The sequence below is a fragment of the Streptomyces sp. NPDC087300 genome, from assembly GCF_044744425.1.
In the GTDB taxonomy this organism is placed as follows: domain Bacteria; phylum Actinomycetota; class Actinomycetes; order Streptomycetales; family Streptomycetaceae; genus Streptomyces.
In genome coordinates, this window is the sequence record NZ_JBIUYI010000002.1 from 937413 (window position 1) to 994746 (window position 57334).

Here is a 57334-nt window from a genome sequence, read left to right on the forward strand (position 1 = left end):
CGGCGCACCGCCGTGTTCATCAACTACGACGAGAACGACGGCTTCTTCGACCACGTGCCGCCGCCCGTGCCGGGCACCGAGTCGGCCGAGGAGAAGGAGGAGCGCTGGGAGGGCAAGCCGACCGGGCTCGGCGTGCGCGTGCCCATGCTGGTCGTCTCGCCCTGGACCGTCGGCGGCTACGTCTGCTCCGAGGTCTTCGACCACACCTCCGTGGTGCGCTTCCTGGAGAAGTGGACCGGGGTGCGCGAGCCCAACATCAGCGCCTGGCGCCGCAAGGTCACCGGCGACCTCACCGGCGCCTTCGACTTCCGGCGTGGCCACCGTCAGCCCGAGGTCGAACAGCCGGGCGCCATCCCGGAGTTCACCGGCCGCTGGAACCCGCAGCCGCCCCTGAAGCAGTCCATGCCCGTCCAGGAGCCCGGCACCCGCCGCGCCAGGCCGCTGCCCTACCAGCCCGACGCGGACGTGACACCGGGCGACGGCGGCTCGCTCACCGTGCGGCTGCGCAACGGCGGCAGCTCCAGCGCGCACTTCGCGCTCTATCCCTACGCCGGTGAGTTCACGCTCCCGCAGCACCGGGACGTCGTGCGCAAGAGCACTTGGACCGTGCCGGTGCCGGGGGACACGTACGCCTTCACGGTCACCGGGCCGAACGGCTTCCGGCGCGAGTTCGCGGGCGGCAAGCCCGGCGAGGGCGGCAAGCGGGGTGCTGACGGTGGCGCGCGCCTCGCCTCCGCGATCACCCGTCGTGAGATCCACCTCACACTGGCCAACCGGGGCCGCGAGCAGCTCGTCTTCACGGTCAAGCCGCTCGGATATGTGGATGAATCCGACATTCGGTCGCGGACGCGAACCATCCGCGTCCGGGCGGGCAGCAGCCGCACGATCGCCTGGCGGACCGCCGACGAGCACGGCTGGTACGACGTCGAGGTCACCGCGGAGGGCGACGGAGCCTTCCGGCGACGGCTGATGGGGCACATCGAGAACGGGCGCGCGAGCGTCTCGGGCTGAGGCCCGTGTGCGAGGAGCGCGCGGGGGTCCGGTGCGAGCCCCCGCGCGCTCCGCGTGCGGCCCCAGCACACCTCTTGTGCCCTTGTGAGTAAGGCCACGAAAGGGACTAAGGATCTCCAAGGGCTGTCAAGGTGACTCCGGCGCTCAAGTCGCCTCTCATGCGTTCTTTGCGGGCGGTTCAGTCGTTTAGCTGCTGTTCCCGATAAAGATCCACGAACCATCCAGGGAGCCAGCCCGTGGCAGCACTCGCCCGGTGGTGTGTCAGGCACCGCCTCGTCGTCGTCCTGCTGTGGCTGCTGGCTCTCGGCGGCACCGCCTCGGCGGCCGCGGTCGCCGGATCCGCGTACTCCAACGACTACGAGGTGCCCGGCACCGAGTCGGGCCGCGCCACCCAGCTCCTGAACGAGGGCTTCCACGGCCTCGGCGGCGACAGCGACACCGTCGTCTGGCACACCGGGGCAGGCACCACCGTGCGCGCCGCCGACGTCGAGCAGACGGTGTCCAAGGCCCTGGACAAGATCGCCGGGATGCCCGCGGTGGCATCGGTGACCAGCCCGTACGAGACCGGGGGCGCGGCCCAGATCAGTGCCGACGGCCGTACCGCGTACGCGACCGTCACCTTCCACGAGCAGGCCGACGACATCGCCGAGGGCGACGCGCAGGCGGTCGTCGACACCGCCAAGGCCGCCGCGTCCGACCACCTCCAGGTCGAGCTCGGCGGCACCGCCATCGGGCTCACCGAGTCCAAGAGCGCCCAGGTCGCCGAGATCGTCGGAGTGGCCGTCGCCGCCGTCGTCCTCTTCCTCGCCTTCGGCTCGCTCGCCGCCGCCTCGCTGCCCATCGCCACCGCGCTGGTCTCGGTGGGCACGGCGTACGCGGGCATCGTGCTGCTCGGCCATCTGATGACGGTCGCGGACTTCGCGCCGATGCTGGGCACCCTGATCGGGCTCGGCGTCGGCATCGACTACGCCCTCTTCATCGTCACCAGACACCGCAAGGGCCTCAAACGCGGCCTGCCCGTGGCCGAGGCCGCCGAGCGGGCGGTCGCCACCACCGGCCGCGCCGTCGTCTTCGCGGGCGCCACCGTCTGCATCGCGCTGCTCGGCATGCTCATCCTGCGGCTCAGCTTCCTCAACGGGGTCGCGATCGCCGCCTCCCTCACCGTGGTGCTCACCGTCGCCGCGTCCGTGACCCTGCTGCCCGCCCTCCTGTCCTGGGCGGGGCCGCGCGTGCTCAGCCGCCGCGAACGGCGCAGGCTCGCCGCGCACGGGCCCGAGCCGGAACTGCCCACCGGCTTCGCCGCCCGCTGGGCCGCCTTCGTGGAGCGCCACCCCAAGCTGCTCGGCGCCCTCGCCGTCGTCGTGATGACGGTCCTCGCGCTGCCCACCTTCGCGCTCCACCTGGGCACGTCCGACCAGGGCAACAACCCGGCGTCCGCCACCACCCGGCAGGCCTACGACCTGCTCGCCGACGGCTTCGGCCCCGGCGTCAACGGCCCGCTGACGCTGGTCAGCGAGGTCTACGGCGCGGGCGACCGCAACGCGCTCACCGACCTCGGCACCACCCTGAAGTCGACCGAGGGCGTCGCCTCCGTGAGCCCGGTGACGTACGCCGAGGACGGCCGCACCGCCTTCCTCACGGTCGTCCCCGACTCGTCCCCGCAGTCCGAGGCGACCAGCGAACTCGTCGACCGGCTGCGCGACGACGTGCTGCCGAAGGCCGGCGCGGACAGCTCCCTCGACGTGCGGGTCGGCGGCGTCACCGCGAGCTACGACGACTTCGCGGAGATCATCGTCGGCAAGCTGCCGCTCTTCGTGGGCGTCGTCATCGGCCTCGGCTGCGTACTGCTCCTGCTCGCCTTCCGCTCGATCGGCATACCGCTCAAGGCCGCCGCGATGAACGTCGCCGCGGTCGCCGCCGCCTTCGGGATCGTCGTCGCGATCTTCCAGTGGGGCTGGGGCAGCGAACTGCTCGGGCTCGGCAGGGCGGGACCCATCGAACCCTTCCTGCCCGTGATCATGGTGTCCGTCCTCTTCGGCCTCTCCATGGACTACCAGGTCTTCCTGGTCAGCCGGATGTACGAGGAGTGGCTGGAGACCGGGGACAACCGCAGGGCCGTGCGGGTCGGTCTCGCCGAGACGAGCCGCGTCATCAACTCCGCCGCCGTGATCATGATTTCGGTCTTCCTGGCGTTCGTGCTCAGCGGCGACCGGGTCATCGCGATGTTCGGCATAGCGCTCGCGGCCGCGGTCGCGCTCGACGCCTTCGTGCTGCGCACCCTGCTCGTCCCGGCGCTCATGCATCTGCTCGGCGGCGCCAACTGGTGGCTGCCCAGGCGCCTCGACCGGCTCCTGCCGCGCATCAGCATCGAGCCGCCCGAATGTCGTTCGAAACCGCGCGACGACCGTGCGAGGATCCCCGGACAGCGGGACGTACACGACGACGCACAGGGGCTAGGGGAGCGGGATGTTCGCGATATCGCTGGACGAGGGCGCTGAGCTGCGACCTGTCGAACCGTGGCAGGCGCAGGAGTTCCTGGAGCACGTCGAGAGGGCGCGGGAGTACACGGGGGAGTGGGTCCCCTTCACCGTGACCGTGAAGGACCTGGAGACCGCGCGCAGGCACCTCCAGAAGTACGCCGACAAGCAGGCCGCCGACACCGGCCGCTTCTACGGCATCTGGCTGGACGGCACGCTCGTCGGCGGGGTCGCCTTCCGGATCTTCGACACCAGCGTGGACGGCTGCGAGCTCGCCGTCTGGCTGGAGCCGACGGTGGCCGGGCGCGGCCTGGTGCACAAGGCCTCGCGGGTCCTCGTCGACTGGGCCGTCGACGTGCGCGGCATGCACCGCGTGGAGTGGCTCGTCTCCTCCCGCAACGACCGCAGCAAGGCGGCGGCCAAGCGGCTCGGGTTCACCCTGGACGGCGTGCTGCGCGAGAGCTTCCCCTGGCAGGGGGTGCGGCACGACATGGAGGTGTGGTCGGTGCTCGCGCCGGAGTGGCGCGCCGCGCGGGACGCTCGTTAAGAGACTTCTCAGACTCCGTCCGTACGGTGCGGGGCATGGGAACCAAGACTGATGAGGCGGCCGGGGCCAAGGAAGCGCCCGGAACAGAGGATGCCGCCGGGACCGAGGACGTGACCGCGTCCGCGAAGGCCGACGCGGCCGACAAGGACACGGCCGACACGACGCAGACGGCGGGGAAGTCGGAGAAGACCGACGTCACGAAGGCGGACGCCGCCACCTCGGCCGATGCCACCTCGGCCGGCGCCACCGAAGCGGGTGACGTCGAGGAGAACGAGGACGAGGACGACCTGGACGACGCCGTTGCCGAGTCCGCGGCCGCCAAGTCCACCGGCGTCGGCCAGGGCGCGACGGCCGTCGTCGCGGCCGCGCTCGGCGTGATCGGCCTCTCCGGCGGCTGGCTCGGCACGATCGCCGGGGCCCGCGCGAACATCACGGGGCAGCTGGAGATGCAGCGGAAGCAGTCCGCGGGCGTCGCCGACCAGCTCCAGGCCCTGTACGGCGACTCCTGGCAGTCCACCGCGATGATCGCCGGGATCTTCGCCCTCGCGGCGCTGGTCGCCGGGTTCGTGGTCCTCGCCAGGCCCGCGTTCGGGGCCCCCGGCCAGGAGCAGGCGCCGTGGATCAAGTCCGTGGCGTGGGCGGGCGTCGTGCTCGGTGTGATCGGGCTGCTCCTCGCCATCGCCAAGTACTCCGACCTGCTGCTCGGGCTGCCTTCCGCACCTTCCTGAGCCGTTCCGCGCACGCCGTAAGGCAGGGGCGGGGCAGGGTCTAAGGACCCCGCCCCGCCCTTCGTCGTACCTAAGGCCCCCCGCCTCATGGAGATGCGGCACTCGCCCGATGTGAGCGACCCCCCTGGGAGAAGAGAGTGGAGACATCGCAGAGAGCGATGGACACCACAGGAACCACCAGACCCGAGGGGTACGAGATGTTCGACTACGAGATGCACCAGATGCGCGCCGCCGAGCTGGCCCAGGCGGCCGCGCACCACCGCCTGGTCCGCGAGGCCCGCAAGGCCACGGCCGCCGCCCGCCGATCGGCCCGCGACGAAGCCGAGGGGCGGGTGAGAGCGCAGCTCGGCAGGGGCCGCTTCACGCGGGCCGCCTGAGCGGACCGGGAACGTGTCGGTGATCACTGGTCGGACAGCGGGTGCCGCGAGGGCAGGGCACTGTGCGATGCTCGCCGCTGTGGAGACCAGGTCCGTCAGCCCGGTGTTCGTCGGCCGAGCCGACGAACTGGGCGCACTCAACGAAGCACTCGCCCGTGCCACGGGATCCCCGCTCGCCGGAGCCGGGGATTCCGGCACGGGTGAGCCCCAGGCGCTGCTGCTCGGCGGCGAGGCGGGCGTCGGCAAGACGCGCCTCGTCGAGGAGTTCACCGCGGCGGCCGAGGAGCGGGGCGCCGTCGTCGCGCTCGGCGGATGCGTCGAGATCGGCGCCGACGGCCTGCCGTTCGCCCCCTTCTCCACCGCGCTGCGCGCACTGCGCCGCAGGCTCCCCGACGAACTCGCCGCCGCGGCCGCGGGCCAGGAGGAGGAGCTCGCCAGGCTGCTGCCCGAACTGAGCTCCACCGCACCGGGCGGCCACCCGGGCGCCAGGCCCGACGAGCAGGGCATGGCCCGCCTCTTCGAACTCACCGCCCGCCTCCTGGAACGGCTCTCGCGCGAGCGCACCATCGTGCTCGCCCTGGAGGACCTGCACTGGGCCGACGCATCGACCCGGCACCTCCTCGCCTACCTCTTCCGCACGCTGCGCGGCGGCCGGCTCGTCCTGCTCGCCACCTATCGCGCCGACGACATCCACCGCCGCCACCCGCTGCGCCCCCTGCTCGCCGAGCTGGACCGGCTGCGCACGGTGCGGCGCATCGAACTCGGCCGGTTCAGCAAGGACGAGGTCGCCCGCCAGATGGCCGGGATACTCGCGGCCGAACCCGAACCGTCCCTGGTCGACGACATATTCGAGCGCTCCGACGGCAACGCCTTCTTCGTCGAGGAGCTCGCGGTCGCCGCCCACGGCACCAGCTGCGCGGGCCTCACGGACTCGCTGCGCGATCTGCTCCTCGTCCGGGTCGAGGCCCTGCCGGAGGCCACCCAGCGGGTGGCCCGGATCGTCGCCGAGGGCGGCTCCACCGTCGAGTACGAACTGCTCGCCGCGGTCACCGGGCTCGCCGAGGACGACCTGATCCAGGCGCTGCGGGCCGCGGTCGGCGCCAACATCCTGCTCGCCTCGCCGGACGGCGACGGCTACCGCTTCCGGCACTCCCTGGTCCGCGAGGCCGTCAGCGACGACCTGCTGCCCGGCGAACGCTCCCGCATCAACCGCCGCTTCGCTCAGGCCCTGGAGTCCGACCCCGCACTCGTCTCCGCCGACCAGCGCGCCGCCCGCCTCGCCACCTACTGGTACTACGCGCACGATGCCGCCAAGGCCCTGCCTGCCGTACTCGGCGCCTCCGTCGAGGCCCGTCACCGGCACGCCTACGCCGAGCAACTGCGCCTGCTGGAGAGGGCGATGGAGCTCTGGGACGACGCCCCCGACGCCGTCCGCGACGAGCTGCGCCCCGCCGACTACGTGGAGGGCTACCCGCCCTGCGGCTGCGACCCGGCCACCACCCCGCTGGACTATCTGGACCTGATGGCCGAGGCCACCGTCGCCGGCCGGCTCTGCGGCGAACGCGACCGTGCCCTGAAGATCACCAAGCGCGCCCTGCGGCTCCTGGACGACGGGCACGACCCGCTGCGCTCGGCCTGGTTCTGGATCGCCCGCTCCCGTCTCATCTCCACCCTCGGCCGCGGCGACGGCTGGGAGGAGATCGCCAAGGCGCAGGAACTCGTCCGCGGCCTGCCGCCCTCCGAGGTGCACGCGGAGGTCCTCGTACACCGCGCCTCCTGGGGCATGCTGCACGACCCGGGCGCCGAGACGCTCGCCGTCGCCGAACAGGCCGTCGAGTACGCCCGCATGGTCGGGGCCGACGTCATCGAGCTCAACGCCCGGCTCACCCGCGGCGCCCTCCTCATCGAGGCGGGCGACCCCGAGACGGGCCTCGCCGAGATGTACGAGATCAGGGACCGCGTCGTCCGCGAGGCCCTGGTCACCAATCTGAGCCGCGCCCACATCAACCTGCCCTCGTCCCTCGAAGGCGTCGGCCGCTCCGCCGAGGCGGTGCGGGTCGCGAAGGAAGGCATCGAGTTCTGCCGGAAGTACGGCCTGGTGGACACCGAGGGCTGGGTCTGGGCCAACGCGGCCGAGTCCCTCATCTCCCTCGGCCGCTGGGACGAGGCGGCCGAGGCCGTCACCCAGACCCAGCGCTGCGTGCAGAGTTCGAAGCCGCGGGTCTCCGCCGCCGAACGCACCGCGCGCATGGCGCTCTTCCGCGGCGACCTCACCGCCGCCACCCGGCACATGCAGATCGCCCACCAGCACCTCGGCACCCATGACCCGCAACCCCAGTACCTCCTTCTGCTGATCCGCATCGCCCTCGACATCGCCGCGGGCGAGGGGCGCGTCCTGGACGGCCGCGCCGAGTTCGAACGCGGCGTCGCCACCGGCCTGCCCGTCGGCACCTACAAGTACGGCTGGCCGCTGGTGCTCGCCGCCGCCACGATGGAGGCCGACGCCCGGGGCCTGCCCGTCGCCGAGCCCGGCCGCCCCGCCGCCGTCGAACTGATCCGCAAGGCCGCCAAGGCCCTCGCCACCCCCATCCCGCTCTGGCGCGCCTACGACGAGTGGACGCGCGCCGAACTCCTGCGCTCCGAGGGCCGCGACCGCCCCGACGACTGGTCCGCCGTGGTCACCGCCCTGGAACCCATGGACCGCCCCTACGACCTCGCCCAGGCGCGGCTGCGCCTCGCCGAGTCCCTCCTCACCGCGAACGGCACGGACCGCGACCGCGCCGCCCACCTCCTGCGCCAGGCCGGTCAGGAGGCCGAGCGGCTCGGCGCCCGGCCGCTCGCCGACGCCGTCACCGGTCTCGCCCAGCGCGCCCGCCTCAACCTCGACAGGGCCGAGGCCGCCAGGGAGCCCGCCGCCCCCGCCGATCCCGCCGACGCGCTCGGCCTGACCAGCCGGGAGCGCGACGTGCTGCGCCTGGTCGCGGTGGGCCGCAGCAACCGCCAGATCGCCGAGGAGCTGTTCATCTCCCCGAAGACGGCGAGCGTCCACGTCTCCAACATCCTCGCCAAGCTCTCCGTCACCGGCCGCGGCGAAGCCGCCGCGCTCGCCCACCGGCTACGGCTCTTCCCGGTCGAGAGCGCGGTGACACCCGGCTGACCTGCGCTTCTCGGGCCCCGGCCGGTTTCTGTCGCGCTCGCCTACGCTTGACGGCAGAGACTCGGCTCCAGGGAGGCGCAGTGTTCACTCCGTTCGAAGCTCTTTTCGCACCGGGACGCAGGCACACCGAGGAGGAGAAGAAACGCCTGGAACTGACGCGCGTGGACCTCGCCGACGGTGATCCCGGCCGGGGACCGATAGATCTGACGTCGGGCAAGGTGGTCGTCCGCGCCCCGGTGTCGGCGTCGCCCGCGGACGAGATATCCGGCGCGGAGGAGATAGCGGAGGAGATATCCGACCCGGAGGAGGCAGCCCGCTCCGAGGAGTCGGACTCGTCCGGTCAGAGCTAGCCCTCCTCGACCTCCCGGACCTCCCGCCGATCCCGTGGTCGCGTCACTTCACCTCCACCTCCAGGATCCTGTCGTCCCCCTTCTCCGGCGTCCCCCGCGAGTCCGTCTCGCTCGTGACCAGCCAGAGCTTGTCGCCGCCCGCCGCGAGCACCGTACGCAGCCTGCCGTACTCACCCTTCAGATGCGCCTCCGGCTTTCCCGCCGGTGTCATGCCCCGGACCGGGACGCGCCACAGCCGCTCGCCGCGCAGCCCCGCCATCCAGACCGAGCCCTCCGCGTACGCGACGCCGCTCGGTGAGGCCTCGGAGGTCTTCCACTGGGCGACCGGGTCGTGGTACCCGTCCTCACCGGCCTTGCCCTCGGCCTCCGGCCAGCCGTAGTTGTCACCGGCCTTGATCTCGTTCAGCTCGTCCCAGGTGTCCTGGCCGAACTCCGAGGCCCAGAGGCGCTTGCGCTCGTCCCAGGCGAGACCCTGCACATTGCGGTGGCCGTACGAATAGACGGGGGAGTCACCGAAGGGGTTGTCGGGGGCCGGTTCGCCGTCCGGGGTGAGGCGGAGGATCTTGCCGCCCAGGGACTTCTTGTCCTGCGCGAGGCCGGTGTCACCCGTCTCGCCCGTGCCCGCGTACAGCATCTTGTCCGGGCCGAAGGCGATCCGGCCGCCGTTGTGGATCATGCCCTTGGGGATGCCCTTGAAGATGGTGTCGGGTGCGCCCAACTGCTCGCCGGAGGGCTTCTTCTCGTCGTACAGCATGCGGGCGACGCGGTTGTCGGACTCCGTCGTGAAGTACGCGTACACCATGTGGTCCGATGCGTACGTGGGGGAGACGGCGAGGCCCATCAGGCCGCCCTCGCCGCCGGGGGAGACGCCCGGCACCGAGCCGAGCTCCGTCTTCTTGCCCGAATCGGTGTCGACACGAGTGATCGTCCCCTTGTCCCGTGAGGACACCAGGAGGTCACCGCCGGGGAGCGCCGCGAGGCCCCACGGGGACCTCAGGTCCTTGGTGAGGGTGCGGGTGACCTTCGCCGAGCCCTTCTCCGGTGGGGCGTCGGCGCCGGGCTTCCCGCTCGGGGACGGGCTCGACGTGCCCGGGTCCCGCGAGCCGTCCCGCCCGCCGGAATCGTCACCTCCGCCGGACGAGCACCCGGCCGCGAACACGAGGGCAGCGGCGGCCAATACGGCCGTAACAGCAGGTCGTTGCACGATCAGGTCCCTTCGACGCAGCGCTTCTACTGTTCATACACCGCTCGCGCCCCGCAGGTTCCCGATCCGCCACGACGAGATCCCCACGGCCCGGTCCCGCGCCTCTCAGTCCCACGACCCCAACGCCGCGGGCAGCGCCGCGAGCTCCGCCAGGTCCGCCGGTGTCAGGCGCACCGCCGCCGCCCCCGCGTTCTCCACCGCCCAGCGGTCCCGCTTCGCGCCGGGCACCGGCACCACGTGCCGGCCCTGTTCGAGCACCCAGGCGAGCGCGATCTGCGCGGGCGTCGCGCCGTGCCGCTCCGCGATCCGGCGCAGGCCCACCACCAGCGGCTGGTTGGCGGCCATCATCTCGGCGGTGAAGCGGGGGTGCCTGGCCCGCAGGTCGTCCGGCTCGAAGCCCTGGCCCGGCGTCAGCGTCCCCGTGAGGAAACCGTTCCCCAGCGGCATCGCGGCGAGGAAGCCGACCCCGCGCGCCTCGCACCAGGGCAGCAGCGCGTCCAGGGCCTCCGGCGACCACACCGACAGCTCGGCCTGCACGGCGCTCACCGGGAAGACCTGCTGCACCCGCTCAAGCTGCCGGATCGTCGTGTCGTGCAGCCCCGCCACCGGCCGCCCGGGAGCCGGGCGCCGCCGGGCGCGCGCCCCCACCGCGCACAGCCCGAGCGCCCGCACCTTCCCCGCGGCGACGAGCTCCGCCATCGCGCCCCAGGTCTCCTCGACGGGCACCTCGGGGTCGGCGCGGTGCAGCTGGTACAGGTCGATGGTGTCGGTCTGCAACCGCCGCAGCGAGGCGTCGCAGGCCCGCTTCACATAGCCGGGGCGGCCGTTGGCGACGATGTGCTGATCGCCCACCAGCAGCCCGCACTTCGTCGAGACGAACGCGTCCGCGCGCCGCTCCTTGAGCACCCTGCCGAGCAGCAGCTCATTGGTGAAGGGGCCGTACATGTCCGCCGTGTCCAGCAGCGTCGCCGCCCGCCCCGAGGCGTCCAACGCGGCGTGCACGGTGCGCACCGACGCGTCGCCCCGCTGCCGCGAACCGGTGTAGGCCCAGCTCATCGGCATGCAACCGAGTCCGACTGCGCCCACTTCGAGTGCCGCCGCACCGATCGTCCTGCGCTCCACCTGGCCGTGCCCTCCCCACTCCTCGTTCGGAGATCATCCAAACTAACCGCTGCCGTCCCGGCCCCGACCGCTGCCTCCCCGCAGGCCACGCGCGGGGAGGCGCATTAGCCTCCTGACCATGACGAAAGATGTGGCGACAGACGTATGGCTCCCGTTCGAGGCGCACGAGGTCGAGGGGCTGCCCCCGGCGGCCGACGCGGGCCTCAACTACCGCTACTGGGACGGCGGTCCCGACTTCCCCGCCGACCCGGCGGACTGCGCCTTCTACGTGGTGCCGTACATGAAGGGCACGGAGATCGCGGTACGCCCGCTGTCCGCGATGACGTCGGTGGGCGTCGTACAGACACTGACCGCGGGGATCGACCACGTGGAGCCGGGGATCCCCGTCCTCGCGCCGGGCGTGCGGCTGTGCAACGCCCGTGGGGTGCACGAGACGAGCACCGCCGAGCTCGCGCTCACCCTGGTCCTCGCGTCGCTGCGGGGCCTGCCGCGGTTCGTGGAGGGGCAGCGCGAGGAGGAGTGGCACGCCGGGTTCTACCCCGCGCTCGCCGACAAGTCCGTCCTGATCGTGGGCTACGGATCGATCGGTTCCGCCATCGAGGACCGGCTCGCTCCGTTTGACTGCGCGCGGGTGGCGCGCGTCGCGCGCTCCGCCCGTGCCACGGAGCGCGGCCCCGTGCATCCGCTCGTCGAACTGCCCTCTCTGCTGCCCGAAGCCGACGTCGTCATCCTCTCGACGCCGCTCACCGAGACCACCCGTGGCCTGGCGGGAGCCGACTTCCTGGCGCGGATGAAGGACGGCGCGCTCCTGGTGAACGTCGCCCGCGGACCCGTGGTCGACACCAAGGCGCTCCTCGCCGAACTGGAGTCCGGCCGGATCACCGCCGCCCTGGACGTGACCGATCCAGAACCGCTGCCCGCAGGTCACCCGCTGTGGCACGCTCCCGGGGTGCTCATCAGCCCGCACGTGGGCGGCTCCAGTTCGGCCTTCCTGCCCCGCGCGAAGCGGCTGCTGGCCGATCAGCTGAGCCGGTACGCGGCCGGGCAGCCGCTGCGCAACGTCGTGCTGACGACGGGCAGTTGATCGCCTGACACCCGTTCGTGCACGCTCCGCACCCGCTCGTGTGCGCCCCGTGTCCGCTTCTCCGCCGGTAGTCACGGAGAGTAGAGCGACTATGTCCCTGAGTGACGAGACTGGTGTATCGTCCCGACAGGGGATGCGCCGTGGACCGTTCGGCGCGGGGACGAGACATCAGACTGCGAGGGGGGCGACGGGCGATGCACGGCCTATGGGCGAACGATCCGACGCGGCGGGACAGCCGCCGGCGACTCTCACGCGCACCGGCCCGCAGACGCAGGCGGTGCAGTTGTCGCACGAGCGGCCGACGCCGTACCCATCAGCGACAGAGCCAGCACGGCTGTCGCGGGGGCCGGACGGACACGGGGGCGGCGCGGACCAGGGCGGCCCGGTGAACGCCCGCCCGTCCGGCGCCACCGTCCTCGACGGGGGCCTGGCGGCACAGCTGCCTCCCAGGGCCCCGGGGACCCGCCGCCCCGTGCCGGGCGGCCGCGGTCTCGTCTCCCAGCTGGTCCTGCTGATCGTCTGCGGCGGATACGCCGCGGGATCGGCGCTCGGCTGGGGATCCGGCCGACTCGCCCTGTTCATGGGCGACTTCGGGCTGAGCATCGCGGCCGCGGCCGCCGCGATCTCCTGCTTCCGCTACTCACGCACCCGCCGCAGCCGGTTTCGACCCGCATGGCTGCTGTTCGCGCTCTCCTCCGCGATGGCAGCACTCGGTAACGGCGTATGGGGCTGGTACGAGGTCGTCCTCGAACAGCCCGTGCCGAGTCCGGGGCTCGCCGACCTCTTCTTCCTGTGCTTCGCCCCGCCCGCCATCATCGGCCTCCTCGTGCTAGCCAAACGGCCGGTGACGAAGGCCGGTTGGGTGTGCCTCGCCCTCGACTCCTGGCTGATCGGGGGCTCGCTCCTCACGCTCTCCTGGAGCCTGGCCCTCGCGCACACCGCCCAGTTCGAGGGCCAGAGCGTCGCGCACGCCGCGCTCTCGCTCGCCTATCCGCTGCTCGACATCGCGCTCGTCAGCATGGTCCTGGCGCTGCACTTCAGACGATCGTCCGCCAACCGCAGCGCGGTGAACACCGCGATCGGCGCGCTGGCCCTGACCGTCATGTGCGACGCGATCTTCACCTCACCGCTGCTGCACGCCAGTTACCGCTCGGGGCAGATGCTGGACGCGGGCTGGTTCGCCGGTTCGCTCCTGCTCGCCTACGCACCGTGGGCGGCGCCCTGGCACGCGCGGGACGGTGCCGGTCACGGACCCGCGCACGTGACGTACGACAGCGGTCCCGAGGAGCCGCGGGCGCTCGCCGCCGCGACCCGCCCGATCGCCGGTTCGCTGGCCGCCCTCACGCCCTATCTGGCCGCCGCCGTCTGCACGTTGGGGATCCTCTACAACATCCTCAGCGGGCGCAGCGTGGACCACGTCGTGCTCTTCACCGCGGGCACCGTCGTGCTCGCCCTCGTGGTGCGCCAGGGCATCATGCTCCTGGACAACATCACCCTCACCCAGGAACTGGCCCAGAAGGAGAACCACTTCCGCTCCCTGGTGCAGGGCTCCAGCGACGTCATCATGATCGCCGCGCCGAACGGCATCCTGCGGTACGTGAGTCCGGCCGCCGCCGGGGTCTACGGGCGCGACGCCGAGGAGCTCGTCGGCTCCGAACTCGCCTCGCTCATGCACCCCGAGGACCTCGGCCGGGTCGTCCACGAGGTGCGCAGATTCCTCGCCGCCAACCCCGTCGATGAGCCCACCACCCGCATCGAGTGCCGCTTCAAGTCCGGCGACGGCGACTGGCTGAACGTCGAGTCGACCGTCAACCGCCACCAGGGCGGCCTGATCTTCAACAGCAGGGACGTGACCGAACGGGTCAGGCTCCAGGCGCAGTTGCAGCACAACGCGGAGCACGACCCGCTCACCGACCTGCCCAACCGTGCCCTGTTCACCCGGCGCGTCAGCCAGGCGCTGACCGGCCGGAGAGTGACCGACCGGGGCACGGCCGTGCTCTTCATCGACCTCGACGGCTTCAAGGCCGTCAACGACACCATCGGCCACCAGGCCGGTGACGAGCTCCTCATCCAGGCCGCGCGCAGACTTCAGGAGGCGGTGCGTTCGGGCGACACCGCCTCCCGGCTCGGCGGCGATGAGTTCGCGGCCCTCATCGTCGGCGACGGGACCAGGGACCACGCCGCGAGAGAACGGCATATCTTCGAGCTCGCCGACCGGCTGAGAATCACCCTGTCCCAGCCCTACGCCATCGACGGCAACGACGTACGCGTCGCGGCGTCCATCGGGGTGTCCTTCGCCGAACCGGGCATCGGCGCGGGGGAGTTGCTGCGCAACGCGGACCTCGCGATGTACCGCGCCAAAGCCGCGGGCAAGGGCCGCGTCGAGCTCTACGCACCCCAGATGCAGGCCGACGTCGTACGCAAGGCGGAGCTCGCCACGCGGCTGCGCGCCGCCCTGCACGACGGGGAGTTCGCGCTGCTCCACCAGCCCGTGGTCTCCCTGGACAGTGGCCGGATCACATCGGTCGCCGCGCAGGCCCGCTGGCGTTCGGCGCAGGGCATCCTCTTCACCCCCGGCGAGTTCCTGCGTGTCTCCGAGAACGGCGAGGGACGGGAGGGCGACCGCACAGCGGAGCTGGGCCGCTGGATGCTGGAGGAGGCCGTCGAGCAGGCCGCGGAGCGCGGCCGCACCGGGCACGCGGTGCCCGTGGCCGTACGGATGAGCGCGCGGCGCCTCCTGGACCGGTCCATGCCGCTCGGCTCCATCGAGGCGCTGCTGACGCGGCACGGCCTGCCCTCGGGCGCGCTGATCATCGAGCTCGCCGACAGCGACCCGCGGGTGCCGCTCGACGACCTGGAGCGCCGCCTCACGGCCCTGCGCAGGCTCGGCGTACGCGTCGCGCTCGGCGGGTTCGGCAGTGGCTACGCGGCCATCACGGCGCTGCGCCGGCTCCCCGTGGACGTACTGAAGCTGGACCGCAGCCTGATCGAGGGCGTCGTCGAGTCCGCGCGGCTCTACAAGATCACTTCGGGTCTCCTTCGCATCGCGGGCGACCTCGGGCTGCTCTCCGTGGCCGACGGCGTCGACCTGCCCGAACAGGTGGTCGCGCTGCGCGCCATGGGCTGCACGCACGGGCAGGGCATGGCGTTCTCCGGGCCCCTCGACGAGTACCGGCTGCGCCGGGCGCTGTCGACGGGCGAGTACCGGGTGCCGCGCTGTCCGGCCGAGCCGGTGTTCGCGGGCGGGCCCGCCACGCCGTACGCGAGCGGGGCCTCGGGGCCGTTCCTGGGCGGCTCGCCGGGCACGCTCACGGCGGGTGTCCCGCGCTTCGCCCGCTCACATAATGAGACCCCCGTCCCACCTACTTGACAGGCATTGCGTGCCGGGGGGAGGGTCAATGCCATGCGCACCCGAATTCTCGTACTTGGAAAGCGCGTCGGCTGAAGCTGGGACTGACCGGTCCGAACTCCGGAACCCCAGCGACCGTATCCGGCGCGCTCCCCTCGCTTGCCTCACGGCACGAGGGGTTTTTTGTTGCACTGGCACCTGCCAAACCCCCGCAAACACCCCGCAAAAACCCTCAGCTTCGAGAAGAGAATGCCGATGACCGAGCAGGCCACCGGGGCCCACCATCCGCAGCCGCGGCCCCGAACCTCAGGACAGCAGTCCGCCCCCGTCGAGCACGTCACGGGTGCGCAGTCCCTCATTCGTTCTCTCGAGGAAGTCGGGGCCGACACGGTGTTCGGCATTCCCGGCGGCGCCATCCTTCCCGCGTACGACCCGATGATGGACTCCACCCGGGTGCGGCACGTCCTGGTCAGGCACGAGCAGGGCGCGGGTCACGCGGCCACCGGATACGCGCAGGCCACCGGCAAGGTCGGCGTCTGCATGGCGACGAGCGGTCCCGGCGCCACCAACCTGGTCACCCCGATCGCCGACGCCCACATGGACTCCGTCCCGATGGTCGCGATCACCGGCCAGGTGGCCTCCAAGGCGATCGGCACCGACGCCTTCCAGGAGGCGGACATCGTCGGCATCACGATGCCGATCACCAAGCACAACTTCCTGGTCACCAAGGCCGAGGACATCCCGCGGACCATCGCGGAGGCCTTCCACATCGCCTCCACGGGCCGCCCGGGTCCCGTCCTGGTCGACATCGCCAAGGACGCCCTCCAGGCGCGGACCACCTTCACCTGGCCGCCCACCCAGGACCTGCCCGGCTACCGCCCGGTGACCAAGCCGCACGCCAAGCAGATCCGCGAGGCCGCCAAGCTGATCACCGCCGCCAAGCGGCCGGTCCTGTACGTCGGCGGCGGCGTCCTGAAGGCGCGGGCCACCGCCGAGTTGAAGGTCCTGGCAGAGCTCACCGGAGCGCCCGTCACCACCACACTGATGGCGCTCGGCGCATTCCCCGACAGTCACGAGCTGCACGTGGGAATGCCGGGCATGCACGGTGCGGTCACCGCCGTCACCGCGCTGCAGAAGGCCGACCTGATCGTCGCCCTCGGAGCCCGCTTCGACGACCGCGTCACCGGCAAGCTGGACAGCTTCGCGCCGTTCGCGAAGATCGTCCACGCCGACATCGATCCCGCGGAGATCGGCAAGAACCGCGCCGCCGACGTGCCGATCGTGGGCGACGCGCGCGAGGTCATCGCCGACCTGGTCCAGGCCGTCCAGGCCGAGCACAACGAGGGCCACACCGGCGACTACACCGCCTGGTGGAGCGACCTCAACCGCTGGCGCGACACCTACCCCCTCGGCTACACCCAGCCCGAGGACGGCTCGCTCTCGCCGCAGCAGGTCATCGAGCGCGTCGGTCAACTGGCCCCCGACGGCACGATCTTCGCGGCGGGCGTCGGCCAGCACCAGATGTGGGCCGCGCACTTCATCCAGTACGAGAAGCCGGCGACCTGGCTCAACTCCGGTGGCGCGGGCACGATGGGCTACGCGGTCCCGGCCGCGATGGGCGCCAAGGCCGGACAGCCCGAGCGCACCGTCTGGGCGATCGACGGCGACGGCTGCTTCCAGATGACCAATCAGGAACTGACCACCTGCGCCCTGAACAACATCCCGATCAAGGTCGCCATCATCAACAACGGCGCCCTCGGGATGGTCCGCCAGTGGCAGACGCTCTTCTACAACCAGCGTTACTCCAACACCGTCCTGCACAGCGGTCCCGACGACATCGGCCCCAACAAGGGCACGCGCGTCCCCGACTTCGTGAAGCTGTCCGAGGCGATGGGCTGTGTGGCGCTGCGCTGCGAGCGGCCCGAGGACCTGGACAAGGTCATCGCCGAGGCGAACGCCATCAACGACCGGCCCGTCGTGGTCGACTTCATCGTCCACGAGGACGCCCAGGTCTGGCCGATGGTCGCGGCCGGCACCTCGAACGACGAGGTCATGGCGGCCCGGGGCGTCCGCCCCGACTTCGGCGACAACGAAGACGACTGAGACCGAGAGCGAAAGAGAGACCTTCAGTCATGTCCACCAAGCACACGCTCTCCGTCCTGGTCGAGAACAAGCCCGGTGTCCTCGCCCGGATCACCGCCCTGTTCTCCCGCCGCGGCTTCAACATCGACTCCCTCGCCGTGGGCGTCACCGAGCACCCCGACATCTCACGCATCACCATCGTCGTGAACGTCGCGGACCTGCCGCTCGAACAGGTCACCAAGCAGCTCAACAAGCTGGTCAACGTCCTGAAGATCGTCGAACTGGAGCCGGGCGCGGCCGTCGGCCGCGAACTCGTCCTCGCGAAGGTCCGCGCCGACAACGAGACCCGCTCGCAGATCGTCGAGATCGTCCAGCTGTTCCGCGCCAAGACCGTGGACGTCTCCCCGGAGGCCGTCACCATCGAGGCCACCGGCAGCAGCGACAAGCTGGAGGCCATGCTCAAGATGCTGGAGCCCTTCGGCATCAAGGAGCTCGTCCAGTCCGGCACGATCGCGATCGGCCGCGGCTCCCGCTCCATCACCGACCGCAGCCTGCGGGCACTCGACCGCACCGCATAGCTCGACAGCCGGATCCGGACCGCATGGCGAGACCGGCAGACTTCCTTTCCCCCGCCCGCCGTACGGTGGGACGCAACACCAGCACACATAGGAGATTCCCAGTGGCCGAGCTGTTCTACGACGACGACGCCGACCTGTCCATCATCCAGGGCCGCAAGGTCGCGGTCATCGGATACGGCAGCCAGGGCCACGCCCACGCGCTGTCGCTCCGTGACTCGGGTGTCGACGTCCGCGTCGGTCTGCACGAGGGCTCCAAGTCCAAGGCCAAGGCCGAGGAGCAGGGCCTGCGCGTGGTGACCCCCTCGGAGGCCGCCGCCGAGGCCGACGTCATCATGATCCTGGTGCCGGACCCGATCCAGGCCCAGGTCTACGAGGAGTCCATCAAGGACAACCTCAAGGACGGCGACGCGCTGTTCTTCGGCCACGGCCTGAACATCCGCTTCGGCTTCATCAAGGCCCCCGAGGGCGTCGACGTCTGCATGGTCGCCCCCAAGGGTCCGGGCCACCTGGTCCGCCGTCAGTACGAGGAGGGCCGCGGCGTTCCGTGTATCGCGGCCGTGGAGCAGGACGCGACCGGCAAGGGCTTCGCGCTGGCCCTCTCGTACGCCAAGGGCATCGGCGGCACGCGTGCGGGCGTCATCAAGACGACCTTCACCGAGGAGACCGAGACCGACCTGTTCGGCGAGCAGGCCGTGCTCTGCGGTGGTACCGCGGCGCTGGTCAAGGCGGGCTTCGAGACCCTGACCGAGGCCGGTTACCAGCCGGAGATCGCGTACTTCGAGTGCCTCCACGAGCTGAAGCTGATCGTGGACCTCATGTACGAGGGCGGCCTGGAGAAGATGCGCTGGTCGATCTCCGAGACCGCGGAGTGGGGCGACTACGTCACCGGCCCGCGCATCATCACGGACGCCACCAAGGCCGAGATGAAGAAGGTCCTCGCCGAGATCCAGGACGGCACCTTCGCCAAGCAGTGGATGGACGAGTACCACGGCGGTCTGAAGAAGTACAACGAGTACAAGACCCAGGACGAGAACCACCTCCTGGAGACCACGGGCAAGGAGCTGCGCAAGCTCATGTCTTGGGTCAACGACGAGGAGTGAAGTTGCTCGGGTCCGGGGCTGATGCCTCGGGGCTCCGCCCCGGACCCCGCTCCTCAATCGCCGGAGGGGCTGATTCCTGGTCCCCTCTCGTGTTGAGCCGGAGGGCTGATTCTCCCCGTGCGGGTGATTTCCTCCCGACCGGGAAGAGTGGTCCCAGCACGCCACTACACTGCTGTTCAACATTCGCGTCGGGCCCACAGCGTCGTGCGTCTTCCACGCGGCTAGCACCCTCCACCGCCTGCGGCCGTCGGGACGGCCGTCCGCAATGGACTTGTGAGGACTCACGTGAGCAACGCTGCCAACGGCAAACCCGTCGTACTCATCGCTGAAGAGCTGTCGCCCGCCACCGTCGACGCCCTGGGCCCGGACTTCGAGATCCGCCAGTGCAACGGCGCGGACCGCGCCGAGCTGCTCCCCGCGATCGCCGACGTCGACGCGATCCTGGTCCGCTCCGCGACCAAGGTCGACGCGGAGGCCATCGCCGCCGCCAAGAAGCTGAAGGTCGTCGCCCGCGCGGGCGTGGGCCTGGACAACGTCGACGTGTCCGCCGCCACCAAGGCCGGCGTGATGGTCGTGAACGCACCGACCTCGAACATCGTCACGGCCGCCGAGCTCGCCTGCGGCCTCCTGCTGGCCACCGCGCGCAACATCCCGCAGGCCAACACCGCGCTGAAGAACAGCGAGTGGAAGCGCTCCAAGTACACGGGCGTCGAGCTCGCCGAGAAGACCCTCGGCGTCGTCGGCCTCGGCCGCATCGGTGCCCTGGTCGCGCAGCGCATGAGCGCCTTCGGCATGAAGGTCGTCGCCTACGACCCGTACGTGCAGCCCGCGCGCGCCGCGCAGATGGGCGTGAAGGTGCTCTCGCTCGACGAGCTCCTGGAGGTCTCGGACTTCATCACCGTGCACCTGCCCAAGACCCCCGAGACCCTCGGTCTCATCGGTGACGAGGCGCTGCACAAGGTCAAGCCGACCGTCCGCATCGTGAACGCCGCGCGCGGCGGGATCGTCGACGAGGAGGCGCTGCACTCCGCCCTCAAGGAGGGCCGCGTCGCCGGTGCCGGTCTCGACGTGTACGCGAAGGAGCCCTGCACGGACTCCCCGCTCTTCCAGTTCGACCAGGTCGTCTGCACCCCGCACCTCGGCGCCTCCACGGACGAGGCGCAGGAGAAGGCGGGCATCGCGGTCGCCAAGTCGGTGCGCCTGGCGCTCGCCGGCGAGCTCGTGCCGGACGCCGTGAACGTGCAGGGCGGTGTCATCGCCGAGGACGTGCGCCCCGGTCTGCCGCTCGCCGAGAAGCTCGGCCGGATCTTCACCGCCCTCGCGGGCGAGGTCGCCGCCCGGCTCGACGTCGAGGTGTACGGCGAGATCACCCAGCACGACGTGAAGGTGCTCGAACTCTCCGCGCTCAAGGGCGTGTTCGAGGACGTCGTCGACGAGACCGTGTCGTACGTGAACGCGCCGCTGTTCGCGCAGGAGCGCGGTGTCGAGGTCCGGCTCACCACCAGCTCCGAGTCGCCCGACCACCGCAACGTGGTCACCGTGCGCGGCACGCTCTCCGGTGGCGAGGAGATCGCCGTCTCCGGCACGCTGGCCGGTCCCAAGCACCTCCAGAAGATCGTCGCCATCGGTGAGTACGACGTGGACCTGGCGCTCGCCGACCACATGGTCGTCCTGCGGTACGCGGACCGTCCCGGTGTCGTCGGCACGGTGGGCCGGGTGCTCGGCGAGGCGGGCATCAACATCGCCGGCATGCAGGTCGCCCGCGCCGACGTGGGCGGCGAGGCGCTGGCCGTCCTCACCGTGGACGACACGGTGCCGCAGGCGGTGCTCAACGAGCTGTCGGTGGAGATCGGCGCGGAGTCCGCGCGGGGCGTCGACCTCACGGACTAGGGGCGGGCGGCGACTTCGGTCGCCGTGGCTCACCGGCTGAGCCGGACGCGTACGCGAACGCCGGACGGGCTGGAGAACTTCCTCCAGCCCGTCCGGCGTTTCTCGTCGCGTGGTCTCAGACCAGCGCCTTCTCCCGCTCGGGCGCCGGGGTCTGCGCGGGGATCACCCGGCGCAGCGTCACCGCCGCGAGGACCGCGGAGGCGATCAGGACCGCGGCGCCCGCGAGCGCGGCGACGTGCATGCCGCTGGTGAACGCTTCCCTGGCCGCGGTGGTCAGCGCGGAGGCCGCCTCGTCCGGCAGGTGCCCGGCCACCGCGAGCGCGCCGCCGAGGGTCTCGTGGGCCTCGGCCGGGGCCGAGTCCGGGATCTCGTTGCGGTAGACCGCGTTGCCGATGGCGCCGAGCAGGGCCATGCCGAGCGCGCCGCCGAACTCCTGTCCCGTCTCCAGGAGTGAGGAGGCGGAGCCCGCCTTCTCGGTGGGGACCGAGCCGAGGGCCAGGTCGGTGAGCTGGGAGCCGATGACGACCGCGCCGCAGGCGAGCAGGGAGGCCGCGGTGAGGGCGATCCACATCGAGTCGGTGTCGGTCTGGGTGAGCAGGCCGTAGCCGCCCGCCGAGACGACGAAGCCGGTGGCGACGACGGAGGCGCGGTTGACGCCGCGCTGCACCAGGGCCGTGGCGACGGGTGCCGCGAAGCCGATCGGGACCGAGGGCAGCAGGGCCCACAGCGCGGCCTCCAGCGCGCTCTTGCCGAGCACCGACTGCAGGTACTGCGTGGTGAAGTACGCCGAGCCCATCATCGCCAGGGACGCGACCAGGTTCAGCAGGACCGCGGGGGCGAAGCCGCGGCCGCGGAAGAGGGCGGGCGAGATCAGCGGGGAGGCCGCGGTGCGCTGGCGCTGGACGAACAGGGCGGCGAAGACGAGACCGACGAGCAGCGAGACGACGTAGGCGGTCTCGACGCCCTCGGCGGCGATCTCCTTGAGGCCGTAGACGACGGGCAGCACGGCGGCCAGCGAGAGCGGCACGCTCAGCAGGTCGAAGCGGCCCGGCTTCGGGTCCTTGGACTCCGGGATCAGGACCGGCGCGAGGACCAGGAGCAGCACCATCGCGGGCAGGTTGACCAGGAAGACCGAGCCCCACCAGAAGTGTTCGACGAGGATGCCGCTCATCACCGAGCCGAGCGCGATGCCGGCGACCATGACGCCGCTCCAGATGCCGATCGCCTTCGCGCGCTGTCCCGCGTCGCGGAACATCGTGCGGACCAGGGCCATCGTCGAGGGCATCAGGGTCGCGCCGCCGATGCCGAGGACGGCGCGGGCGGCGATGAGCAGCTCGGCGCTGTTGGCGTACGCGGCGGTCAGGGAGGCCGCGCCGAAGGCGACGGCACCGGCCATGAGGAGCTTGCGGCGGCCTATCCGGTCGCCGAGCGAGCCCATCGTCATCAGGAGTCCGGCGAGCACGAACGCGTAGATGTCGAAGATCCAGAGCTGCTGGGTGCCGCTCGGCTCCAGGTCGGCGCTGATCGCGGGGACCGCGAAGTAGAGGACCGAGACGTCCATCGAGACCAGCAGCAGCGGCAGCATCAGGACGGCGAGGGCGGTCCACTCCTTGCGGCCCGCGCGCTCCGGGACCGCCGAATTCGCTTGTTCGTGCGTCGAGTTCGTCATGCAGAGAACTGTACGGACGTCATAAACGGTTGTCTAGTACGGATGTGTAAAACGCTGGTCTGGGACAGGTGTATGGACCGGGAGTAGGGTGGCTCGCATGGGACACCGTGAAGATCTGCTCGAAGGCGCGAAGCGCTGCCTGCTGGAGAAAGGGTTCGTCCGCACGACGGCCCGCGAGATCGTGAAGGAGTCAGGGACCAACCTCGCGTCCATCGGCTACCACTACGGCTCGAAGGACGCGCTCCTGGTCGAGGCGTTCCTCGCGCTCATCGAGGAGATGACCGGCGCCTTCGGGGACGCGCCGCCCGGCGGTGGTGGGGGGGAGGTCGGCTCGTTCGAGCGCTTCGAGGAGGCCTGGGCCGGCGTCATCCGCTCGTTCCCGGAGTCCCGGTCGCTCTGGATGCTCAACCTGGAGGTCATCACCCAGGGGGACCGGCTCGCCGGGGTCCGTGAACTGCTCGCCAAGGCCCAGGTGGAGGGGCGCAGGGGGCTCGCCTCGATCTTCACCGGCGTCCGGGAGAGCGCCGTCCCCGACGACGTGGTGGAGGCCGAGGGCCGGTTCTACTCGATCCTGCTCAACGGCCTGCTCGTCCAGTGGCTCTTCGATCCCGAGACGGCGACCAGCGCCGAGCAGCTCACCGAGGGAATGCGGCGCGTGATGGCCCGCGCGGCCTCGACTTCGTAAGAGCGGTGCGGAGTCGGCGCGTTCGGGCGGGTGGCCTGGGAGTACACGCACGCGCACCCGGGGCCGACCGAGGTGCGGCTCCGGGTGCGCGGTGTCAGTCGGTGGTTACGACCACTTGATGCAGGCGGCGGGGACGTAGCCCTTCTTGTTGCTGCTGTACGGCATGGCGTACAGCCACTTGTTGCTCTTCTTGCCGCAGAGGTTGTACGACCCGCCCTTGAAGAACGCGCCGTCGTGGCAGAGGAAGCCCTTCTTGCCCTTGTTCCACTGGCCGACGGCGGTGGCGCTCGTCTTGGCGTGGGTGCGGAGCTTGACGGTCTCCTTGGCCGGAACGTTGGTGATGCCGCGCGAGCAGTCGGGCTTCGTCGCGGCGACGGCGGTGCCGCCCGTGGCGAGGGTGGTGCCGACGAGCGCTACGGCGGAGAAGGCGACCGCGGGGGCCAACAGCCTGAACTTCATGAGGTGTTCGTTCTCCCATGTGGGGGGACGGTTGTTCGGACGGGGAGAACCGTACCGCCCCGCGATCATGGCCGTAATCGTTCGTTGCGCGGTCCTTACAGTCGTGACGACTTCAGCACCATGTGCAGCAGCAGACGGTCCTCGCCCTCGTCCAGATCGACGCCGGTGAGCTGCTCTACGCGGGACAGCCGGTAGTAGAGCGTCTGGCGGTGGATGCCCAACTCCGCCGCCGCGCGCCCCGCCTGGCCCGCGCAGTCCAGGAACACCTCGGCGGTGCGCGCCAGTTCGCGGTGGGCGGGACTCAGGAGCTGGGTGCCCACCGGGTCGTGCGCGGCCTCCGGGGGCAGCGCCGTCAGGAGCCGGAAGGGGCCCACGTCCGACCACTGCGCCACCGGGCCGAAACGCCGCTCCGCGAGCGCCGCGCGGGCCGCGCCCGACGCCTCCCACCAGGCCGCCCCCAGATCCTCCAGGCCGTGCCTGGCGCCCGCGATCCCCGCGGTGGCGCCCCGCGCGCTCTCCAGGAGGCGGGCGGCCGCGGTGTGCGCGGGGGCCAGGACGTCCGCCGAGCGCAGCCGCACCAGGGCCGCGAGGGACTGGCCCGCCGTGCCCCACGGCACCGTGCAGACCGCCGCCGCGCCGGGCACCGTGCGGGCCGCGGGGGCGCCTTCCGGGTCGGCCGACGGCCAGGGCGCCACGCACACCACCGCGTGCAGGCCCTCGCCTCGGGCGCCGAGCGCGGTGCGCAGGGCGGCCACCGCCATGTCCCGCTGCCAGCCGCGCTCGGCCGTCAGGACCGCCCGGAACTCGCGGGTCAGGTCCGCGCCCGCCTGTGCCTCGTCGGCAAGGAGCGCGCCGATCCGGGTCGCCACCTCCAGGGCCGCGGTCAGCTGCTGCGCGCTGGGGCCCGGGTCGTCGTCGAGCAGCCAGACGTATCCCAGGGCGAAGCCGCGATGGCGTACGGGAAGGCAGATGCGGCCGCGGTAGACGCCCGCCTCCGGGGTGGGCGGGATGTGCACGGGGCCGGTGGCACGGGTGATGCCGAAGCCCTCGAACCAGGCGCGGACCTCGGCCGTGGAGCGCCGGGTCAGGATCGAGCGGGTCCTGACCGGGTCGAGGACGGTCGCGTCGAAGCCGCTGTCGCCGTCGGCCCCGCCCTCGTGCGCGCCGAACGCGATCAGCTCGAAATCGCGGTTCTCCAGGGTCGCCGGGGCGCCGAGCAGCGCCGAGATCTCGTCGACCAGTTCTTGGTAATCACCCTTCACCCCTCCATTCTCACGCAGCCCGCCGGATCCTTCAGACATATGTCTGAGATCCAGGGCACGGATGCGTGACAGCTGTCGATGGCCCAGGATCGGAGGGATCCTTAAATTTCACGGTGGTTCTCCGTGCCGTACCGCCGCATTCCCCCTATGTAGGGCTATGCCGGTAGGGCACCCGCTTTCGTACACCCGTGGAGGTGCCCCGTGCTGGGTCCCGTGATCCTCGCCGCGTCGCGCAGCGACAAGATGCGCCGTTTCGTCTCGGCGGCCCCGGGCACCAAGCAGGTCGTCGACCGGTTCATCGCCGGTGAGTCGGTCGACCAGGTGGTGCCGATCATCGTGGACGCCGCCGACAAGGGCCTGGAAGTCACCCTCGACGTGGTCGGCGAGGACATCACCACGGTCGAGCAGTCGCACGCCGCGCGCGACGCCTACCTGGAGCTCGTCGAGCGTTTGAAGGACCTCGGCCTCGGCACCAAGGCCGAGATGTCCGTGAAGCTGTCGATGTTCGGCCAGGCCCTGGAGGGCGGCCACGAGCTGGCCCTCGCCAATGTGCGCCCGGTCGTCGAGGCCGCCGCCGCCATCGGCACCACGGTCACCCTGGACGCCGAGGACCACACCACCCTCGACTCGATGTTCGCCATCCACGAGGAGCTGCGGAAGGACTTCCCGCAGACCGGCTGCGTCATCCAGTCGTACCTCTTCCGCACCGAGGACGACGCCCGCCGCCTGGCCGCCGCGGGCAGCCGCGTGCGCATCGTGAAGGGCGCCTACAAGGAGCCCGCCGAGGTCGCCTTCCAGGACAAGGCCGAGATCGACAAGGCGTACGTGCGGATCATGCGCATCCTCATGGAGGGTGACGGGTACCCGATGATCGGGTCCCACGACCCGCGCCTCATCTCCATCGCGCAGGAGCTCGGACGGCGCGCAGGGCGCAAGCTGGACGAGTACGAATTCCAGATGCTGTACGGCATCCGCAGCGAGGAGCACCTGCGGCTCGCCGCCGAGGGCCACCGCATGCGCGTCTACACCGCCTACGGCACCGACTGGTACGGCTACTTCATGCGCCGTCTCGCGGAGAAGCCGGCCAACCTGCTCTTCTTCGCCCGCTCCATCCTCACCAAGGGCTGAGCCGCCCGACCCGTACAAAGCCCCCGCACAAAGGAGCTCAGGAACTCATGGACGCTGTGACCCAGGTCCCCGCCCCGGTCAACGAGCCGGTCCACGGCTACGCCCCCGGCTCCCCGGAGCGTGCCCGTCTCGAGAGCAAGCTCAAGGAGCTCGCCGAGAACCCGATCGAGCTGCCCATGACCATCGGCGGCGTCAAGCGCCTCGGTGGCGGCGAGCCCTTCCAGGTCGTGCAGCCGCACAACCACAAGGCCGTCATCGGCACCGGCCGCGGCGCCACCAAGCAGGACGCCCAGGACGCGGTCGACGCCGCGCTGGCCGCCGCCCCCGCCTGGCGCGCGATGTCCTTCGACGACCGCGCCGCGATCATCCTGCGCGCCGCCGAGCTGCTCTCCACGACGTGGCGCGAGACGCTGGCCGCCTCCACGATGCTCGGCCAGTCCAAGACCGCCCAGCAGGCCGAGATCGACACCCCGTGCGAGCTCGTCGACTTCTGGCGCTTCAACGTGAAGTACGCCCGTGACCTGCTCGCCGAGCAGCCCCCGGCGAACTCCACCGGCGTCTGGAACCGCCTGGACCACCGCCCGCTCGAGGGCTTCGTCTACGCGATCACGCCGTTCAACTTCACCGCCATCGCGGGCAACCTGCCGACCGCCCCGGCCCTGATGGGCAACGTGGTCGTGTGGAAGCCGTCCCCGACGCAGACCCACGCCGCCGTGCTGCTCATGCAGCTCCTGGAGGAGGCCGGTCTGCCCAAGGGCGTCATCAACCTGGTCACCGGCGACGGCATCGCGGTCTCCGAGGTCGCCCTCACCCACCGCGACCTGGCCGGCATCCACTTCACCGGCTCGACCCCGACCTTCCAGCACCTGTGGAAGACGGTCGGCGAGAACATCGCGAACTACCGCACCTACCCGCGCCTCGTCGGCGAGACGGGCGGCAAGGACTTCGTCGTCGCGCACCCGTCCGCGGACCGCGCCGTCCTGAAGACCGCGCTGACCCGCGGCTCCTTCGAGTTCCAGGGCCAGAAGTGCTCCGCGAGCTCGCGCGCCTACGTCCCGGCCTCCATCTGGAACGACGGTTTCAAGGAGGAGTTCGCGGCCGAGGTCGACGGCATCAAGATGGGTGACGTCACCGACCTGACGAACTTCATCGGCGCCGTCATCGACGAGCGCGCGTTCGCCAAGAACAAGGCGGCCATCGACCGCGCCAAGGCCGACGCCTCCTGCACCATCGTCGCGGGCGGCACCTACGACGACTCGGTGGGCTACTTCGTGCGCCCGACCGTCGTCGAGTGCTCCGACCCGGAGAACGAGGTCTTCAAGACCGAGTACTTCGGCCCGTTCCTCGCCGTGCACGTCTACGAGGACGACCAGTACGACGCCGTGCTGGAGCAGATGGAGTCGGCCTCGGACTACGCGCTCACCGGTTCGGTCATCTCCAACGACCGCGCCGCCGCCGCGCACACGATGGAGAAGCTCCGCTACGCCGCGGGCAACTTCTACATCAACGACAAGTCGACCGGCGCCGTCGTCGGCCAGCAGCCCTTCGGCGGCGGCCGTGCCTCCGGCACCAACGACAAGGCCGGTGCCCCGCAGAACCTCCAGCGGTGGACGCTGACCCGCGCCATCAAGGAGACGCTGGTCCCGCCGACCGACTACGGCTACCCGCACATGGGCTGACGCCCGCCACGGGCCCTCGGGCCCGCCCCTGAACCCCGCCTCCGATCTGGGCCCCACCCCGATCGGAGGCGGTGTCTTTTCCGGGGTCAGCCCAGCGCGTCGACCACGATCCGGGTGATGTCCTCGGCGATCCGGTCCTCGCCGGGCGTGTCCGGGTCGAGCCGGGTGGTGTAGACGGAGACGACCAGCGGCGCCCGCTTGGGCGGCCAGGCGACGGCGACGTCGTTGACCCCTCCGTAGGCGGGCGACCCGGTCTTGTCGCCGACCCGCCAGTCCTTCGGGAGCCCGGCCCTGATGCGCTTGTCGCCGGTGGTGTTCTCCAGGAGCCAGCGGATCAGCTGGTCGCGGTCGCGCGGGTGGAGGGCGTCGCCGAGGGTGAGCGCGCGCAGGTTCGCGGTCATCGCCGCCGGGGTCGTCGTGTCGCGCCGGTCGCCGGGGATGTTGGTGTTGAGGTCGGTCTCCCACCGGTCGAGCCGGGTGTGGGAGTCGCCGAGCGAGCGGGCGAACGCGGTGATGCCGGCCGGGCCGCCGATGCGCCGCATCAGCAGATTGGCGGCGGAGTTGTCGCTGTAGGTGAGGGTGGCGTCGCACAACTCCCGTACGGTCATGCCGGTTTCGAGGTGCAGCTCGGTGCGCGGCGAGTAGTCGACGAGGTCGTCGCGCCCGTACCTGACCAGGACGTCGAGCAGCCCGGGTTCCTGTTCGCGGGCCCGGCGCAGGATCGCGCCCGCGGCCAGCACCTTGAACGTGGAGGCGATCGCGAAGCGTTCGTTCGCGCGGTAGCCGACGGTGGCGCCGGTGCCGGTGTGCAGGGCGTGGACGCCGATGCGCCCGGGGTAGGCCTCTTCGAGCTCGCGCAGCCGCTGCCGGACGCCGGGCGCGGCCGCCGTCGCGTGCGCGGCGGCGGGCATCGACAGGAGTAACGGGGTCGCGGCCGCGGCGCCGAGGAGCGTCCTGCGGGAAGGGATCGAGTTCATGATCCCGACCGTACCGGGCGGTGCCGCGGTCCCGGCGGGGGTGGCCGGGCCGTCAGGCGGCGACGAGGAGGTGCCGGGCCAGGAAGCCGTCGATCAGCCCGGCGATCTGCGCGGCGTGCGTCTCCAGGGCGAAGTGACCGGTGGGCAGCAGGTGCACCTCGGCGTCCGGGAGGTCGCGGCGGAAGGCGAGGGCGCCCGCCGGCACGAAGATCTCGTCACCGGCGCCCCAGACGGCGAGCAGCGGCACCTGGCTCTCGCGGAACCAGGCCTGGAAGGCCGGGTACAGCTCGATGTTGCTGCCGTAGTCACCCATCAAGGAGAGCTGGATCGCGTCCTGGCCCTCGCGCGCCATCAGCGCGGCGTCGTGGTCCCAGGCGTCGGGGTTCAGCAGGCTCTGGTCCGAAACTCCCTGCGTGTACTGCCACTTGATGCCCTCCGGGGAGCGGATCTCCCGGACGGGCGCGGCGGTCTCCTCGGTCGGATCCGCGATGTAGGCGAGAACGGGGGCCCAGGCCTGTGCGCCGAGACCTTCCTCGTACGCGTTGCCGTTCTGCGTGACGATCGCCGTGACGCGCTCGGGGTGGGTGAGGGCGAGGCGCAGGCCGATCGGGGCGCCGTAGTCCTGGACGTACAGGGCGAAGGAGGTCAGGCCGATCCGTTCGGTGAACTCGGCGGTGAGCGCGGCGAGTTCGGCGAAGGTGTACGTGAAGGTGTCGGTGGACGGCGCCGCCGAGCGGCCGAAGCCGATGTGGTCGGGGGCGATCACGCGGTAGCGGTCCGCGAGCAGCGGCAGCAGGTCGCGGAACATGTGCGAACTGGTCGGGAAGCCGTGCAGCAGGAGGAGGGCGGGGGCGTCGGCGGGGCCCGCTTCGCGGTAGAAGACCTCGTGGCCGCGGACGGTGGTGGAGCGGTGGTGGATGCTCGTCACGTCTAACCCCTCAAGTTCATTTTGGTGGTTGCGATAGGCCGAGTAGAGCACGCCTTCGGCTAACCGGTCAAGATGCCTTTAAGGGTTATGGGAGTTGGGTGGGTGAGGGAGGGTCAGGCCCCCGTGGCCGCCGTGATGACCTCGTCGAGGACTTGGCGGGCCCGTAGCAGGTCCTCGACCTGGCGGTCGATCCTGGCGCGCTCCTCGGTCAGCTCGTCCACCAGCCAGGGCGTGGCGGACGCGGCGGGACCGCCGTCCTTGTCCCGCATGCACGGCAGGAGTTGGACGATCTTCGCGCTGCACAGGCCCGCCGCGAACAGCTCCTGGATGTGGACGACGCGGTCGACCGCGGCCTCCGGGTAGTCGCGGTGGCCGCCCGGTGTGCGGTCCGCGTGGAGGAGGCCCTGCTGCTCGTAATAGCGCAGGGAGCGCTCGCTCACGGCGGTACGCTTCGCCAGCTCGCCGATCCTCATGTCCCGTACTCCCTCGTCCGCGTCCGTGTGCCGGTCTCTGTGCCGGTCCGTGTGCCGATCCCTGTGTCGGCCTCTGTGCCGGTCGGCGGAATCGCACTTGAATCTGACACCGGTGTCAGCTTCTACCGTTCCGGCATGACGAACACCGCGCTTCTCGCCCCCTATTCCGCAGGCCCCATCGGCCTCCTCCCCAACCGCGTCGTGATGGCCCCGATGACCCGGGCCCGCGCCGCGGACGACGGCACCCCGCTGCCCGTCGTCGCCGAGCACTACGCCCAGCGCGCGAGCGCCGGGCTCATCGTCACCGAGGGCATCTGGCCCAGCAGTCGCGGCCAGAGCGGCTGGCGCTACCCGGGCCTGGAGACCGCGGCGCACGTCGAGGGCTGGCGGCGGGTCACCGACGCCGTGCACGCCGCGGGCGGCCGGATCTACGCCCAGCTGATGCACGGCGGCCGCAACGGCCACCCGCTGGCCCGCATCGACGGCGACCTGCCGCTCGCCCCCTCCGCCGTGACCCCGCCAGGACACGCGCACGGCCCCGACGGCAGCAAGCCCGACTACGTCGCCCCGCGCGAGATGACCCGCGACGACATCCACACCGCCGTCCGGGACTTCGTGGCCGCCGCCCGCAACGCCGTCGAGGCCGGCTTCGACGGGGTCGAACTGCACGGCGCCAACAGCTACTTGATCCACCAGTTCCTCGCCGACAACACCAATCTGCGCGACGACGAGTACGGCAAGGGGTCGATCGCCGACCGCATCCGCTTCGCCGTCGAGGTGGTGCGCGCCGTCGCCGACGCCATCGGCGCCGAGCGGCTCGGCCTGCGGCTCTCGCCGGGCAACCCGCAGTTCGGCATGGCCGAGGCCGACCCCGGGCCCGTCTACCGCGCACTGCTCGACGAGATCGACGGGCTCGGCCTCGCCTACCTGCACCTCACCGACAACGACGGCTATCCGGCCCTCGCCGACCTGCGCCCGCGCTGGCACGGCCTGCTCATCGGCAACGTCGGGGAGAACGGCGCACCGACGACACGCGAGGCGGGCGAGGCCGTCCTCGCGTCCGGCCTCGCCGACCTCGTCTCGTACGGGAGGGCGTTCATCTCCAACCCCGACCTGCCCGCACGCCTCGCGGCGGGCGCCCCGCTCCAGGAGATCGACGCCACCCACCTCTACACCAACGGTGCGCGCGGATACACCGACTACCCCTTCCTGGAGCGGGAGTTGGCGACGGCCGGTCAGACCTCCACGAGCACCTGATCGAGGGATTTGCGCACCAGGTCGGGCACTTGGCAGTCCGCCGCCGGATAGCCCACCGGGATCACCGCGAACGCCTTCTCGTTCTCCGGCCTGCCGAGCACCTGCGAGAGGAACCGCATCGGGCTCGGCGTGTGGATCAGCGCGGCCAGGCCCGACAGGTGCAGGGCGGACAGGAGCATCCCGACGGCGATGCCGACCGACTCGTCGACGTAGTAGTGCTTGTGCTTGGTGCCGTCCTCGCCCAGCCAGTAGCGCTGCTGGAAGACGACGATCAGCGCGGGCGCGTCCGTCAGGTGCGGCTTCACCTCGTCCGTGCCGAGCGGCCGGAGCGCGGCGAGCCACTCCTCGCCGAGCCGGCCGTCGTAGGAGATCCGCTCCTCGTGCTCGGCGGCCTCGCGGATGCGGCGGCGGATGTCGGCGTCCTGGACGAGGACGAACGTCCACGGCTGCTGGTGCGCGCCGGACGGTGCGGTCGCCGCGCACGCGATGGCGTCCCGCACCACCTGCGGGGGCACCGGGTCCTTCGCGAACTGCCGCACCGTGCGCCGCTCGCGCATCCGGTCGCGCAACTCGGCGGAGTGGGCCAGGGATTCGGCCTCGGGCATACGGTGCGGGCGGTACGGAACGGAGTGGTAGGACTCGCCGTGGATGGGCGTCCACTCCCGCTGCTCGTGCTCGTGCTCGTGCTGGGTCTCAGACATGGGTCAGATTCTGCGGCGAAGGAGGGTGGGGGCGCCATGGTGCAGACCAATTCGAGACAGCGGTCCGGAGGGGGGGGCGGGGGTGGGGCGAGGGCGGTGCCGGTCAGCTCCAGCCCGTGACGATCAGGGACAGCCCGAGCGTGAAACCGCCGCACAGCAGCACCAGATACCAGCCGTAGAGCCGTCGGAACCGGTGCGCGAGGAACCCGAACGCGCCGAAGGCCAGGCCCACGGTGAGGGTGCGGGAGCCGCGCGAGAGGGCGGAGCGGGCCAGCCAGTCGGACGCCGGGACGTCGGCGCGGCCCGCCTCCCGCGCGTACACCTTGAAGGGGATGCCGTTCCAGGGCTGGTGGCGGACGGCCGCCGCCGACTCCGCCGACAGCTCGTGCCGCACCTCGGCCCGCATCCGTTCCGTCGTCAGTGGCTGCGGCAACTGCATTCCTGCGGCGGCCAGTTGAAGTGCGAGCAAACCGCCCGCCAGGCTGCCCGCGAGTGCCGCGAGTGACAGCTTCAGGGACCGGCGCGGCATCGCGACGCACGCGACCGCGAGGAACAGCTCGGGCATCAACGGCCAGCTCAGCGCCTCCGCGCACGCCCAGAGGAAGGCGAGCAGGAGGCCGCGCCGCGCACCGACGGCCGCGGCGGTCCACCTGCGCGCGGCGGAGTCCTTCAACGGCTCGTCCGCCGTACGGCGTTGCAGCGCGGCCACCGCGTCGCGCGCCTGCTCCGGCGTGGCCGACGCGGGCAGCGGCTCGCCGATGGTGACCCGTACGAGGGCGGGGCGCAGCCTGCCGTGCTTGGGCAGCAGCCGGTCCGTGCCCGCGATGCCGACCGGGACCACCGGCACGCGCGCGTGCTCCGCGAGGACGAGGGCGCCCCGGTGGAAGGAGCCGAGTTCCCCCGCTCGTGCGCGGGTGCCCTCGGGGAAGAGCACCACGGCCCGTCCCGCGCGCAGGTCGTCGGCGCGCGCCAGCAGGTCGGACATGCCGCCTCCGGTGCGCCGGACAGGGAAGCCCGCGGCGAGACGGCTGCAGATCCGGCGGCGCCAGGGCGAGGCGAACCAGTAGTCGGCGGCCGCGCCGATCGTGGGGGAGTGGCGGGCGTCCAGGGCGGCGAGCAGGGCGGCGGTGTCGGCGTGCGAGGTGTGGTTGGCGACGACGACGCATCCGCTGCGCGGGAGCCGTCCCTTGCGGGTGATGCCGCCGGTGAGGGTGAGGAGGGTCCACCAGAGGGCTTGGCGCAGAGCCGCGGTGTGGCTCCGCCTCGGTGATCGGCTCCGGGGCGCTGACTCGGGGCTCCGCCCCGGACCCCGGTCCTCAAACGCCGGACGGGCTGAATTTGCCCCCGCCGTCGGGCTAACTGGATTTGCCTCGGCCGTCGGGCGAGCTGAATTTGCCCCCGCCGTCGGGGAAGTTGAATTCGCCCCGGCCGTCGGGTGGGCTGAATTTGCCGCTGCTGCCGGGGGAGTTGAATTCGCCGCAGCCGTCAGGCTAGCTGAACTCGCCCCAGTCCCCGCACCCGCCGAATTCCTCACAGCGTCACCGCCATCGCCATCAGTAGGGCCACCAGCAGGGAGTCGATGCGGTCCAGGAGGCCGCCGAAGCCGGGGAGGCAGGTGCCTGCGTCCTTGACGCCCGACTCGCGTTTGACCATCGACTCCAGGAGGTCGCCGGTCACGCAGCCCGCCAGGACCGCCGCCCACAGGACCGGATCGAACGCGCCTACCGCGGCCAGCGCCGCGGCCGTCGCCGCCGTCGCGCCCGCGACACCCGCCCAGGTCTTGTTGGGCGAGAGCGGGGACAGGGGGCGGGAGAGCGGACCGGCGCGGCCCAGCGTCGTGCCGCCGCACCACGCGCCCACGTCGCCGAACGCCACCGCGACGCCCACCGCCACCGCCGTGTCGCCGAGCAGCACCAGGCCCGTCAGCGGGACGGGGATCCACAGCAGGCCGAACGCCGTGCGGCACGCGCGCGTGAAGCCCGTCGAGGTGTCGGAGGAGAGGAGCGCGACCGCTGATGCGGCGAGCAGGAGCAGGCCCGCCGTCCGCAGGCCGAGGAGTCCGGGCGCGGCCCACGCCAGAGCGGGCAGCGCCACGGCCGCCGCGGTGAGGACCGCCCGTTCGCCCCGGGGCAGCGCGGCCATCCGCGCGTACTCGCCGACGGCGACCGCGCCGAGGGCCGCCGCGAGCGCGAACGTTCCCGCCGTGCCGAGGAAGAACGCCCCGAGGAAGAGCGGCGCCGCGAGCGCCCACGTCCGCCAGCGCCTGCGCAGTTCGGCCCGCATCCGCACCCGTGAGGGCAGCGCCGCCACCGCGACCCCGCCCGCCCCGAGCACCCCCGCCACCACGGGCACCGCCCGCCCCGCCGCCTCACCGGCCAGGAACGCCGCGCTCATCGCGCGGTCCGGGAAGGGACGCTGGTGACTGTCCGGCCCAACTCGGCCCAGAGTCGGGCCAGTCGGAGCAGCGCCGTCACGGCCGAGCCCGCCGCGAGCACCATGAGTACCGGCACCGCCCAGCTGGACACCGCCGCCACCACGACCAGCGCGCAGCGCTCCGTCTTGCCGACCGGGCCGCCGTTGAGCCGGTCGGCGCCCGCCGCCGCGCCCGCCAGCGACACCCAGGACGGCAGCGTCGCCGCGAGGCCCGCCGTCGCCACCAGCCACAGCGGGGCGAGCGTCAGGAAACCGGCGAGGACGAGCAAGTCGGCGGCACGGTCGCCGAGTTCGTTGAGGAGCGCGCCCCTGCGGGTGGTGCGGCCCGTGTCGCGGGCCAGCGCGCCGTCCAGGTTGGCGAAGGCCAGGCGCGCGGCGAGCAGCGCCGCGACCGGCAGCGCCGCCACCGGAGCCGGCAGCCAGGCCAGCGCGGCACCCGCGCCCGCCGCGCACACCACGCCTGCCGCCGTGAGGGCGTCGGGCGACACCTCGCGGCGGACCAGGGCGGCACGCGCGCCGGACAACTTGTCCGCGTACCAGGGCTTGAGAGCGTAGAGGCCGTTCATGGCATCGACTCTGCCGCCGGACGGCAGTGGGCGAATCGGGGTGCGTACTCATCCGTGCCCTGAGTACGGTGGTCGCGTGACCACCCTGCGTACCGCCCACACCGGCGACTTGACCCGGCACGACCTGCTGGACGCCCGCCGCCTCCTCGACGCGGCCTTCGACGACTTCAGCGACCAATCCTGGGAGCACGGCCTCGGCGGCATGCACGCCCTGGTGCGCGACGACGCCGGGGAGCTGGTGGCGCAGGGCGCCGTGGTCCAGCGCCGGATCCTGCACAACGGCCGTTCGCTGCGCGTCGGTTACGTCGAGGCGGTCGCGGTCCGGCCCGACCGGCAGCGGCAGGGGTTCGGCGGACAGGTGATGACCGCGCTGGAGCGGATCATCGACAGGGCGTACGACTTGGGGGCGCTCTCCGCGTCCGACGAGGGCCAGCGGCTCTACATCGCGCACGGCTGGCAGGAGTGGAAGGGCGGGGTGGGCACGCTCAGCCCTGAGGGCATGCGGCTGCTGCCGGACGAGGACCCGCCGATGCTGTGGGGCGCGCACCTCGACCCGACGTACGACCTGCTCATCGACTGGCGGGACGGGGACGTCTACTAGACGGGGACACCCGCCGGTCCGGACGGGGACATCCGCTGGTCCGGACGGGGACATCCGCTGGTCCGGACGGGGACATCCGCCGGTCCGGGCGGGGGCGGCTACTGGCCTTCGGTCGCGCGGACGATCATCTTTCCCCGGTTCTCGCCCCGCAGCATGCCCAGGAACGCGTCCACGATCCGGTCGAACCCGTCGACCACCGTCTCGTCGAGCCGGACGCGCCCGCTCTGCAGGTGCGGCACCACGAACTCGTACAACTCCTCCTGGAGATGCGGGTAGTCGCGGACGAGGAAGCCCTCCATGCGCAGGCTTTTCTCGACGATGTCCGGCAGATTGCGCAGCGCGTAGGGGGCGCCGGTGGCGTTGTACTGCGCGATCGTGCCGATCCGTACGATCCGGCCGCGCTCGCGCAGCGCGGAGATCGCCGCCTCCAACTGCTCGCCGCCCACGTTGTCGACGTACAGGTCGATGCCGTCGGGCGCGGCCTCGGCCAGGAGTTCGGCGGCCGGGCCCGTGTGGTGGTCGAAGACCGCGTCGTAGCCGACGTGTTCGGTCAGGTACGCCGCCTTCGCCGCCGAGCCCGCGCTGCCCACGAGCCGGCCCGCGCCCATCAGGCGGGCCAGCCGCCCGGTCGCCGTGCCGACGCCGCCCGCCGCAGCGGAGACGAACAGGTCCTGTCCCTCGCGGAGTTCGGCGATGCGGGTGAGGCCCACATAGGCGGTGAGCCCGGTGCCGCCGAGGATGCTGAGGTAGGCGGAGAGCGGCACGCCGTCGAAGCGGGGGAGGCGGCGCACCTCGGCAGGGGTGACCACGGAGTGCGTGCGCCAGCCCTTCCGGTGGAAGACGATCTCGCCCTCGGTGAGCGCCGGGTCGCGCGATTCGACGACGCGGCCGATGGCCCGGCCCTCCAGCGGGGCGTTCAGCGCGAAGTCGCCGTCCATCATCTCGCGGTGGTACGGATCGACGGACCAGTACAGGTTCTCGACCAGGGCGGTGCCCGGCGTGGGCGCGGGCGGCGCGGACTCCACGAAGGCGAAGTGGGCGGGGGTGGGGAAGCCGTGGGGGCGGGCGGTCTGGTGCACGGTGAGCGCGGTCTCGGTCATGTCCGAGAACGTAGGCAGGAATGCGGACCCCGGGCAGAGGGTTGCGCTCATGGAACGCCCCGCCCCATGAACACTCCTCATAGCCCCAGGCAGGCCCCCTGATGACCGCACCCTCCGGCCGCACGGCCCGCTCCGGATCCACCGACCGCCCCGGCCGCACGGACGCCGCGAAGTCTGTTCCCGCGACATCCGCTCCCGGCGCCGCCAGGCCCGCCGATCTCGCGCCCCACGAGCTCCGCATCCTCATCGCGGTGGAGCGCGAGGGCGGGTTCTCCGCCGCGGCGGGGGCTCTCGGTGTCACTCAGTCCGCCGTCTCGCACTCGGTGCGCGGCACCGAACGCAAGGTCGGCGCCGTGCTCTTCGAGCGGGGGCGCAAGGGGGCCGTGCCCACCGCCGCGGGGGCCGCCGCGGTCGCGCACGCCCGGCGGGTGCTGCGGCTGCTCGACGCGCTGGTCGCCGAGGCCCGCGGGGCCGACAGCGGCGCCGTCGAGGGGCCGCTGCGCATCGCCGCCTTCCGCAGCGTCGCCCTGCACCTGCTGCCCGCGGCCCTGGAGCGCCTGACCGCCCGCCACCCGGGCCTGGTGCCCGAGGTCCGCGTCGTGCGGGAGCTGGGCGCGGGCACGGCGGGCGAGGTCGCGCAGGGCCGCGCCGACGTGGGGATCGCGACCGTCGGCGGCACCTCGCCGGTGCCCGCGGGGCTCATCGGTGACGTGCTCATCGAGGAGCCGTACTCCCTCGTGCACCCGGCGGGGCACCCGGACCCCCGCTCGCTCCCGCTGATCGACTGGCACGAGAACTGCGGCTCGTACACCCGGCAGTGGTGGGCGGGGCAGGACTGGATCCCCAGGGCGACCGTCCTGACCGAGGACGACGGAGCGGTGCTCGCGATGGTCGGCGCGGGGCACGGAATGGCGATCATGCCGGGGCTCTCACTGACCGGAGCACCGGACTCGGTGGAGATCACTGATCTCGGAACGGAGCGCCCGATCCGTTCCGTGGGCTATGTCACCACCCCTGAGCTGGCCAGATCAGCCGCGGTGCGGGCTCTCATCAGGGAACTGAGGGAGTCGACGGGGCGCTGAGCGGGCGGCCGCTGAGCTCCGTTCCGGCGAGCGCCGTCTCAGATAGTAGGAAGTCCGAGTAATTGTGGAGACAGACGCTCCGTCCTCGCTTAGCTTTGTAGGAGCCGAACGTCTCGCTCGATCAAGCGAATGGCGGTCGTGAGCCGGAGCCCCACGCAGGCGAACCCTGTCGCTCCCCGCTCCCCGCCCTCCGGCGTCTCGAAAGCACCCTTCCTTATTTCTTTCAAGGAGTGGATCTCCCATGGCCGAGACGACCGTCCGCCGAGTCCGTCACACCTCCCGTACGAGCGATGCCGAGCGCAAGAACGCCGCCGCGGCCCTCCAGCGCGCCCTCGACCGCAGGGACAACGGCGGCGAGACCGGCCACTGAGCCGCGCCGCGCCGCGCCCTAGCCTCCCCGCACCACCTCGAAGTGGTCGACGCGCTCGCCGTTCTCGGCGAGCGCGGAGACCGAGAGCCTCGGGTGCGCGCCGGACGTCACCTCCACCGCGAGGAACGAGAAGCCGGTGTAGCGCACCCGTGACCACTCCACGGTGTCCGGGTCGGCCGCGCGGGACTTCGTCCAGTGGAAGGTCGTGATGCTCTCGCGGTCGTGGACGTGGCCCTCGTAGCTGTCCTCGACACCGGGGCCGAACCCGTAGAGGTCCTTGCCCGCGCCGCCCGCGGTGACGTACACGATGCCGTCGCGCGTCGGATCGGTCGACGCGCCGACCGGCACGGGCCTGCCGACCTTTCCGCCTTTGACGGCGTCGGTGCGTTCGTAGACGTGGTTGTGGCCGTTGATCACCAGGTCCACCTGGTGCTCGGTGAACAGCGGCAGCCACGCGTCGCGCACCCCGCCGTCGGAGGCGTGCGTCGACGTGGAGTAGGCGCAGTGGTGGAAGAACACCACGACGAAGTCCACCGCCGGGTCCGCGCGCAGCGCCCGGAGCCGCTTGTCCAGCCAGGCGGTCTGGCGCCCTTCCGAGTAGCCCCGGTTGGCGGGGATCTCGTACGAGACGTCGTTGGCGTCCAGCGCGACGACGCCGACGTTGCCGTACCGGAAGGAGTAGACGCCGGGTGCGGCCTTCGGGTCGAAGCCGTTGCCGGGCAGCGACCAGCGGGCCGACTGGCCTCCGTAGCCGTTGGGCGAGTACCACGCCTCCATGTCGTGGTTGCCGGTCGTCACCATCCACGGCACGGACTTGGCCACGCACTCCGTCTGCGCCAGGAAGGTGTCCCACACGCGCGCGTCATAGGTGTCGGAGTCCTTGCCGTGCCCGGTGGTGTCGGCGTAGCAGATGTCGCCCGCGTGCAGATGGAAGGCCGGATCCTGGCCCAGGATCAGCTGGTCGTTGGCGAGCGCGTGATAGCTGACGCCCTGGTCGCCGAAGGCCGTGAAGACGAACTTCTCCGCGCGTTCGGGCGCCGTGCGGAAGGTGCCGACGGTGCCGAGACGTTCGGGCGACGCCGGGTCGAAGCCGTCGTGGCCGACGCCGTAGTAGTACGTCGTGCCGGGCCGCAGCCCGTCCAGCGCCGCGTGCAGGTAGTACTGCTCGACGGCGGGCAGCTTCTTGGAGAGGGCGGGGGTGTGCAGGTCGCGCACCTCGGCCCGGACCTTCTCGCCGAGGTCCCAGGGCTTCAACCCCACGCGTATGTAAGGGGACTTGACGGCGAGCGGTACCTGCCAGGAGACCCGCATCTGGGTCATCGGGTCCGCCCCGAACGCCAGATGCCGTCCGAAGGGCGCCACCAGCGCGCCGTGTACGCGCACCGGGGCGGACGGCGCGGCCGACGAGCCGTACGCGGCGGGGGTGTCACGCGGTGCGCCGCCCGAACTGCCGCCGAGCAGGGCGGCGCCGCCGACCGTGCCCGCGAACGCGCCGGCGAGCACCTTGCGCCGGGAGAGCCTGCCGCGCAGATACGCGTGCTGCTCCGGCATGCTCAGCCGGCTCGCGAGCGGTTCGGGGATGCCGACATCGGGGGTGTCCATGACCGGGAAGTTCCCAGCGCCGCCCAACTCCCGCCAGACCTACGGGTGAAGAAGGAGTGTCCAAGTGATGGCGTACCGGCCGGGTGACCAGGCGTGTCCGCATGCCGGACAGCGTGTGTCAGCCCCTGGGACGAAGAGTAGGCTGCCCGCATGTCGGCAAGCTCTCGCATTCTCAATCTCGCAGTCATCCCCGGAGACGGCATCGGCCCAGAGGTCGTGGCCCAGGGGCTCAAGGTCCTCAACGCCGTCCTTCCGCAGGATGTGAAGCTGGAGACGAAGGAATTCGACTTCGGCGCGAAGCGGTACCACGCGACCGGTGAGACCCTCACCGACGCCGACGTCGAGGCCCTCAAGCAGCACGACGCGGTCCTCCTCGGCGCGATCGGCGACCCCTCGGTCCCCTCCGGCGTCCTGGAGCGCGGCTTCCTGCTGAAGCTCCGCTTCCTCTTCGACCACCACGTCAACCTGCGCCCCTCGAAGCTGCTCCCCGGCGTCTCCACGCCGCTCAAGGGCCAGCCCGAGATCGACTTCATCGTCGTACGCGAAGGCACCGAGGGCCCCTACACGGGCAACGGCGGATCGATCCGCACCGGAACGCCGCACGAGGTGGCCACCGAGGTCTCCGTGAACACGGCGTACGGCGTGGAGCGCGTGGTCCGCGACGCGTTCGCCCGCGCGCAGGCCCGCCCGCGCAAGAAGCTCACGCTGGTCCACAAGAACAACGTGCTGGCCTACGCCGGACACCTGTGGACCAACATCTTCAACAAGGTGGCCGAGGAGTTCCCCGAGGTCACCACCGACTACCTGCACGTGGACGCGGCGACCATCTTCCTGGTCACCGACCCCGCGCGGTTCGACGTGATCGTCACCGACAACCTCTTCGGCGACATCATCACCGACCTCGCCGCGGCCGTTTCCGGCGGCATCGGCGTCGCGGCCTCCGGGAACATCAACCCGGGCCGCGAGTTCCCCTCGATGTTCGAGCCCGTGCACGGTTCGGCGCCGGACATCGCGGGCCAGGGCAAGGCCGACCCCTCGGCCACCGTCCTCTCCGTCGCCCTCCTGCTGCGCCATCTCGGGTACGAGTCCGAGGCGGCCCGCATCGAGGAGGCCGTCTCGGCCGACCTCGCCGAGCGCGGCGACACGGTCCGCAGCACCGAGCAGATCGGCGACGCGCTCGCCGTACGCGTGGCGGGCTGACCCGGCAGCTGACGATCACACCAGAAGCCGCCGGGCCCCGAAAGGCACCCGGCGGCTTCTCGTATGCGGCCCCGGGTGTCACGATCGACCCCCGGGCCGCATTCATGCCGTTTCTTCCTCGGGGCCCCGCGAGCGATAATCGAACGTGGGGCCGTGAAAGACAGGGAAGCTCGGACGTCCTGCTATCGGACCAGCACCAGGCCGGTGCCGGTCGTACGGGCGTGAGCGCGGTCCGTCACCATCACACGTGAAGGACGAAGTACTCATGACGACGACGCCGACCATCGAGCTCAAGCCCTCCTCGACCCCGCTGGCCGCGGCGGAGCGGGAGGCGATCCTGGCCAACCCCGGGTTCGGCCGGCACTTCACCGATCACATGGTGACGATCAAGTGGACCGAGGGCCGCGGCTGGCACGACGGCCAGCTCGTCCCGTACGGCCCGCTCGCCATCGACCCGGCCACCAACGTCCTGCACTACGCCCAGGAGATCTTCGAGGGCCTCAAGGCCTACCGGCAGCCCGACGGCTCGGTGGCCTCCTTCCGCCCCGACGCCAACGCCCGCCGCTTCCAGGCGTCCGCGCGCCGCCTGGCCATGCCGGAGCTGCCCGTCGAGACGTTCATCGAGGCGTGCGACGCGCTGGTCAAGCAGGACAAGGACTGGGTGCCCGCGCACGGCGGCGAGGAGTCCCTCTACCTGCGCCCGTTCATGATCGCGACCGAGGTCGGCCTGGGCGTGAAGCCCGCCAACGAGTACCTCTTCATCGTCATCGCCTCGCCCGCGGGCGCCTACTTCCCCGGGGGCGTCAAGCCCGTCTCGATCTGGCTCTCCGAGGACCGCGTGCGCGCCGTCCCCGGCGGCATGGGCGACGCCAAGACCGGCGGCAACTACGCCGCGTCGCTGCTCGCGCAGGCGGAGGCGGCGGCCAAGGGCTGCGACCAGGTGGCCTACCTCGACGCCGTCGAGCACAAGTGGGTCGAGGAGCTCGGCGGCATGAACCTGTACTTCGTGTACGGGAACAAGATCGTCACGCCGACGCTGACCGGGTCGCTGCTCGCCGGTGTCACCCGTGACTCGCTGCTCACCGTCGCGCGTGACCTCGGCTACGAGTCCGAGGAGGGCCGCGTCTCCATCGACCAGTGGAAGACGGACTCCGCGAACGGCACGCTCACCGAGGTCTTCGCCTGCGGCACCGCCGCGGTCATCACTCCCGTCGGCACGGTCAAGTGCGCGTCCGGCGAGTGGCTCCAGAGCGAGGGCAAGCCGGGGTCCGTCACGCTGAAGCTGCGTGAGGCGCTCCTCGACGTGCAGCGGGGCACCACGGAGGACGTCCACGGCTGGATGCACGACCTCGGCTGAGGCCTGCGCGGTTTTCCGTGGCCGCCGCGTCCCTGATGGGGCTCGGTGCGGGTGTCTTTAGGGGCGCGGGGAAGCGCGCCCCACGCGAGAAGAGCCGCAGTGGCGTCTGCCCGGTAACTCGGCAGAGGCGGCTGCGGCTTTTTCGTGGTTGCTCGCGCAGTTCCCCGCGCCCCTGATGGGGCTCGGTGCGGGTGTCTTTAGGGGCGCGGGGAACGGCGCGGCCGGCCCGAGGCGGCCCGCAGGTGACGTGATCCCGAGGCGGGGCCGTTCCTAGCCCACCGGGAGGGTGAGGCTGCCCGGGGCTGCCGCGCAGGCGGAGCGGACGCCTGCGGCGAGGGTCTCGCGGGTCGGCGCGGGGGACTCCGACCAGGCGTCCAGAGCCCGGTGGAACGCCGCGACGAGCACGTCGACGGCGAGCCGGGGCCGCATGTCACCCGGCCCTGGTAGGCCGAAGCGGGCGCGGGCGATCTCGACCGCGGCCCGGCTGGTCCGCTCGCAGAAGGCGAGCCCGTGAGCGTCCATGGACGGCGTACGCGCCGCGAGCCGGCGGCTGAGCAGCACCCGGTCCGGCCAGCCCGCCGCCGGCATCCGCGCCAGCGCGGCCAGGAACGCGTCCCGCAGCACGTCGAACAGGGGCTGCCCGGCGGCCGGTTCGGCCTTCTCCAGCTCGTCGAGGAACGTCCCCCACAGGTCGTGGCAGGGCGCCATCGCCACGTCTTCCTTGCTGGTGAACGTGCGGAAGAACGTGCGCTTGGAGACCTCGACCGACTCGCAGAGCGTGTCGAGCGTGACGCCGTCGAAGCCGTGCTCCGTGAACAGGTCCAGGGCGTTGTCGACGAGCGCCTGGCGCGTGCGCAGCTTCTTGCGTTCCCGCAGGGGCAACTGGTCGGTGTCCATGACCGAAGTGTAGCCGGGGAGCGATTGCCCCTTGTAGGCGTCTGCCACTCAGTGGCATTATCGAGTTCGCCGGATACCCCTGCCGGGTGCCACCGGCACTCATTGGCGTACGTCGAAAGGCCCAACTCTCATGCGCGCACTGCTTGTTGACCCGTCCGCCCCTGGTGGACTGCGGCTCGGCGACGCCCCCGACCCCACGCCCGCGCCGCACCAGGCGCTGGTCAGAGTGACGGCGACCTCGCTGAACTACGGAGAGGTGAAGTGGGGCATCGAGGGCGCGCCCGAGGGCACCGTGCTCGGCTGGGACGCGGCGGGCGTGGTCGAGCGCGCCGCCGCCGACGGCTCGGGCCCCTCGGCCGGCACCCGGGTGGTGACCCTCGGTGAGGCTGGCGGCTGGGCCGAACTCCGGGCGGTGGACACGGACTTGATCGGCGTCGTGCCCGAGGGTGCCGACCTCGGCGCGATCAGCACGGTCCCGGTCGCCGGGGCGAGCGCCCTGCGCGCGCTGCACCGCATCGGCCCGCTCCTGGGCAAGCGCGTGATGGTCACGGGCGCCACCGGCGGGGTGGGCAGGTACGCGGTGCAGCTCGCCCGGCAGGGCGGCGCCGAGGTCATCGCGGTGACCAGGGACCCCGAGGCCCAGGGGGAGGAGCTGCGACGCCTCGGCGCGCACGAGGTGCTCGCCTCGCCCGCCGACGTGGGCGCACCGGTCGACGGCGTGCTGGACATGGTGGCGGGGCGTCAGATGGTCGCGGCGTTCGACGCGTTGGCCCCGCGCGGCACGCTGGTGTCCGTCGGCCACTCGGGCGGCGACGACGCGCGGTTCGAGTACGGCGCGTTCTTCGGCAACGAGGGGCGCCACGACCGCTCGATCGTCACGTTCTACCTGCTGGGCCTCCCGGACCTCGGCCGTGACCTGACGTGGCTGGCCGCCCGCGTCGCGGCGGGTGACCTCGACGCGGGACAGACCTGGCGGGGCGCCTGGGAGAAGGCGCCGGAGGCGGTCGAAGGACTGCTCGCCGGCAGGCTGCACGGCAAGGCGGTCCTGGACATCGGCTGAGGCGATGGGTGCGGGCCTCGGCCCGGGGGCGTCCCCGGGCCGAGGCCCATCGAGGCACCCGTCAGGAACTCTGCGCGTCCACCCCGGCCTTGCCGCCGTCAGCCTCGCCCGCGTCCGCGCCGGACTTCTCGTCCTCCTGCTTCGGGACGTTCGAGCCCACCGGGGTGAGCGGCCCGCTGGTGATCGCGTCGACGATGCCGACGACCGCCGCGCCCGCACCCTTGGCCGCGCGGACGCCGAGTCCGATGAGTTCTTCCATGGTGGTGCTCCCCGTGCTGTCGTTTCCCCCGCCGATCAGGTCCCTGTCAGGCTACGTGATCAGCGGATACGGCCTGCGGCACGGTCTCCGCGATGCCCGCGACGGCCCTCCGCTCCCGCGCGGTCAGCGCCAGATAGGCCGCGCCGCCCACCGCGCCCGACAGCAGGAAACTGCAGTCGACGCCGCCGGTCAGGGACAGCAGCGGACCCTCGTAGGAGGGGAGCGAGACCGCGAGCAGGCCGACCGCCGCGCCGAGCGCCCAGGACACGGTGGCCCGCACGTGCCAGCCCGCGCGGTACCAGTAGGCGCCGCCCCTGGAGCGGCGGTTGAAGACCTGGAGGGCCTCCGCGTCGTACGCGCCCCCGCAGCGCGCGAAGCCGATCAGGGTGATCACCGCCCACGGTGTGCCGATGGCGGTGAGGAGCAGCACGAAGGACGTCATCGCGTCCTGCGCCTCCCACGCGTAGTGGCCCGCGAAGACGCAGGCGGTGGCGACGACCGCGACGGTGCAGGTGGCGCGGGCGCGCGAGGCGCGGGGCAGGATCGCGTCCAGGTCGAGGCCCATGGAGTAGAGCATCAGGCCCGCGTTGCCGACCGAGCCCGCGGAGGCGGCGAGCAGCAGCGGCAGCAGGTACCAGGAGGGGGACGCGTCGACGAGTCCGCCCGCGTACTCAAGGGCGGCGCGGGCCGCGTACGCCGTGAACGTACCGAAGAGCTGCGGGATCAGGAGTCCGGCGAGCAGTCCGAGCCAGGCCGCGCCGAGGACCGTCCGCGAGGAGTGCCGGGCGGGGGAGACGTAGCGGGTGTAGTCGCCGAGCAGGGTGATGAACGCGATCGGGCCCGACAGTCCGGCCGCGACCAGGGCGAGCAGCCAGGTCGGCCAGAACGAGCCGAGCGCGTAGCCTCCCGCGCCGGGCAGTGCGGACGTCGTGAAGTCGGGGGCGTACGCGACGACGCCGAGGACCAGCAGCGCGGTCATGCCGAGGGCGAGGACGCGTGAGAGCCGGAGCAGGACGCGGTATCCGTACACCGCGCCGGTGACGGTGGCCGCCGCGAGCAGCGCGTAGACGAGCGCGTACGAGAGCGATCCGGCCGGCAGGCCGAGCAGGCGGTGCAGGGTGCCCACCATGACGTCGCCGCCGATCCAGATGGTCAGCGCGGTGTAGCCGAGGGAGAGCAGCAGCCCGACGACCGAGCCGACCAGCCGGCCGCGCACGCCGAACTGGGCGCCGGACGAGGTCGAGAGGTTGGTGCCGGTGCGCAGCGAGACCAGGGCGAGCGGCGCGGTCAGGGCGGTGCCCACGACGGTGCCGGTGACCACCGCGCTCACCGACTCCCACCAGTCGAGGCCGAACGACACCGGCAGCCAGCCGAAGACGATCACCCCGAGGCAGAGGTTGGAGCCGATCAGGATCGACACGAGGTCGCGGGGCCCGCTGGTGCGTTCCCCGTCCGGGATGGTGTCGACTCCGCGCTGTTCTATCGGCATGAGGCTGCCCCTGACGCTCGCTGGTCCCGATGGTTGCCCTACTTTTGAGCAGCGCTCAATGTGGCGTGAATCCACCCCCCGCGTCAATGCTTCCCGCATGCGGATTTCGTGGTTAGAGTGATGCTCAAAACGTCGTACATGATCGGACGCAGGGTCCGGGCATGACCGGGAACCAGGGAGGAACGGCGCGTGCGACTCACGCCCACCGAACGCGACCGGCTGCTGCTCTTCGGGGCCGCCGAGCTCGCCAGGTCCCGCAAGGCGCGCGGCCTCAGACTCAACGTCCCCGAGGCCACCGCGCTGATCGCCGACACGGTGTGCGAGGCGGCCAGGGACGGCGCGCGGCTCGCCGAGGCCGTCGAGCGGGCCCGCGCCGTGCTCGGCCCCGACGACGTCCTGCCGGGCGTCGCGGACGTGGTGACCGAGGTGCACGTGGAGGCCGTCTTCGACGACGGGTCCCGGCTCGCGGTGGTCTCCGACCCGATCGGGCAGGGCCTCGGTGCCGACGCGCCGGGCGCGCTCCTGCCGGGCCCCGCGCACCAGGAGCCCGCGCCCGCCGTGACGCTGAGCGTGCACAACACCGCCACCGTGCCCGTCTCGGTGACCTCCCACTTCCACTTCTTCGAGGCCAACCCCCGGCTCGACTTCGACCGCGCGGCCGCCTACGGCATGCGCCTGGCCGTGCCCGCGGGCTCCTCCGTGCGCTTCGGGCCCGGCGACCGCGTCGAGGTCGGTCTGCTGCCCATCGGCGGCGAGCGGATCGCGATCGGCTTCGCGGGCCTGGTGGACGGCCCCCTCGACGCGCCGGGGGCGAAGGAAGAGGCCCTGCGCAGGGCGGCCGCCTGCGGCTATCTCGGAGCGGAGGAGACGCGATGAACCCCTATGAGTACGCGGCCACGCACGGCCCGCGCGCCGGTGACCACGTCCGGCTCGGCGACTCCGGCCTGACGATCCGGATCGAGTCCGATTCCCAGAAGCACGGCGACGAATTCCTCGCCGGTTTCGGCAAGACGGCCCGCGACGGGCTGCACCTGAAGGCCGCCGCGGTCCGCGAGACGTGCGACGTGGTGATCAGTAACGTCGTGGTCATCGACGCCGTGCAGGGCATCCGCAAGGTGTCCATCGGCATCCGGGAAGGCCGCATTCATGCCATCGGGCGGGCCGGGAATCCCGACACCCTCGAAGGCGTCGACGTCGTCGTCGGCACCGGCACGTCCATCGTGTCGGGCGAGGGCCTGATCGCCACCGCAGGATCGGTGGACACCCACGTCCATCTGCTCTCGCCGCGCATCATGGAGGCGTCGCTGGCCTCCGGTGTGACGACGATCATCGGCCAGGAGTTCGGGCCGGTCTGGGGCGTGGGGGTCAACTCGCCGTGGGCGCTGCGGCACGCGTTCAACGCCTTCGACGCCTGGCCCGTCAACATCGGCTTCCTGGGCCGTGGTTCGTCCTCGCACGACGCGCCGCTGATCGAGGCGCTCGCCGAGGGCGGCGCGTCCGGCTTCAAGGTGCACGAGGACATGGGCGCGCACACCCGTGCCCTGGACACGGCGTTGCGGGTGGCCGAGGAGCACGACGTCCAAGTCGCCCTGCACAGCGACGGGTTGAACGAGTGCCTGTCGGTCGAGGACACCCTCAGCGTGCTCGAAGGGCGCACCATCCACGCCTTCCACATCGAGGGCTGTGGCGGCGGTCATGTGCCCAACGTGCTGAAGATGGCGGGCGTGCCGAACGTGATCGGCTCCTCCACCAACCCCACGCTGCCGTTCGGTCGTGACGCGGTCGCCGAGCACTACGGGATGATCGTCTCCGTCCACGATCTGAAGACGGATCTGCCGGGGGACGCGGCGATGGCCCGTGACCGGATCCGGGCCGGGACGATGGGCGCGGAGGACGTGCTGCACGATCTGGGCGCGATCGGGATCACGTCATCGGACGCGCAGGGCATGGGCCGGGCGGGCGAGACGGTGCGCCGCACGTTCGCGATGGCCGGGAAGATGAAGGCCGAGCTGGGCCCGATGGAGGGCGACGGCGAGCGCGACGACAACGCGCGTGTGCTGCGCTACATCGCCAAGCTGACGATCAACCCGGCGCTGGCGCACGGTCTGGCGCATGAGGTGGGGTCGATCGAGGTCGGCAAGATGGCCGACATCGTGCTCTGGCGTCCGCAGTACTTCGGTGCGAAGCCGCAGATGGTCCTGAAGTCCGGGTTCCCGGCCTACGGGGTGACAGGGGATCCCAACGCGGCCACCGACACCTGTGAACCCCTCGTGCTCGGGCCGCTGTTCGGCGGGCACGGCGCCGTCCCCGCCGACATCTCCGTCGCCTTCGTCGCGCAGGCCGCCCTCGACCAGGGCAACGACACGATGCCCACCCGGCGCAGGCGGGTCGCCGTGCGCGGCACCCGCGGCATCGGCCCCGCCGACCTGCTCCTGAACTCGCGCACCGGAGCCGTCGACGTGAACCAGCGCACCGGTCTGGTCACCCTCGACGGCGACCCGGTCCGCTCCGAGCCCGCCGACTCGGTCTCCCTCAACCGCCTCTACTTCCTCTGACCCTGAAGGTGCCCGACATGACTGCTGCCGCCGACGGCTTCCGCATGCCCGCCGAGTGGGCCCCGCACGAGCGCACCTGGATGGCGTGGCCGTGCCCCAACCCCACCTTCGACGACCCCGCGGGCCTGGACGAGTCCCGGCTCGCCTGGGCCGCGGTCGCCCGTGCCGTACGCCGCTTCGAGCCCGTCACCGTGGTGTGCGGGCCCGCCCAGACCGCGTACGCCAGGGAGCTCCTCGGTCCGGACGTCGAGGTGACCGAGCGGGAGCTCGACGACGCCTGGATGCGCGACATCGGCCCCACCTTCCTGACCGACGGGCAGGGCCGACTGGCCGCGGTGGACTGGACGTTCAACGGCTGGGGCGCCCAGGAGTGGGCACGCTGGGACCACGACGCCAAGGTCGGGGCGCACGTCGCCTCTCTCGCGGGCGCCCGTACGTACGCCTCGAAGCTGGTGAACGAGGGCGGCGGCATCCACGTCGACGGCGAGGGCACCGTGCTGCTCACCGAGACCGTGCAGCTGGGCCCCGAGCGCAACCCCGGCTGGACGAAGGAGCAGGTCGAGGCGGAGATCCACGCCCACCTCGGCACGACGAAGGCGATCTGGCTGCCGCGCGGCCTCACCGCCGACTACCCGGGCCACGGCTTCGGCACCATCGGCCACGTCGACATCGTCGCCGCCTTCGCCGCGCCCGGCGTGGTCCTCGTGCACTCCCAGCGCGACCCCGCCCACCCCGACTTCGAGGTCAGCAAGGAGATCATCGCGACCCTGGCAGGGCAGACCGACGCGCGCGGCCGCACCCTGAAGATCGTCGAGGTGCCCGCGCCGACCGTCCTCAAGGACGACGAGGGCTGGGTCGACTACTCCTACATCAACCACTACCTCTGCAACGGCGGCGTCGTCCTGTGCGCCTTCGGCGACCCGAACGACGAGATCGCGGCGGGCATCTTCCGCGGCCTCTTCCCCGACAGGACCGTGACGCTCGTCGACGCCCGTACGATCTTTGCCGGGGGTGGTGGCATCCACTGCATCACCCAGCAGCAGCCCGAGGTGTGACCGACGAGGAGTACGAGATGGCAGGCGCAGGACGGCCCCGCGCGCGGAAGAACGCCCCACCGCGTGAGGACGTCCTGGTGGCCGCCATGGAGATGATCGCCGAGCGCGGCCTGGAGAAGCTCACCATGGCCGCGCTCGGCCGCGCGGTCGACATGAGCTCAGGCCACCTCCTCTACTACTTCCGCACCAAGGACGAGCTGCTCCTGCGCACCCTGGAGTGGAGCGAGGGCCGCCTCGGCGCCGAGCGCGGCCGCCTGCTCGCCCGGCAGGGCACGGCCCGCGAGCGCCTGGACGCCTACGTCGAGCTGTACGTCCCCGACGCCCCCGGCGATCCGCACTGGACGCTCTGGCTGGAGGTCTGGAACCGCTCCCTGAACGCGGACGCGGACGGCCGCGACCGGCAGGCCGCGATCGAGGGCGCCTGGCACCGCGACCTGGCGGCGCTGCTCGCCGAGGGCGTCTCGCGCGGCGAGTTCGGCCCGGTCGACCCCGACCGCTTCGCGGCCCGTCTGCGGGCGCTGCTCGACGGCTTCTCGATCCATGTCGCGATCGGTCTGCGCGGCACCGGCAGGGAGCAAGTCCTCACGCACGTAAGGGAGTTCCTGGACGGAGCGCTCGCCACCGGCCCCGGGGACGCCCGGCGGCCTGTCTAGGTTGTACGCAGTCCGGCGGATTGCCCGCCGCCCGGTGGTGCGTTTGTATCCCCCTGGGCCCTCGGTGTCGGGCCGGGGGAGAGACAGGTCTTTGGGGGAAGCCATGTCCACTGCCAGACGCATGTCCATGAGCGCCTTACTGGTCGCGGCGCTCGGCACCGCCGCGTCACAGGCCGGCGCGGCCCAGGCCGCGCCGCACGCGCCGCGGGCCGAGCGCGTGAGCGTCGCCGCCGACGGGACCGAGGCCGACGGCGCTTCGGGCGCCGCTTCCGTGTCGGGCGACGGCCGCTTCGTCGCCTTCCGCAGCGACGCCGAGAATCTGATGGAGGGTCACCAGGGCCCGTACGACTACGGATTCGTGCGCGATCAGCGCACCGGCGAGGTCACCCGCCTGAAGAACTCCATGGGCGCTCCCGTCGTCAGCGACGACGGCCGCTACGCCGCGCACACCGGCTGGGGCACGCACGGCATCAACGTCTTCCTCACCGATCTGGGCACCGGGGAGCGCGCGCAGATCGACGGCAAGGGCTTCAAGGACAGCGCTGCCCACCCGTCCATCAGCGCGGACGGCCGGTACGTCGCCTACCAGTTGCAGCCGCGCCACCCCGGGGACCCCGCCCGCGTCGAGGTCTACGACCGTGAGAGCGACACCCGCGAGGTCGTCAGCGACGGGCCGCAGGACGCCGCCCGCGACATGGTCTCCCCGTCCCTCAGCGCCGACGGCCGCCGGGTCGCCTACGAGGACAAGGGCACCGGGCAGGTCTGGCTCCGCGACCGCGCCACGGGCGAGCTGACCCGCGTCGACGACGGCACCGCCTCCACCCTGGCGCAGGTCAACGGCCGCAGCGTCGCGATGAATTCGGCGGCGGGCGCGTACGTACGCGATCTGCGCACCGGCGAGGTCCGGCGCTTCCCGGGCCTGAACGCCCTGGCCGTCAGCCCGGACGGGCGGCGGCTGCTCTACGGGGACGCCCAGGCGAATCTGGTGGTCCGCGACCTGCGCAACGGCCACGAGGCGCGGGTCGGCCACGGCTCGGCGGGACCCGGCGCGTTCGCCGCGAAGGGCAGGGGCGTCGTCTACAGCTCGGAGGACACCGACGTCGTACCGGGCGACACCAACGGTCTGCGTGACGTCTTCAAGTGGACGGCGCGATGAGGGGGCGCGGCTCGACGGCCGTGCTGGCGGCCGCCGTCGCCGTGGCCCTCACCGGCGGGGCGGCCACCGCTCAGGCGAAGCCGCACGGGCCCCGCACCGAGCGCGTCAGCACCACGAGCGCGGGCGCCCAACTGGACGGCTACTCGCATCAAGGCGTGCTCAGCGACGACGGGCGCTATGCCGCCTTCTACTCCAAGGCCGTCGAGTTCCGCTGCCACCAGAACGTCTACACCTGCCTCCAGATGAAGGACCGCGTCACCGGCGAGGTGACCGCGGTGCCCGACGCGAGCGGGTTCTCCTGGGCGCCGCCGGTCCTCAGCGGCGACGGCCGCCGCGTCGGCTTCACGGCGGGCACCAAGGTCCCGGTGCCCGAGGTGTACGACCGGGCGACCGGCACCTCGCAACGGGTCCTGCCGGAGTCCGACGGGGAGGCGTGGACCGGCGAACTGTGGTCGGTCAGCCGCGACGGCGGCCAGGTCGCCTACGGCGCGGGCAGCCGGCCCCGGCCCACCCAGCGCCTGTACGTCCGTGACATGGCGACCGGCGTGAACGACCTGATCTCCGGCGAGGCGGAGGGCGACAAGGAGTTCGCGTCGCTGAGCGCCGACGGCACCGTCGTCGCCTACCAGCTCGCCAAGAGCGGCGACGACCCGTCCGACGTCCTGGTCAGGAACCGCACGACCGGCGAGACCGTCCATGCCGACAAGGGCCTGGGCAAGGGCACACTCGTCCAGCTCGGCGAGGACGGGCGCCAGGTGGTCTTCGTCGCCGACGGCGGCACCTACGTACGCGATCTGCGCACCGACAGGACCCGGCACCTCGCGGACACGCCCGCCGTCTCCGCGAGCCGCGACGGGCGGTACGCGGTCCTCACTGCGGCCGAGGGGAACTCCCTGACGCTGCTCGATCTGCGCACGGGCGCGCGCACGCCCGTGGGTCCCGGCGACGCCGTGCCGGGCGCCGTCACCGCCAAGGGCCGCGAGGTGGCGTTCACCTCCACGGCCACGGACCTGGTGGCGGACGACACCAACGGCGACTCCGACGTCTTCGTACGTCACACACGCTGAACCACCACGGGGGAACACGGATGAGCAGCAGCAAGAGAGCCGTCACAGGACTGTGCCTGGCCGCCGCGCTCGGCACGATGGGAGCGCTCCCGGCGCACGCGGAGCCCGACCCGGAGCCGCCCGCCACCGAGCGGATCAGCACCACGTACGAAGGCGCGCAGCTGGCCGAGCCGTCCTACGGCCCCGCGATGGGCGCGGGCCGCGTCACCGGCTTCACCGCCGAGGGGCCCGCGGGCCGGGTCGACACGGACGGCCTGCCCGACGTGTATCTGCACGACGGTTACGGCCCCGGCGGCTCCGAGGTCAGCAACGGCGCGGACGGGCCCTCCTACGACGCCGGGCCCTGCGCGAGCGGGCGGATGTTCGGCTTCGTCTCCGAGTCCACGACGCTCGGCACACCGCCGCGCCCCGACCACCGGCCGCTCGCCTACATCCGCAACCGCGCGGTCGGCAAGATCACCGGCCTGCGGGGCTACCAGGACGTGCCCTTCGCGTCGATGACCCAGCCCCGGGTCGACCCCACCTGCCAGTGGATCGCGTACACCGCGACGCTGGTGCCGACCGCCACCGACCCGGACCCGCGGCCGCGCGTCTACCGCTTCCGGTTCAACGGCGGCACCACCGACCTGGTCAGCGAGGCGTCCGGCGGTGCGGCGGGCCACCCGTCGATCAGCGCCGACGGCAGGTACGTCGCCTACGAGCAGGACGGCGACGTCCACGTACGCGATCTGGACACCGGCACGGTGGAGAAGGCGAGCGTGGCCCGCGACGGCGGCGCGGCCGACGGTGCCTCGTCGGCGCCCTCGCTCAGCGCCGACGGCCGCCGCGTCGCCTTCGAGTCCCGGGCGTCCGACCTCGCGCCCGGCGACGGGAACCGCGCGGCGAACGTCTTCGTGCGCGACCTCGACACCGGCACCACGACCCTGATCGAGGGCCCCCACCGGGGCGACGCCACCACCCAGGCGTCACTCGCCAAGGACGGCACGCACGTCGCCTATGTCGCGGCGCCCGCCAGGGGCAAGGGGCCCGCCCCCGCCGTCTATCTGCGCGAACTGGCCACCGGGAAGCCCCAGTTGATCAGCGTCGACCTCAAGGGCGGCCGCAACGACCGTGCGGCGGGCCACCCCTCGGTCAACGAGGACGGCACCGTCGTGGCCTACGACTCCGCGTCACCCGACCTCGTGCCGGGCGACACCAACGGCGTCTCCGACGTCTTCCTGCGCACCGTGCGATGAGCGCACGGACGACGTCACCGACGTCACCACCGCCACACCGATCACCGCACACCACGGGGGACCTGACCATGTACAGCACCCAGCGCAACCGACTCGCCCTGGCCGTCGCCGCCGGCGTCGCCGCGGCCACCGTCACCGCCCTGCCCGCCGCCGTCGCCGCGCCCGCCGCGGCGAGGGTGCCCCGCACCGAGGGCGTCAGCGTCACCGCCGCGGGCGCGGCGGGCAACGACCGCTCCGCGCAGGAATCGATCAGCGGGAACGGGCGCTACGCGGCGTTCGTGTCCGGCGCCGGCGATCTGGTGGCCGGGGACACCAACGGCGTGAGCGACCTCTTCGTACGCGACCTGAACGGCGGGACGACGGAGCGGATCGCCGTGGAGGGAAGGGAGTTGAGCAGCCCTTCGCTGAGCGCCGACGGGCGCTACGTCGCGTTCGTCGCCTCGACCGTCGAGGGCTGGCCGACCCTCCGTGACGTACGGCTCTACGACCGCAGGACCAAGAAGACCGAGCGCCTCGACGTCGAGCTGCCCGACGGGTTCCCCGGCGACAGCGCGGGCACCGTGTCCCTGAGCGCCAACGGGCGCTACGCCGTCTTCAGCACGGACGGGCCCCGCTTCGACGGCACCGCGGTCTTCCTGCGCGACCGGCGGACCGGCACCACCGAGCGGATCAGCCACCCCTACACGGGCGGCGACGGCGAGCGCGACGCGCACTCGCCGACCGTCAGCGACGACGGCCGCTACGTCGTCTACGCCAACTCCTTCGTCAACGGGCCGCGCGGCGACGACTGGAGCGACCTGTGGCTGCGCGACCGGCGCACCGGGCGGCTGACGCAGGTCGACCGCTCCTACGACGGGGCGAAGACCGAGAAGGAGTCCCTGGCCGCGTCCATCAGCGGCGACGGCCGCACCGTCGTCTTCGAGTCCCGCGACACCCATCTGGTGCCCGGCGACGACGACTCCGCCTGGAACGTCTTCGTCCACGACGTCGCCACCGGCGCGAACCGGCGCGTCCACGGCACCCAGGGCGGCCCCGGCGAGGTCTACACCCGCTCGCCCGCGATCAGCGCCGACGGCCGCTACCTCACCTACATGTCCGAACTGACCGAGCCCGGCAGCGAGTACGGCAAGGAGTGGCCCACCTACCTCCGCGACCTGAAGAAGGGCACCACCACGCTGATCTCCCCGGACACCACCGGGGGCGCCGCCACCGCGAACGTCCTGCCCGGCGGCATCTCCCGCGACGGCCGCCGCGTCGCCTTCGAGTCCTCGGACGCCTCGCTGCTGCCCGGTGACACCAACGACGGGTACGACGTCTTCGTGCGCCACCTGCGCTGAGCGGCACGATGCGGGCGGCGTGTCCACGCGCCGCCCGCATCGTGAGACACGGGCCCCACGGACGGCGAAAGCGTGGCAAGCTGCCTCCGTGCTCTCGTTCGCCATGATTATTGGCAGCAGGCGCGCCGGTCCGCAGTGACCGTCTCGTACGACCAAGTACGGGCGGACACCGTCGTCCTCGACCCGCGCGCAGACCTCTCGCACCCGCGAGGGGTTTTTTCGTTTCCCGGCCCAACCGCAGCCGGACGCGGAGCGCGCGAGATCATCGGGGGCGGTGGAGCCGGTCCTTCCGGTAGACCGAGATCCGACACAGGAGCCAGACAGCATGACGGAAACCAGCACACCCGACGATTCCTTCCATGTCTTCGACACGACGCTGCGCGACGGCGCCCAGCGCGAAGGCATCAACCTCACCGTCGCGGACAAGCTGACCATCGCCCGGCATCTGGACGACTTCGGCGTGGGCTTCATCGAAGGCGGCTGGCCCGGCGCCAACCCGCGCGACACCGAGTTCTTCGCGCGGGCCAAGGAAGAGATCGACTTCCGGCACGCCCAGCTCGTCGCCTTCGGCGCCACCCGCCGCGCGAACGCCAAGGCCGCCGACGACCCGCAGGTCAACGCCCTCCTCGCGTCCGGCGCCCCGGTCATCACCCTCGTCGCCAAGTCCCACGACCGGCACGTCGAACTGGCCCTGCGCACCACCCTGGAGGAGAACCTGGAGATGGTCCGCGACACCGTCTCCTACCTGGTCGCCCAGGGCCGCCGCGTCTTCGTCGACTGCGAGCACTTCTTCGACGGCTACCGCGCCAACCCCGAGTACGCGAAGGCCGTCGTGCGTGCCGCCTCCGACGCGGGCGCCGACGTCGTCGTCCTGTGCGACACCAACGGCGGCATGCTGCCCGCGCAGATCCAGGCCGTCGTGGCCACCGTCGTCGCCGACACCGGCGCCCGGCTCGGCATCCACGCCCAGGACGACACCGGCTGCGCCGTCGCCAACACGCTGGCCGCCGTCGACGCGGGCGCCACCCACGTGCAGTGCACCGCCAACGGCTACGGCGAGCGGGTCGGCAACGCCAACCTCTTCCCCGTCGTCGCCGCCCTTGAGCTCAAGTACGGCAAGCAGGTCCTGCCCGACGGCGCGCTGCGCGAGATGACCCGCGTCTCGCACGCCGTCGCCGAGGTCGTGAACCTGACCCCGTCCACGCACCAGCCCTACGTCGGCGTCTCCGCCTTCGCCCACAAGGCCGGACTGCACGCCTCCGCGATCAAGGTCGACCCCGACCTCTACCAGCACATCGACCCCGACCTGGTCGGCAACCGCATCCGCATGCTCGTCTCCGACATGGCGGGCCGCGCCTCCATCGAGCTCAAGGGCAAGGAGCTCGGCGTCGACCTCGGCGACGACCGCGAGCTGGTCGGCCGCGTGGTCGAGCGGGTCAAGGAGCGCGAGCTCCAGGGCTACACCTACGAGGCAGCCGACGCATCCTTCGAACTCCTGCTCCGGGAGGAGGCCGAGGGCAGGGCCCGCCGCTACTTCCGCGTCGAGTCCTGGCGGGCCATCGTCGAGGACCGTCCCGACGGCACGCACGCCAACGAGGCCACCGTGAAGCTGTGGGCCAAGGGCGAGCGCATCGTCGCCACCGCCGAGGGCAACGGCCCGGTCCACGCACTCGACAGCGCCCTGCGCGTCGGCCTCGAACGCATCTACCCCCAGCTCGCCAAGCTGGAGCTCGTCGACTACAAGGTCCGCATCCTGGAGGGCAAGCACGGCACGTCCTCCACCACGCGCGTGCTGATCTCCACCTCGGACGGCGTCGGCGAGTGGTCGACCGTCGGCGTCGCGGAGAACGTCATCGCCGCCTCGTGGGGCGCACTGGAGGACGCGTACACCTTCGGGCTGCTGCGGGCCGGAGTCGAACCGGTGGAGTAGCCCTCCCGGGTACGTCGTCGCGGGCCCGGCTGGGTTACGTTCGAAGCATGAGGAAT

49 protein-coding genes and 1 pseudogene (2 of these 50 only partly in view) are annotated in these 57334 nt (G+C 71.9%); 33 read left to right on the plus strand and 17 right to left on the minus strand.

The window, feature by feature from the left end; all coding sequences use genetic code 11:
• From ACIO9J_RS09760 to ACIO9J_RS09790, 7 genes are all read left to right on the plus strand, one after another.
• A protein-coding gene (locus tag ACIO9J_RS09760; RefSeq protein WP_401995955.1) for a phosphocholine-specific phospholipase C crosses the window boundary here: on the plus strand, nt 1-1011 show its 3' portion. It extends 1119 nt beyond the left edge of the window; 1011 of the gene's 2130 nt are visible here — the last part of the coding sequence; its start codon lies beyond the left edge, outside the window; the stop codon is at nt 1009-1011.
• Nucleotides 1012-1247: 236 nt separating this feature from the next.
• Nucleotides 1248-3509 (plus strand): MMPL family transporter, encoded by a 2262-nt coding sequence (locus ACIO9J_RS09765; RefSeq protein WP_401995214.1) that lies wholly within the window; start codon nt 1248-1250, stop codon nt 3507-3509.
• On the plus strand, nt 3478-4035 hold the full coding sequence (locus ACIO9J_RS09770) for a GNAT family N-acetyltransferase (RefSeq protein ID WP_401995217.1): 558 nt from the start codon (nt 3478-3480) through the stop codon (nt 4033-4035). The genes ACIO9J_RS09765 and ACIO9J_RS09770 overlap by 32 nt, the downstream gene beginning before the upstream one ends.
• Before the next feature lie 35 nt (nt 4036-4070).
• Nucleotides 4071-4763 carry a hypothetical protein gene (locus tag ACIO9J_RS09775; protein ID WP_401995220.1) on the plus strand — a complete coding sequence of 231 codons (693 nt, stop codon included), beginning with the start codon at nt 4071-4073 and terminating at the stop codon, nt 4761-4763.
• Between the two features lie 158 nt (nt 4764-4921).
• Complete coding sequence (locus tag ACIO9J_RS09780; RefSeq protein WP_401995223.1) at nt 4922-5140, plus strand: hypothetical protein; 219 nt, start codon at nt 4922-4924, stop codon at nt 5138-5140.
• 67 nt (nt 5141-5207) lie between these two features.
• The gene (locus ACIO9J_RS09785) at nt 5208-8297 is read left to right on the plus strand and encodes an AAA family ATPase (RefSeq protein WP_401995226.1); all 3090 of its coding nucleotides are present in this window, start codon (nt 5208-5210) and stop codon (nt 8295-8297) included.
• An 80-nt stretch (nt 8298-8377) separates the two neighbouring features.
• Nucleotides 8378-8647 carry a DUF6191 domain-containing protein gene (locus ACIO9J_RS09790; RefSeq protein ID WP_401995229.1) on the plus strand — a complete coding sequence of 90 codons (270 nt, stop codon included), beginning with the start codon at nt 8378-8380 and terminating at the stop codon, nt 8645-8647.
• 43 nt (nt 8648-8690) lie between these two features.
• On the opposite strand, the gene ACIO9J_RS09795 is transcribed toward ACIO9J_RS09790, so the two are convergent.
• Together ACIO9J_RS09795 and ACIO9J_RS09800 are read right to left on the minus strand one after the other, a co-directional pair.
• Nucleotides 8691-9857: a PQQ-dependent sugar dehydrogenase gene (locus ACIO9J_RS09795; protein WP_401995958.1), complete on the minus strand. Its 1167-nt coding sequence runs from the start codon at nt 9855-9857 to the stop codon at nt 8691-8693.
• A 99-nt stretch (nt 9858-9956) separates the two neighbouring features.
• A complete protein-coding gene (locus ACIO9J_RS09800; RefSeq protein WP_401995232.1) occupies nt 9957-10973 on the minus strand; it encodes an aldo/keto reductase in 1017 nt (338 codons plus the stop codon).
• A 118-nt stretch (nt 10974-11091) separates the two neighbouring features.
• Between ACIO9J_RS09800 and ACIO9J_RS09805 the strand changes: the two genes are divergently transcribed.
• The 6 genes from ACIO9J_RS09805 to serA all read left to right on the plus strand — a co-directional run bounded on the left by ACIO9J_RS09805 (nt 11092) and on the right by serA (nt 21056).
• Entirely contained in the window at nt 11092-12057 is a 966-nt protein-coding gene (locus ACIO9J_RS09805) for a 2-hydroxyacid dehydrogenase (RefSeq protein WP_401995235.1), read from the plus strand.
• A 385-nt stretch (nt 12058-12442) separates the two neighbouring features.
• On the plus strand, nt 12443-15427 hold the full coding sequence (locus ACIO9J_RS09810; protein ID WP_401995238.1) for a putative bifunctional diguanylate cyclase/phosphodiesterase: 2985 nt from the start codon (nt 12443-12445) through the stop codon (nt 15425-15427).
• 234 nt (nt 15428-15661) lie between these two features.
• The gene (locus tag ACIO9J_RS09815; protein WP_401995241.1) at nt 15662-17509 is read left to right on the plus strand and encodes an acetolactate synthase large subunit; all 1848 of its coding nucleotides are present in this window, start codon (nt 15662-15664) and stop codon (nt 17507-17509) included.
• Between the two features lie 29 nt (nt 17510-17538).
• Nucleotides 17539-18066, plus strand: coding sequence for an acetolactate synthase small subunit (gene ilvN / locus ACIO9J_RS09820; protein ID WP_401995244.1), 528 nt, complete (start codon nt 17539-17541; stop codon nt 18064-18066).
• Between the two features lie 101 nt (nt 18067-18167).
• Nucleotides 18168-19166: a ketol-acid reductoisomerase gene (ilvC, locus tag ACIO9J_RS09825; RefSeq protein WP_401995247.1), complete on the plus strand. Its 999-nt coding sequence runs from the start codon at nt 18168-18170 to the stop codon at nt 19164-19166.
• Between the two features lie 285 nt (nt 19167-19451).
• The gene (gene serA / locus ACIO9J_RS09830) at nt 19452-21056 is read left to right on the plus strand and encodes a phosphoglycerate dehydrogenase (protein WP_401995249.1); all 1605 of its coding nucleotides are present in this window, start codon (nt 19452-19454) and stop codon (nt 21054-21056) included.
• A 115-nt stretch (nt 21057-21171) separates the two neighbouring features.
• On the opposite strand, the gene ACIO9J_RS09835 is transcribed toward serA, so the two are convergent.
• Nucleotides 21172-22725, minus strand: a complete 1554-nt coding sequence (locus ACIO9J_RS09835) for an MFS transporter (RefSeq protein WP_401995252.1) — start codon at nt 22723-22725, stop codon at nt 21172-21174.
• A gap of 97 nt (nt 22726-22822) precedes the next feature.
• Between ACIO9J_RS09835 and ACIO9J_RS09840 the strand changes: the two genes are divergently transcribed.
• Entirely contained in the window at nt 22823-23410 is a 588-nt protein-coding gene (locus ACIO9J_RS09840) for a TetR/AcrR family transcriptional regulator (protein ID WP_401995255.1), read from the plus strand.
• 105 nt (nt 23411-23515) lie between these two features.
• On the opposite strand, the gene ACIO9J_RS09845 is transcribed toward ACIO9J_RS09840, so the two are convergent.
• Nucleotides 23516-23869 (minus strand): hypothetical protein, encoded by a 354-nt coding sequence (locus ACIO9J_RS09845; RefSeq protein ID WP_401995258.1) that lies wholly within the window; start codon nt 23867-23869, stop codon nt 23516-23518.
• 95 nt (nt 23870-23964) lie between these two features.
• Complete coding sequence (locus tag ACIO9J_RS09850) at nt 23965-25170, minus strand: PucR family transcriptional regulator (protein ID WP_401995261.1); 1206 nt, start codon at nt 25168-25170, stop codon at nt 23965-23967.
• Nucleotides 25171-25332: 162 nt separating this feature from the next.
• Here ACIO9J_RS09850 and ACIO9J_RS09855 point away from each other — a divergent pair, with 162 nt between their 5' ends.
• The gene (locus tag ACIO9J_RS09855) at nt 25333-26259 is read left to right on the plus strand and encodes a proline dehydrogenase family protein (protein ID WP_401995264.1); all 927 of its coding nucleotides are present in this window, start codon (nt 25333-25335) and stop codon (nt 26257-26259) included.
• 47 nt (nt 26260-26306) lie between these two features.
• Entirely contained in the window at nt 26307-27938 is a 1632-nt protein-coding gene (pruA, locus tag ACIO9J_RS09860) for an L-glutamate gamma-semialdehyde dehydrogenase (RefSeq protein ID WP_401995266.1), read from the plus strand.
• A gap of 86 nt (nt 27939-28024) precedes the next feature.
• Here the strand turns inward: pruA and bla are convergent, their stop codons facing one another.
• From bla to ACIO9J_RS09875, 3 genes are all read right to left on the minus strand, one after another.
• Nucleotides 28025-28915, minus strand: coding sequence for a class A beta-lactamase (gene bla, locus ACIO9J_RS09865; RefSeq protein ID WP_401995269.1), 891 nt, complete (start codon nt 28913-28915; stop codon nt 28025-28027).
• Nucleotides 28916-28967: 52 nt separating this feature from the next.
• Nucleotides 28968-29843, minus strand: a complete 876-nt coding sequence (locus ACIO9J_RS09870) for an alpha/beta fold hydrolase (protein WP_401995272.1) — start codon at nt 29841-29843, stop codon at nt 28968-28970.
• Nucleotides 29844-29956: 113 nt separating this feature from the next.
• Nucleotides 29957-30316: a MerR family transcriptional regulator gene (locus ACIO9J_RS09875; protein ID WP_401995275.1), complete on the minus strand. Its 360-nt coding sequence runs from the start codon at nt 30314-30316 to the stop codon at nt 29957-29959.
• 135 nt (nt 30317-30451) lie between these two features.
• Here ACIO9J_RS09875 and ACIO9J_RS09880 point away from each other — a divergent pair, with 135 nt between their 5' ends.
• On the plus strand, nt 30452-31573 hold the full coding sequence (locus tag ACIO9J_RS09880) for an alkene reductase (protein ID WP_401995278.1): 1122 nt from the start codon (nt 30452-30454) through the stop codon (nt 31571-31573).
• Here the strand turns inward: ACIO9J_RS09880 and ACIO9J_RS09885 are convergent.
• The 4 genes and pseudogenes from ACIO9J_RS09885 to ACIO9J_RS09900 form a co-directional block, all read right to left on the minus strand.
• Complete coding sequence (locus tag ACIO9J_RS09885; protein WP_401995281.1) at nt 31552-32274, minus strand: nitroreductase family protein; 723 nt, start codon at nt 32272-32274, stop codon at nt 31552-31554. The two genes, ACIO9J_RS09880 and ACIO9J_RS09885, sit on opposite strands and share 22 nt — an antisense overlap.
• 103 nt (nt 32275-32377) lie before the next feature.
• A pseudogene (locus tag ACIO9J_RS09890) lies at nt 32378-33571 on the minus strand (lysophospholipid acyltransferase family protein); the annotation flags it as partial.
• Nucleotides 33572-33804: 233 nt separating this feature from the next.
• Nucleotides 33805-34668: a phosphatidate cytidylyltransferase gene (locus ACIO9J_RS09895; protein ID WP_401995284.1), complete on the minus strand. Its 864-nt coding sequence runs from the start codon at nt 34666-34668 to the stop codon at nt 33805-33807.
• Nucleotides 34665-35273, minus strand: coding sequence for a CDP-alcohol phosphatidyltransferase family protein (locus ACIO9J_RS09900; protein WP_401995287.1), 609 nt, complete (start codon nt 35271-35273; stop codon nt 34665-34667). The genes ACIO9J_RS09895 and ACIO9J_RS09900 overlap by 4 nt, the downstream gene beginning before the upstream one ends.
• Before the next feature lie 76 nt (nt 35274-35349).
• Here ACIO9J_RS09900 and ACIO9J_RS09905 point away from each other — a divergent pair, with 76 nt between their 5' ends.
• Entirely contained in the window at nt 35350-35874 is a 525-nt protein-coding gene (locus ACIO9J_RS09905; RefSeq protein ID WP_401995290.1) for a GNAT family N-acetyltransferase, read from the plus strand.
• A gap of 98 nt (nt 35875-35972) precedes the next feature.
• Here ACIO9J_RS09905 and ACIO9J_RS09910 read toward each other — a convergent pair whose 3' ends face one another.
• On the minus strand, nt 35973-36974 hold the full coding sequence (locus ACIO9J_RS09910; protein ID WP_401995292.1) for a zinc-binding dehydrogenase: 1002 nt from the start codon (nt 36972-36974) through the stop codon (nt 35973-35975).
• 101 nt (nt 36975-37075) lie between these two features.
• On the opposite strand from ACIO9J_RS09910, the gene ACIO9J_RS09915 reads away from it, so the two are divergent.
• Nucleotides 37076-38056 (plus strand): LysR family transcriptional regulator, encoded by a 981-nt coding sequence (locus ACIO9J_RS09915; protein ID WP_401995295.1) that lies wholly within the window; start codon nt 37076-37078, stop codon nt 38054-38056.
• A 241-nt stretch (nt 38057-38297) separates the two neighbouring features.
• Nucleotides 38298-38426, plus strand: coding sequence for a hypothetical protein (locus ACIO9J_RS09920; RefSeq protein ID WP_098244971.1), 129 nt, complete (start codon nt 38298-38300; stop codon nt 38424-38426).
• A gap of 18 nt (nt 38427-38444) precedes the next feature.
• Here ACIO9J_RS09920 and ACIO9J_RS09925 read toward each other — a convergent pair whose 3' ends face one another.
• On the minus strand, nt 38445-40028 hold the full coding sequence (locus ACIO9J_RS09925; protein ID WP_401995298.1) for a purple acid phosphatase family protein: 1584 nt from the start codon (nt 40026-40028) through the stop codon (nt 38445-38447).
• Nucleotides 40029-40178: 150 nt separating this feature from the next.
• Between ACIO9J_RS09925 and ACIO9J_RS09930 the strand changes: the two genes are divergently transcribed.
• Both ACIO9J_RS09930 and ACIO9J_RS09935 read left to right on the plus strand, forming a co-directional pair.
• Nucleotides 40179-41228 carry a 3-isopropylmalate dehydrogenase gene (locus ACIO9J_RS09930; protein WP_401995301.1) on the plus strand — a complete coding sequence of 350 codons (1050 nt, stop codon included), beginning with the start codon at nt 40179-40181 and terminating at the stop codon, nt 41226-41228.
• A 265-nt stretch (nt 41229-41493) separates the two neighbouring features.
• Nucleotides 41494-42585, plus strand: coding sequence for a branched-chain amino acid aminotransferase (locus tag ACIO9J_RS09935; RefSeq protein ID WP_401995304.1), 1092 nt, complete (start codon nt 41494-41496; stop codon nt 42583-42585).
• Nucleotides 42586-42855: 270 nt separating this feature from the next.
• Here ACIO9J_RS09935 and ACIO9J_RS09940 read toward each other — a convergent pair whose 3' ends face one another.
• Nucleotides 42856-43482: a TetR family transcriptional regulator gene (locus ACIO9J_RS09940; RefSeq protein ID WP_401995307.1), complete on the minus strand. Its 627-nt coding sequence runs from the start codon at nt 43480-43482 to the stop codon at nt 42856-42858.
• 130 nt (nt 43483-43612) lie between these two features.
• Between ACIO9J_RS09940 and ACIO9J_RS09945 the strand changes: the two genes are divergently transcribed.
• Nucleotides 43613-44542 carry a zinc-binding dehydrogenase gene (locus tag ACIO9J_RS09945; RefSeq protein WP_401995310.1) on the plus strand — a complete coding sequence of 310 codons (930 nt, stop codon included), beginning with the start codon at nt 43613-43615 and terminating at the stop codon, nt 44540-44542.
• Nucleotides 44543-44603: 61 nt separating this feature from the next.
• Here ACIO9J_RS09945 and ACIO9J_RS09950 read toward each other — a convergent pair whose 3' ends face one another.
• Both ACIO9J_RS09950 and ACIO9J_RS09955 read right to left on the minus strand, forming a co-directional pair.
• A complete protein-coding gene (locus tag ACIO9J_RS09950; RefSeq protein WP_401995313.1) occupies nt 44604-44801 on the minus strand; it encodes a hypothetical protein in 198 nt (65 codons plus the stop codon).
• 46 nt (nt 44802-44847) lie between these two features.
• Nucleotides 44848-46290, minus strand: coding sequence for a cytosine permease (locus ACIO9J_RS09955; RefSeq protein WP_401995316.1), 1443 nt, complete (start codon nt 46288-46290; stop codon nt 44848-44850).
• 189 nt (nt 46291-46479) lie between these two features.
• Here ACIO9J_RS09955 and ureA point away from each other — a divergent pair, with 189 nt between their 5' ends.
• From ureA to ACIO9J_RS10005, 10 genes are all read left to right on the plus strand, one after another.
• On the plus strand, nt 46480-47166 hold the full coding sequence (ureA, locus tag ACIO9J_RS09960) for an urease subunit gamma (RefSeq protein WP_401995319.1): 687 nt from the start codon (nt 46480-46482) through the stop codon (nt 47164-47166).
• Entirely contained in the window at nt 47163-48845 is a 1683-nt protein-coding gene (locus ACIO9J_RS09965) for an urease subunit alpha (protein WP_401995322.1), read from the plus strand. Before ureA ends, ACIO9J_RS09965 begins: the two co-directional genes overlap by 4 nt.
• A 17-nt stretch (nt 48846-48862) precedes the next feature.
• Complete coding sequence (locus tag ACIO9J_RS09970; protein ID WP_401995325.1) at nt 48863-49900, plus strand: agmatine/peptidylarginine deiminase; 1038 nt, start codon at nt 48863-48865, stop codon at nt 49898-49900.
• A 17-nt stretch (nt 49901-49917) separates the two neighbouring features.
• Nucleotides 49918-50553, plus strand: coding sequence for a TetR/AcrR family transcriptional regulator (locus ACIO9J_RS09975; RefSeq protein ID WP_401995328.1), 636 nt, complete (start codon nt 49918-49920; stop codon nt 50551-50553).
• 127 nt (nt 50554-50680) lie between these two features.
• A complete protein-coding gene (locus ACIO9J_RS09980; RefSeq protein WP_401995331.1) occupies nt 50681-51709 on the plus strand; it encodes a TolB family protein in 1029 nt (342 codons plus the stop codon).
• Complete coding sequence (locus ACIO9J_RS09985; RefSeq protein WP_401995334.1) at nt 51694-52776, plus strand: TolB family protein; 1083 nt, start codon at nt 51694-51696, stop codon at nt 52774-52776. Before ACIO9J_RS09980 ends, ACIO9J_RS09985 begins: the two co-directional genes overlap by 16 nt.
• 20 nt (nt 52777-52796) lie before the next feature.
• Entirely contained in the window at nt 52797-54011 is a 1215-nt protein-coding gene (locus tag ACIO9J_RS09990; RefSeq protein WP_401995337.1) for a TolB family protein, read from the plus strand.
• Between the two features lie 68 nt (nt 54012-54079).
• Entirely contained in the window at nt 54080-55348 is a 1269-nt protein-coding gene (locus ACIO9J_RS09995) for a TolB family protein (protein ID WP_401995340.1), read from the plus strand.
• A gap of 325 nt (nt 55349-55673) precedes the next feature.
• Nucleotides 55674-57278 (plus strand): citramalate synthase, encoded by a 1605-nt coding sequence (gene cimA / locus ACIO9J_RS10000; RefSeq protein WP_401995343.1) that lies wholly within the window; start codon nt 55674-55676, stop codon nt 57276-57278.
• A 47-nt stretch (nt 57279-57325) separates the two neighbouring features.
• Nucleotides 57326-57334: the beginning of a hypothetical protein gene (locus ACIO9J_RS10005; RefSeq protein ID WP_401995346.1), read on the plus strand. 1335 nt of this gene lie beyond the right edge of the window; the window shows 9 of its 1344 coding nt (coding positions 1-9); it begins with the start codon at nt 57326-57328; its stop codon lies beyond the right edge, outside the window.

Excerpts from the sequence above, each read along its gene's own strand:
- ACIO9J_RS09770 (WP_401995217.1), top strand. The coding sequence starts at position 3,478 with ATGTTCGCGATATCGCTGGACGAGGGCGCTGAGCTGCGACCTGTCGAA.
- ACIO9J_RS09775 (WP_401995220.1), top strand. The coding sequence starts at position 4,071 with ATGGGAACCAAGACTGATGAGGCGGCCGGGGCCAAGGAAGCGCCCGGA.
- ACIO9J_RS09780 (WP_401995223.1), top strand. The coding sequence starts at position 4,922 with ATGGACACCACAGGAACCACCAGACCCGAGGGGTACGAGATGTTCGAC.
- ACIO9J_RS09785 (WP_401995226.1), top strand. The coding sequence starts at position 5,208 with ATGCTCGCCGCTGTGGAGACCAGGTCCGTCAGCCCGGTGTTCGTCGGC.
- ACIO9J_RS09805 (WP_401995235.1), top strand. The coding sequence starts at position 11,092 with ATGACGAAAGATGTGGCGACAGACGTATGGCTCCCGTTCGAGGCGCAC.
- ACIO9J_RS09815 (WP_401995241.1), top strand. The coding sequence starts at position 15,662 with ATGACCGAGCAGGCCACCGGGGCCCACCATCCGCAGCCGCGGCCCCGA.
- ilvN (WP_401995244.1), top strand. The coding sequence starts at position 17,539 with ATGTCCACCAAGCACACGCTCTCCGTCCTGGTCGAGAACAAGCCCGGT.
- ACIO9J_RS09835 (WP_401995252.1), bottom strand. The coding sequence starts at position 22,725 with ATGACGAACTCGACGCACGAACAAGCGAATTCGGCGGTCCCGGAGCGC.
- ACIO9J_RS09840 (WP_401995255.1), top strand. The coding sequence starts at position 22,823 with ATGGGACACCGTGAAGATCTGCTCGAAGGCGCGAAGCGCTGCCTGCTG.
- ACIO9J_RS09845 (WP_401995258.1), bottom strand. The coding sequence starts at position 23,869 with ATGAAGTTCAGGCTGTTGGCCCCCGCGGTCGCCTTCTCCGCCGTAGCG.
- ACIO9J_RS09850 (WP_401995261.1), bottom strand. The coding sequence starts at position 25,170 with ATGTCTGAAGGATCCGGCGGGCTGCGTGAGAATGGAGGGGTGAAGGGT.
- pruA (WP_401995266.1), top strand. The coding sequence starts at position 26,307 with ATGGACGCTGTGACCCAGGTCCCCGCCCCGGTCAACGAGCCGGTCCAC.
- bla (WP_401995269.1), bottom strand. The coding sequence starts at position 28,915 with ATGAACTCGATCCCTTCCCGCAGGACGCTCCTCGGCGCCGCGGCCGCG.
- ACIO9J_RS09875 (WP_401995275.1), bottom strand. The coding sequence starts at position 30,316 with ATGAGGATCGGCGAGCTGGCGAAGCGTACCGCCGTGAGCGAGCGCTCC.
- ACIO9J_RS09880 (WP_401995278.1), top strand. The coding sequence starts at position 30,452 with ATGACGAACACCGCGCTTCTCGCCCCCTATTCCGCAGGCCCCATCGGC.
- ACIO9J_RS09885 (WP_401995281.1), bottom strand. The coding sequence starts at position 32,274 with ATGTCTGAGACCCAGCACGAGCACGAGCACGAGCAGCGGGAGTGGACG.
- ACIO9J_RS09895 (WP_401995284.1), bottom strand. The coding sequence starts at position 34,668 with ATGAGCGCGGCGTTCCTGGCCGGTGAGGCGGCGGGGCGGGCGGTGCCC.
- ACIO9J_RS09900 (WP_401995287.1), bottom strand. The coding sequence starts at position 35,273 with ATGAACGGCCTCTACGCTCTCAAGCCCTGGTACGCGGACAAGTTGTCC.
- ACIO9J_RS09910 (WP_401995292.1), bottom strand. The coding sequence starts at position 36,974 with ATGACCGAGACCGCGCTCACCGTGCACCAGACCGCCCGCCCCCACGGC.
- ACIO9J_RS09915 (WP_401995295.1), top strand. The coding sequence starts at position 37,076 with ATGACCGCACCCTCCGGCCGCACGGCCCGCTCCGGATCCACCGACCGC.
- ACIO9J_RS09920 (WP_098244971.1), top strand. The coding sequence starts at position 38,298 with ATGGCCGAGACGACCGTCCGCCGAGTCCGTCACACCTCCCGTACGAGC.
- ACIO9J_RS09925 (WP_401995298.1), bottom strand. The coding sequence starts at position 40,028 with ATGGACACCCCCGATGTCGGCATCCCCGAACCGCTCGCGAGCCGGCTG.
- ACIO9J_RS09930 (WP_401995301.1), top strand. The coding sequence starts at position 40,179 with ATGTCGGCAAGCTCTCGCATTCTCAATCTCGCAGTCATCCCCGGAGAC.
- ACIO9J_RS09935 (WP_401995304.1), top strand. The coding sequence starts at position 41,494 with ATGACGACGACGCCGACCATCGAGCTCAAGCCCTCCTCGACCCCGCTG.
- ACIO9J_RS09940 (WP_401995307.1), bottom strand. The coding sequence starts at position 43,482 with ATGGACACCGACCAGTTGCCCCTGCGGGAACGCAAGAAGCTGCGCACG.
- ACIO9J_RS09945 (WP_401995310.1), top strand. The coding sequence starts at position 43,613 with ATGCGCGCACTGCTTGTTGACCCGTCCGCCCCTGGTGGACTGCGGCTC.
- ACIO9J_RS09950 (WP_401995313.1), bottom strand. The coding sequence starts at position 44,801 with ATGGAAGAACTCATCGGACTCGGCGTCCGCGCGGCCAAGGGTGCGGGC.
- ACIO9J_RS09955 (WP_401995316.1), bottom strand. The coding sequence starts at position 46,290 with ATGCCGATAGAACAGCGCGGAGTCGACACCATCCCGGACGGGGAACGC.
- ACIO9J_RS09965 (WP_401995322.1), top strand. The coding sequence starts at position 47,163 with ATGAACCCCTATGAGTACGCGGCCACGCACGGCCCGCGCGCCGGTGAC.
- ACIO9J_RS09970 (WP_401995325.1), top strand. The coding sequence starts at position 48,863 with ATGACTGCTGCCGCCGACGGCTTCCGCATGCCCGCCGAGTGGGCCCCG.
- ACIO9J_RS09975 (WP_401995328.1), top strand. The coding sequence starts at position 49,918 with ATGGCAGGCGCAGGACGGCCCCGCGCGCGGAAGAACGCCCCACCGCGT.
- ACIO9J_RS09980 (WP_401995331.1), top strand. The coding sequence starts at position 50,681 with ATGAGCGCCTTACTGGTCGCGGCGCTCGGCACCGCCGCGTCACAGGCC.
- ACIO9J_RS09990 (WP_401995337.1), top strand. The coding sequence starts at position 52,797 with ATGAGCAGCAGCAAGAGAGCCGTCACAGGACTGTGCCTGGCCGCCGCG.
- ACIO9J_RS09995 (WP_401995340.1), top strand. The coding sequence starts at position 54,080 with ATGTACAGCACCCAGCGCAACCGACTCGCCCTGGCCGTCGCCGCCGGC.
- cimA (WP_401995343.1), top strand. The coding sequence starts at position 55,674 with ATGACGGAAACCAGCACACCCGACGATTCCTTCCATGTCTTCGACACG.